Here is a 57,671-nt window from a genome sequence, read left to right as displayed (position 1 = left end):
TTTACGCCATTTGGGTTGGGCTTGACGCCAGGGTGTTACCCAGGTTCGGTGGCACCTGAATCCTTTACCTGGGTAAAACGTTACCGGTTGACCCTTATCGGTGGGTAATCGGCGGATCCCTTTGAGGCACAGGTGGGTCATTTTGGTGCATCCCGTTGAGGCCCGGCCTAGCGTTGCTCCTCTGGGTTACTGCCTCTAAAGGGTGCATTTTTTTGCCCGACTGCCTCAAGGCCGCCAGCATTGCCCGTGAAGCCTTGGGCATTCGAAGGTATGCTGGGCACCTGTTACCGACCTGCCGAACGGAGTGCCACGTGTTCGCCTTAGATCAACGCCTGCAACAAGATACCTTGGCCATTGGGGACTTCCCGCTCTGTCGCCTGCTGCTGTCCAATGACGCGAATTACCCCTGGTTCATCCTGGTGCCACGCGTCAACGGTATCAGCGAAGTGTTTCAACTGGATGTCGCAGATCAACAAACCTTGTGGCAAGAAACGACGGCCTTGGCGCAGTTGCTCAACGAGGGTTTGGCGGCCGACAAGATGAACATCGGCGCGCTGGGTAACGTGGTCAGCCAGTTGCATGTGCATGTGATTGTGCGCAAGCGCGACGACGCCGCCTGGCCAGCCCCCGTGTGGGGCAAGCATCCAGCCCAGCCCTACACCGAAGAGCAGGTGGCCGCGATTCTCAGCCGATTGCGCGAGCTATTACCTGCCGACTTCACCTTTACCCAGGACTGAACCATGGACCTGCAAGAACGCGTTACCGACCTGGAAAGCCGCCTGGCCTTCCAGGACGACACCATTGAAACCCTCAACGACATCCTGGTTGCCCAGCAGCGGGCCATCGAACGCCTGCAATTGCAGATGACTGCACTGCTCAAGCGCCAGGAAGAAATGGGCGGGCAGTTCGAGTCATCCGAAGAAGAAGCGCCGCCGCCCCACTATTGAATGTGCACGCAATAAAAAACCGCGACCCAGCCAAGGCTGGATCGCGGTTTTTTTTGCTGCGAAGGCTAGGAATCAGCGACGCGGCAGGGCAGCGATGACGTCTTCGGCTTGCAGGCCCTTGTCACGGTTCATCACCGAGAACTCCACGCGCTGGCCTTCGACCAGGACGCGATGGCCTTCGCCACGAATGGCTCGGAAGTGGACGAAGATATCGTCGCCCGAATCGCGGGAAATGAAGCCAAAGCCCTTGGAGGTGTTGAACCACTTGACGGTCCCGGTATCCCGGTTGGTCATGTCATAGTTTTGCGACGCGGCCGCTGGAGACGAGCGGTAGAAGCTGATGGCCAGGTGAAGAACGATGGCGACCACAGCAATCACCAGGCTGAGCAGGATGGCCGGATGGCCCCCGACTTCAGGCATGGGCGCCAGGAGGGTGAGGGTTTGTACGACAACAGTCAGCACCAGCAGCGCACTGACCAGGTTTTGCAGTTGATGACGCGTGCCTTTGTTCCAGTAAGGGATTACCGGTGCGAGCGTCAGGTTAAGAAGGCCGAACAAGGCCAGGTACAGGGCGTCGTGTTGTTCCAGATAGGGCAGGCTTTCAGGCTGCAGGCTCGGAATAAAGGACAGCAGCAACGCTGCAACGCCCGTTAGCAGGTGGACGATTTTCAACATTTTGGTTAACTCACGTTAAGACGGATCACAAGGAAGAGCTGACTGGCACGGTTCGCTTCTGAACAATGGGAGGCGTTGAGCACGTGCGCGGGTATCAGCCTATGTGACGTGCCGCAGGAATAAACGGCAGCCACACCGCGTCTATTTAACAGCAAAGGCTGTGCCTACTCAAATCAAGCATTTCGGGGTGTTGCCACGGCCACGGCATTTCTGCGTCAAACGCTTGTCCTAGACAGGTGCGGGATTTTTCATTGGCATGCCGAGACTCTTCCCACAGGTAAACAGGCTTGCCAAGTCAGATCCCGTAGGCGGTGCGGGGCGATTTGCCGCATGTCGCTCGGGTGTGTCGGGCTGCACATGGCGCACTCTCTTGCTAGAGTGGAGCTGCACCTGATCAATGAATGCTCGTCAATTGAAGGGGAAACACATGGCAATCGATATTGGTATCAGTGAAGAAGACCGTAAATCCATCGTCGACGGACTTTCCCGCCTGCTTTCCGATACCTATGTTCTGTATCTGAAGACCCACAATTTCCATTGGAACGTCACAGGCCCCATGTTTCGTACGCTGCACCTGATGTTCGAGGAGCAGTACAACGAGCTGGCGCTGGCAGTGGACTCCATTGCCGAGCGTATCCGTGCCCTGGGCTTCCCGGCGCCGGGTGCCTATTCGATTTACGCGCGCCTGTCTTCCATCAAGGAAGAAGAGGGTGTGCCGAGCGCCGAAGAGATGATCAAGCAGTTGGTGGCCGGCCAGGAAGCGGTCACGCGTACCGCGCGAGGCATCTTCCCATTGCTCGACAAAGTCAGTGATGAGCCGACGGCGGACCTCTTGACCCAGCGTATGCAGGTTCACGAGAAAACCGCGTGGATGCTGCGCTCCCTGCTCGAGAACCAGTAACGGTTAAACCCAGGCGGCGCCTTGGGCGCTGCCTGCTGGTTTCCCTGCGCTTCCTGGCGTTGTCCTACGACTAACTACTCCCCGTCTTCTGGCTGCTCTGCGCTGGCTGCTGTTTTATAGGCCCATCGTCCAATGGGAGAAACCTGTTGGCTGCTGTTTGGCAATGGAGTGTCAGGTGTATGTCACGTGGAGTGGGTAAGGGAGTGATGGAAGCCTGTGGTTTTCACAAGATAAAAGTTGACCCTTTTTCGAAGGGGTTTGATATGGGACTGGCCAAGCCACTGTCCCGGTCGGTCAGGCTCAATGGGTTTTCTACCTGCCTGCGGCTTGAACAGATCTATTGGAACATCCTGACGGAAATCGCCAGGCTCAATACCTGTTCGGTCAGTGCGTTGTTGTCCTATGTCGACCGGGAAGTGCATTTGCGTTACGGAGGCGTGAAGAACTTCAGTGGGCTGGTGAGGGTGGTGTGCGTGGTCCACGTGCTCAAAGGCCGGGGCGCCCTCACGTCCGAGGACACGCTCGCGCAGTAGTCCGGTGGTCGGCCCGTCATCCTGGCGGGCCGGGCCCTGGGCACAAAGCCGGCTGCGCTGTGTTGATTTACCAGATATAATCCCGCGCTTTGCTGCGCATGCCGGGGCTTTATGCACAGGGCAGGGCGTGGCGCTGTAACGATCTGATCGCCGAGACATCTCCATGCCCATGTACGACTATCAATGCGCTTCCTGTGGTCATCAGTTGGAAGCCATTCAGAAGATCAGCGCCGCGCCGCTGGTCGATTGCCCTGCCTGCCAGGCACCTGAGTTGAAGAAGATGTTGTCCATGCCGGGCTTCCGCCTGAGCGGCAGCGGCTGGTACGAGACCGATTTCAAGACCGGCGCCAAGAAGAACCTGGCGGGCGGCGACAAAGCAGACTGAGTTGAACTCTACGCGCAGGCTCCTGCATTATCCGTCCCCTGCTTAACTGTACGGTGACGAGGCAGGCCTGCCACCGAATTTCGAATTACGAGAAGTGAAACCACGACCATGATGCGCAGCCACTATTGCGGCCAACTGAACGAGACCCTGGAAGGTCAGGAAATCACCCTTTGCGGATGGGTTCACCGTCGCCGCGACCACGGCGGGGTGATCTTCCTCGATATCCGTGACCGTGATGGTCTGGCCCAGGTGGTGTTCGACCCGGACCGCGCCGAGAGTTTTGCCGCCGCCGACCGCGTGCGCAGCGAATACGTGGTGAAGATCACCGGCAAGGTACGCCTGCGTCCGGCCGGTGCCGTGAACAAGAACATGGCGTCCGGCGGCATCGAAGTGCTGGGCTATGAGCTGGAAGTACTGAACGAGTCGGAAACCCCGCCGTTCCCACTCAACGAATACTCCGATGTGGGCGAAGAAACCCGCCTGCGCTACCGCTTCCTGGACCTGCGTCGTCCGGAAATGGCCGAGAAGCTGCGCCTGCGTTCGCGCATGACCACCAGCATCCGCCGCTTCCTCGACGAAAACGGCTTCCTGGACGTCGAAACGCCGATCCTCACCCGGGCCACCCCGGAAGGCGCGCGTGACTACCTGGTACCGAGCCGTACCCACGCCGGCAGCTTCTTCGCCTTGCCGCAATCGCCACAGCTGTTCAAGCAACTGCTGATGGTGGCCGGCTTCGACCGTTACTACCAGATCGCCAAGTGCTTCCGTGACGAAGACCTGCGCGCTGACCGCCAGCCGGAATTCACCCAGATCGACATCGAGACCAGCTTCCTCGATGAAACAGAGATCATGGGCCTGACCGAACAAATGATCCGCAACCTGTTCAAGGAAGTGCTGGGCCTGGAGTTCGGCGAATTCCCGCACATGACCTTCGAAGAAGCCATGCGCCGCTACGGTTCCGACAAGCCAGACCTGCGTAACCCGCTGGAACTGGTGGACGTGGCCGACCAGCTCAAGGACGTCGACTTCAAGGTGTTCAGCGGCCCGGCCAACGACCCTAAATGCCGTATCGCCGCCCTGCGCGTGCCTGGCGGCGCGAGCATGCCGCGCAAGCAGATCGACGACTACACCAAGTTCGTCGGCATCTACGGTGCCAAGGGCCTGGCGTACATCAAGGTCAACGAGCGCGCCAACGGCGTCGACGGCCTGCAATCGCCGATCGTGAAAAACATCCCTGAAGCCAACCTGAACACGATCCTTGATCGCGTCGGTGCGGTTGACGGCGACATCGTGTTCTTCGGCGCCGACAAGGCCAAGATCGTCAGTGAAGCCCTGGGCGCGCTGCGTATCAAGCTCGGTCACGACCTGAACCTGCTGACCTGCGAATGGGCACCGATGTGGGTTGTGGACTTCCCGATGTTCGAAGAGAACGACGACGGCAGCTTCAGCGCCTTGCACCACCCGTTCACTGCGCCGAAGTGCTCCCCGCAAGAGTTGGAAGCCAACCCTGCAGGCGCGCTGTCCCGTGCCTACGACATGGTGCTCAACGGTACTGAGCTGGGTGGCGGTTCGATCCGTATCCACCGCAAAGAGATGCAGCAAGCGGTATTCCGCCTGCTGGGCATCAACGAAGCGGAACAGGAAGAGAAATTCGGCTTCCTGCTCGACGCCCTGAAATACGGCGCACCGCCGCACGGTGGTTTGGCGTTCGGCCTGGACCGTTTGGTAATGCTGATGACCGGCGCCCAGTCGATCCGTGAAGTGATCGCCTTCCCGAAAACCCAGAGCGCTGCGGACGTCATGACCCAGGCCCCGGGTGTGGTGGATGCCAAGGCCTTGCGTGAACTGCACATCCGTCTGCGCGAGACGCCGAAGGCTGAGTAAGGCTGCAGCGTGAAAGCGCGATAAGGTTGTACGCAGTCAAAAAGGCGCATCTTCGGATGCGCCTTTGCGTTTAAAAGAGGGAAATCTCGCCTGGGCGGGATTGATAAGGTTTCTAGAGAATTTCGGAGTTGTGTTATGGCTGGCCATTCCAAGTGGGCGAACATCAAGCACCGCAAAGAGCGTCAGGATGCCAAGAAGGGCAAGATCTTCACCAAGTGGATCCGCGAACTGACCGTCGCAGCCCGCCAGGGTGGCGGTGACCCGGGCTCCAACCCGCGTCTGCGCCTGGCGCTGGACAAGGCGTTGGGCGCGAACATGAGCCGCGACATTATTGACCGCGCCGTGGCCCGTGGTGCCGGTGCGGCCGATACTGACGACATGGTCGAGCTGACCTACGAAGGCTACGGCCCGGGCGGCGTGGCGGTGATGGTTGAGTGCATGACCGACAACCGCAACCGTACCGCCGCTGCGGTGCGCCATGCGTTCAGCAAATGCGGTGGCAACCTCGGCACGGATGGCTCGGTAGCCTACCTGTTCGAGCGCAAGGGGCAGATCACCTTCGCACCCGGCACCGATGAAGACGCGCTGATGGAAGCCGCGATGGAAGCGGATGCCGATGACGTCGTGACCAACGAAGACGGCTCTATCGATGTATTTACCTCGTTCGCCAGCTTCTACGCCGTGCGTAACGCCCTGGAAGCCGCTGGTTTCAACGGCACCGACGCGGAAATCGTGATGCTGCCGACCACCAGTGCCGAACTGGACCTGGACGGTGCGCAAAAGGTGCTGAAGCTGCTGGACATGCTTGAAGACCTGGATGATGTGCAGAATGTGTACTCGAATGCCGACATTCCTGAGTCTGTGGCCGAGCAGCTCACTTAAGAGCGATGAATATCCCCTGTGGGAGCTGGCTTGCCTGCGATAGCATCACCTCGGTTTGGCAGAAGCACCGAGGTGCCCGCATCGCAGGCAAGCCAGCTCCCACAGGGGTTCTATGCTGTTACACAAATGTGTGCCTGGCACATACCGTTGTAAATCCAACCCGCAGGCGTTATGACTTTAATCCTAGGTATCGACCCCGGTTCGCGCATCACCGGTTTTGGCGTGGTGCAGCAGACCCCGCGCGGCTGTGTGTACGTTGCCTCGGGCTGCATCCGCACCGGTGCCGGCGAGTTGGCCGAGCGGCTGCAGATCGTTTATCGCGGCGTGCGTGAAGTCATCCAGACCTACGGCCCGGTCACCATGGGCATCGAAAAAGTGTTCATGGCCAAGAATGCCGACTCGGCGTTGAAGCTTGGCCAAGCCCGTGGCGCCGCTATCGTGGCGGGTGCCGAGGAGGGCATGGAGATCGCTGAATACACCGCGACCCAGGTCAAGCAGGCCGTGGTCGGTACCGGTGGTGCCAATAAGGAGCAGGTGCAGATGATGGTGATGCACATGCTCAAGCTCACTTCAAAGCCGCAGATCGACGCCTCGGACGCCCTGGCCATCGCCATTTGCCATGCGCACACCCGTTCCAGCCTGCTGCCTCACGGCTTGGGCGCAGCACGTAGTCGTGGCGGGCGCCTGCGTCTCTGATAGCATCAGCGCAATCGTTATTTTTGCGGTCAGGCCTTGAACTGACCCCCAAGCTTTAAGGATCTGAACCGTGATTGGACGCTTGCGCGGCACCCTGGCTGAGAAACAGCCGCCGCACCTGATTCTGGATGTGAATGGGTTGGGTTATGAGCTGGAAGTGCCCATGACCACCCTGTATCGCCTGCCGTCGGTCGGCGAGCCGATAACCTTGCACACGCATTTGGTGGTGCGTGAAGACGCGCAACTACTCTATGGTTTCATCGGCAAGCGCGACCGCGATTTCTTCCGCGAGCTGATTCGTCTCAATGGCGTGGGGCCCAAATTGGCCCTGGCCTTGATGTCGAGCCTGGAAGTGGATGAATTGGTGCGTGCCGTATCCGCCCAGGACACCTCGGCCCTGACCAAGGTGCCGGGAGTGGGCAAGAAGACCGCCGAGCGCTTGCTGGTCGAGCTCAAGGACCGCTTCAAAGCCTGGGAGGTGGTACCGAGCATGTTCGCCCTGGTACCGAACCAGCCGGATATGCCGGCGGCCCAGGTTGCCAGCGCCGAAAGCGATGCGGTCAATGCGCTGATCTCCCTGGGCTACAAGCCCCAGGAAGCCAGCAAGGCCGTATCGGCCATCAAGGACAAGAACCTGAGCGCTGAAGACATGATTCGCCGTGCCCTGAAGGGAATGATTTAAGTGATTGAAGCCGATCGTCTGATCGCGGCCACCGGCCCGCGTGACCGTGAAGAAGTCCAGGACCGGGCCATCCGCCCGCTGAGCCTGGCCGAATACATCGGCCAGCCCACCGTGCGCGAGCAGATGGAGCTGTTTATCCAGGCCGCGCGCGGGCGCAGTGAGTCCCTGGACCACACCTTGATCTTCGGCCCGCCGGGGTTGGGCAAGACCACCCTGGCCAATATCATCGCCCAGGAAATGGGCGTGTCGATCAAGTCCACCTCCGGCCCGGTGCTGGAACGGCCGGGTGACCTGGCGGCGCTGCTGACCAATCTTGAACCCCATGACGTGCTGTTCATCGACGAGATCCATCGCTTGTCGCCGATTGTCGAGGAAGTGCTGTACCCGGCCATGGAAGACTTCCAGCTCGACATCATGATCGGCGAAGGCCCGGCGGCCCGCTCGATCAAGCTCGACCTGCCGCCATTCACCCTGGTGGGCGCGACCACCCGTGCGGGCATGCTGACCAACCCGCTGCGAGACCGTTTCGGCATTGTTCAACGTCTAGAGTTCTATAGCACCGCCGATCTGGCGACCATTGTCAGCCGTTCGGCGAGTATCCTTGGCTTGCCCCTGGACCCGGAAGGCGCCTTTGAAATCGCTCGACGTGCTCGTGGCACGCCGCGAATCGCCAACCGCCTGCTGCGCCGCGTGCGCGACTTTGCCGAGGTGCGCGCCAAGGGCCACATCACCAAGGCCGTGGCGGACTTGGCCTTGAACCTGCTGGATGTGGACGAGCATGGCTTCGATCACCAGGATCGACGCCTACTTTTGACCATGATCGAGAAATTCGACGGTGGCCCGGTCGGCGTGGACAGCCTGGCCGCGGCCATCAGTGAAGAGCGCCATACCATTGAGGATGTGCTGGAGCCGTACCTGATCCAGCAGGGCTACATCATGCGAACCCCGCGGGGCAGGGTGGTGACGCGCCATGCTTACCTGCACTTTGGGCTAAACATTCCGTCACGATTGGGAGAGATGCCCGTGGTAGACGAATTCCTCGATGCAGTAGACGATTAAAAAATTGCAGGAGCGAGCTTGCTCGCGAAAAACGCCAACGATAATGCGGTATGTCTGGTTATACGTGGCGCGCTCAGGTTCTTCGCGAGCAAGCTCGCTTCTACAGGGTATTTGTCGTGTGGGGTGATTTATCCGAGCTTTGTGCTGTCCCAGTGTCTGGCGTCGTCATTTGAAAGCGTTCAGGAATGAAAAAACAGTTGCCCAGCCAATTGGCAACCTGAGGAGTAAGCACTAGAGTATGCGCGCGCAAAACGGGGATCAGTCGTTCGCACATCGCTGTCGCGTTTATTACGAGGACACCGATGCCGGCGGCATCGTTTATTACGTCAATTACCTGAAATTCATGGAACGGGCTCGAACCGAGCGGCTGCGGGAGTTGGGTTTTGCCCAGTCCGAGCTGGTAGGCGAGGACCTGTTATTCGTCGTGCATTCCAGCGAGGCGCGTTACCACGCACCGGCGCGACTGGACGACGAATTGCTGGTCAGTGCCGAAGTCATCGAATTGAACCGTGCCAGCCTGCGTTTCAAACAGCAGGTCAGGCGGGCCACGGATGCAACGCTGCTCTGTGAGGGGCAGTTCCTGGTGGCGTGTGTGCGCACCAACAGCTTGAAACCTCGGGCCATTCCCGAAACTCTACGTGCGGCCTTTGCCGCCGTGAGCGGCGCGGGTCAACAATCAAAGCAGGAGATTTAGCGTGGAACCTACCGTCGTCGACCATTCCTCCATGTGGAGCCTGGTCAGCAATGCCAGTGTCGTGGTTCAACTGGTCATGCTGACCCTGGTAGCCGCATCGGTTACCTCTTGGGTCATGATTTTTCAGCGCAGCAACATGCTGCGTGCCGGTCGACGTGCCCTGGAGAGCTTTGAAGAGCGCTTCTGGTCGGGTATCGACCTGTCCAAGCTGTACCGCCAGGCCGGCAGCAACCCGGACCCGGACTCGGGCGTCGAGCAGATCTTCCGTGCCGGCTTCAAGGAATTCTCCCGTCTGCGCCAGCAGCCTGGTGTAGACCCGGAAGCGGTGATGGAAGGCGTGGCCCGTGCCATGCGCGTGGCCATCTCCCGCGAAGAAGAGAAACTTGAGCAGGGCCTGCCGTTCCTCGCCACCGTGGGTTCCGTCAGCCCGTACATCGGCCTGTTCGGTACTGTATGGGGGATCATGAACTCCTTCCGCGGCCTGGCCCAGGCGCAGCAAGCCACACTGGCCACCGTGGCCCCGGGTATTGCCGAGGCCTTGATCGCCACCGCGATCGGCCTGTTCGCCGCTATCCCCGCAGTAATCGCCTACAACCGTTTTGCCGCCACCAGCGAAACCTTGATCGGCCGTTACTACACCTTCGCCGATGAATTCCAGGCGATCCTGCACCGTAAAGTGCACACCAGCGAAGAATAAGCAGGTAATTCCCAATGGCTTTAATCGCTCGAGCTCGCAAAAAGCGCAAGCCGGTCGCCGAGATGAACGTAGTGCCCTACATCGACGTGATGCTGGTACTGCTGGTGATCTTCATGGTGACCGCGCCGATGCTCAACCAGGGCGTGAAGGTTGATCTGCCCAAGGTTTCCAGTGAAGCCTTGCCGCAGGACAACAACACTCAGGTCCTGACCATTTCGATCAAGGCTGACAAGACCTATTACTGGAACCTTGGCAGCGAAGTCGACACGCAAAAGCAGCAGGACAAGGCCCTGACCTTGCCGGCCATGACCGATGCGGTGACCAAGATCATTCGCTCCGGCAACGAAGGCGGCAAGCACACCCAGGTGTTTATCCGGGGCGACAAATCGGTCGACTACGGCTCCGTCATGGGTGCCATGGGCGGGCTGCAGAAGGCCGGCGTCGGTAACGTTGGCTTGATTACCGAGGCGCCCTGATGCAGCAACAGCGAGAGCCGTCCGCCTCGGAAAGCTACTTCTGGCCTGGCGTGTGGGCAATTGCCCTGCACGTCCTGGTGTTCGGCATGCTGTTCGTCAGCTTTGCCATGACGCCGGACCTGCCGCCAGCCAAGCCGATCGTGCAGGCGACCCTGTATCAGCTGAAATCGAAAAGCCAGGCCACCACCCAGACCAATCAGAAGATTGCGGGTGAGGCCCAGAAGTCGGCCGCGCGCCAGACTGAAGTCGAGCAGATGGAACAGAAGAAGGTCGAGCAGGAAGCGGTGAAGGCTGCTGCGGAACAAAAGAAAGAAGAGGCGGCTCAAAAGGCCGAGGAATCGAAAAAGGCTGACGAAGCCAAGAAGGCCGACGAGGCGAAAAAGGCTGATGAAGCCAAGAAAGCCGAGAAAGCTGCCGAAGCGAAAAAGGCCGAAGAGAAACAATTGGCTGATATAGCCAAGAAGAAATCGGAAGAAGAAGCCAAGAAGGCTGCCGAAGAAGAGGCCAAGAAAAAGGCCGCTGAAGAAGCCAAGAAAAAGATCGTCGAAGACGCGAAGAAGAAAGCCGCCGAAGACGCCAAGAAAAAAGCTGAAGCAGACGAGGCGAAGAAGAAAGTCGCCGACGAAGCGAAGAAGAAAGCTGCCGCCGACGCCTCCAAGAAGAAGGCCCAGGAAGCAGCGCGCAAATCCGCCGAAGAGAAAAAGGCCCAGGCCCTGGCAGATTTGCTTTCCGACACGCCGCAGCGTCAGCAAGCCTTGGCCGATGAGCGTGGCGATGAAGTCGCGGGCAGTTTCGACGACCTGATTCGGGCGCGGGCAGCAGAAGGTTGGACACGTCCACCTTCGGCACGTAAAGGCATGACAGTAGTGCTGCAGATCGGCATGTTGCCGGACGGTACGGTGACTTCGGTCAGCGTGGCCAAGTCCAGTGGTGACGGTTCGTTCGACAGTTCGGCGGTTGCCGCGGTCAAGAACATTGGCCGGTTGACCGAGATGCAGGGAATGAAACCAAGTGACTTCGCTCCCTATCGTTCATTCAAGATGACATTCACACCTGAGGATCTAGCCTTGTGAGAAACCTTCTTCGAGGAATGCTTGTCGTTATTTGCTGTATGGCAGGGATAGCGGCGGCAGATGAAAAGAACATCCTGGTAACCAGCGGCAGTGATCGGGCCACACCGATTGCAGTCGTGCCGTTCGGTTGGCAGGGCGGCAGCGTGCTGCCGGACGACATGGCCCAGATCGTCAGCGACGACCTGCGTAACTCCGGTTACTACGCGCCGATTCCAAAAGGCAACATGATCAGCCAGCCAACCCAGGCCAGCGAAGTCATCTTCCGTGACTGGAAGGCGGTCGGTGCCCAGTACCTCATGGTCGGCAGCATCACGCCGGCCGGCGGTCGCCTGCAGATCCAGTACACGTTGTTCAACGTGGCCACCGAGCAGCAGGTTCTGACCGGCAGCGTATCGGGTACCGCCGAACAACTGCGCGACATGGCCCACTACATCTCGGACCAGTCGTTTGAAAAACTCACCGGTATCAAAGGGGCGTTCTCGACGCGCCTGCTGTATGTCACGGCTGAGCGTTTCTCTGTAGACAACACCCGCTACACCCTGCAGCGTTCGGACTACGACGGTGCACGCGCAGTGACTTTGCTGCAGTCCCGTGAGCCAATCCTGTCGCCGCGCTTTGCGCCGGACGGCAAGCGTATTGCCTACGTATCGTTCGAACAGCGTCGCCCGCGCATCTTTGTGCAGCACATCGATACTGGCCGTCGTGAGCAGATCACCAACTTCGAAGGCCTCAACGGTGCGCCAGCCTGGTCGCCGGATGGTTCACGCCTGGCTTTCGTGCTGTCCAAGGACGGCAACCCCGATATCTACGTGATGAACATGGCCTCGCGTCAGCTCTCGCGCGTGACCAGCGGCCCGGGCATCAACACCGAACCGTTCTGGGGTAAGGATGGCTCGACCATCTACTTCACCTCCGACCGTGGCGGCAAGCCTCAGGTCTACAAGGCAAATGTGAACGGCGGCGGTGCGGAACGTGTGACCTTTATTGGTAACTACAACGCCAACCCCAAGCTTTCGGCCGATGAAAAGACGTTGGTGATGATTCACCGTCAGGATGGTTTCACTAATTTCCGGGTTGCGGCCCAGGATTTGCAGCGCGGAACCGTAAAAATCCTTACAGATACCAACCTTGATGAGTCAGCCACTGTTGCGCCCAACGGCACCATGGTAATCTACGCCACCCGCCAGCAGGGCCGGGGAGTCTTGATGCTCGTGTCCATCAATGGACGCGTAAGGCTCCCACTTCCTACCGCACAAGGCGAAGTCAGAGAACCATCCTGGTCCCCTTACCTGAACTGACGCGGCGCTACAAAAAGAAGTACTTAACACACTGGGGTTCATTAGGAGTTTCACGATGGAAATGCTGAAGTTTGGTAAGTTTGCTGCTCTGGCTCTGGCTCTGTCCGTAGCCGTTGGTTGCTCCTCTAAAGGCGGCGACAATGCCGGTGAAGGCGCAGCTGTTGATCCAAACGCTGGTTACGGCGCCAACACTGGTGCGGTCGACGGCTCCCTGAGCGAAGAAGCTGCTCTGCGCGCTATCACCACTTTCTACTTCGAATACGACAGTTCGGACCTGAAGCCAGAAGCCATGCGCGCTCTGGACGTTCACGCCAAGGACCTGAAAGCTAACGGCGCTCGCGTTGTTCTGGAAGGTAACACTGACGCCCGTGGTACTCGTGAGTACAACATGGCTCTGGGCGAGCGTCGTGCGAAAGCCGTTCAGCGCTACCTGGTACTGCAAGGTGTTGCTCCAGGCCAACTGGAACTGGTTTCCTACGGTAAAGAGCGTCCAGTTGCAACTGGCAACGACGAACAGTCGTGGGCTCAGAACCGTCGCGTCGAACTGCGTAAGTAATTCGTCATGCGAACGTGCCGTCGTGCTCTAACTGTATTGGCTCTCAGCTTCGCACCGCTTGCGGTGTGGGCTGCGGTTCCTGTAACGGATAGCAACTCAGGCTATAACAATAGCGGGAGCAGTTATCCGCCAGCAGGTTATGGCACGAACGGCGCCTATGCGGGGGGAGCGGCTACGTCCGCTCCCTCGGCACAGGGCGAGCTGTTCAACCAGCTGCAACGCATGCAGGATCAATTGGCGCAGCAACAAGGCACCATTGAAGTTCTGCAAAATGAAGTGCGTCAGCTGAAGCAAGAAGGCCTGGAGCGATACCAGGATCTTGATCGTCGTATTGGAGCCGGTGTTGCACCTGCCGCTACTCCTGATAATTCTTCTGCCGGTGGCGCACCCAGTGCCGCTGCCGGTGGCGCCGCAGCGGGGGTCGCTGCTGCCGCCCCTGCTGCGAGCAGCGAGCCGGGTGATCCAGCGAAGGAAAAACTGTATTACGATGCAGCCTTCGACCTGATCAAGGCCAAGGATTTCGATAAAGCCAGCCAGGCTTTTACCGCTTTCCTGCGCAAATACCCTAACAGCCAATACGCGGGCAATGCCCAGTACTGGCTGGGTGAGGTCAACCTGGCAAAGGGTGATTTGCAAGCAGCGGGCCAGGCTTTTGCCAAGGTCAGCCAGCTGTACCCCAAGCATGCCAAGGTTCCGGATTCGCTGTACAAACTCGCTGATGTAGAACGCCGCCTGGGTCATACCGACAAGGTCAAAGGCATTCTGCAGCAGGTGGTTGCCCAGTACCCGGGTACCTCCGCGGCTCAGTTGGCCCAACGGGACCTGCAACGCTTGTAAGCCATGCAGCCCGTTTAGAAGAAACCCGCGCTTGTCGCGGGTTTTTTCGTTAGAATCCACGCCCTTTTATGAAACACGCTTCCTGGGGTTGACGCGTTGGCGCAATCCCTTGAAGTGCCTGACGGAGGCGGACAGCCTGTTTAGCTGTTACGCCCGTGGCGACTATGCAAGACACATTACGTATTACCGAAGTCTTTTACTCGTTGCAGGGTGAAACGCGCACTGCTGGCCTGCCCACCGTATTCGTACGGCTCACCGGCTGCCCATTGCGTTGCCAATACTGCGACAGCGCCTACGCCTTCAGCGGCGGTACCGTGCGCACCCTCGACGACATCCTGGAACAGGTTGCCGGCTACCGGCCGCGCTACGTCTGCGTGACGGGCGGCGAGCCCTTGGCGCAACCCAACGCCATCCCATTGCTCAAGCAACTGTGTGATGCCGGCTACGAGGTCTCACTGGAAACCAGCGGCGCCCTGGACATCTCTGCGGTCGATTCGCGCGTCAGCCGCGTCGTCGACCTCAAGACCCCGGACTCCAAGGAAGTCCACCGCAACCGCTACGAGAACATCGACTTGCTGACGGCCAACGATCAGGTCAAGTTCGTCATCTGTTCTCGCGACGATTACGACTGGGCCACTTCCAAGCTGATCCAGTATGGCCTGGAGCGCCGTGCGGGCGAGGTACTGTTCTCGCCCAGCCACCACGACCTGAATGCGCGGGAGCTGGCCGACTGGGTAGTGGCGGACAACCTGCCGGTGCGCCTGCAATTGCAGCTACACAAGTACCTGTGGAACGACGAGCCAGGGCGCTGATCAGGCGGCTGCGAGAGGCGTTCTACCCACCGAATTACCGTTCAAATGCGTTTTTTCTGATTTATTTAAAATAAGGTGTTGAATAATCCTTAGAAATCAGTATTATACGCGCCACCACACAGCGGGTCGTTAGCTCAGTTGGTAGAGCAGTTGGCTTTTAACCAATTGGTCGTAGGTTCGAATCCCACACGACCCACCATTTTTGGCGGTTTAGAAAATCCGGAAGGCCCACGTAAGTGAGGATTTCCGGGTTTTTTTTTGCCTGTCATTTGGCAGGTCCGAGTCGACGCTGAGTCATCCCTTGCTCAGATTCTGTCGCAGTCCAAAAAGCATTCCTTAAATTCAAATATTCATACGCGGACCGGTGCTGACCGAATAGTCCGGACGTTCGTATGCGCCCTCAATGTGTATCAAACCTGATACCGCTGGTCGGAAACTCACCCGGAACTGCAAACAAAATTCTTTCCTGTTTGTTTATTTTTCTTCTGCGTCAGCTACTTACGAATTTTTTAAGAAATTTCCTAAAGTTTAGTCGGTTTATTGGCGTGAGGGGCGGACGATGTTAGTTTGCCACCCTTCGTAAATTCGATGGATCGAACATGTCTTCCCAACTGCCACGGACTCGGTATTCACTGAGTATTGCCCTGCTTGCCTGCCTCGTTTCCCACAGCGTGATGGCGGCAACCCTCCCGGGTGATCAGGACCTGATCCGTGAACGGCAAAATCGCCTGTTGGAAGATCAGCAGCGGCGCCTGGAACAGCTCAAAGAGCTGCCCGGCAAAGAGGCCAGGCCCGAAGCTCCGGCGGCCCCGGTGGACAGCCGTTGCTTTCCGATCCAGACCATTGAACTGCAAGGTGCCGAGCACCTGCCTGTCACTCAGCGCGCGCGTCTGCTCAAGCCGTACACCAATCAATGCCTGGGCGTTTCACACGGCGTTTTTCAAGGTAGTTGTCGCGTCCACCGTCGCGCTACGCGATTTTTATTACCACGGTCAGTTCCCTTTCAGGGTTCAGATACACCGTTCCGATAGGGTTCCAGTTGCGTGTCTCTCCTGACCATCGTTCCGGTCTTTTCTCTCTGGCCTGCCGGTATATCGCATCTCGACGAGCCAAGATTTCTCGGTCTTTTCCTTCATGACGTTGAGCCGGTGTTACGAAGCGGATCCGGCTATGACGGTGCACGGTGTTGTACCAGGTCATAAAATTCCTCACCCAGATACGCGCATCATCCAGGCTGGTAAACCCCGCCTGTGGCCACTGCGGGCAGTATTTCAGTGTCCTGAACAGTGATTCCGAGTACGGGTTGTCGTTGCTAACCCGTGGTCGACCGCGAGACGGCGTGATGCCCAGGTCATACATCTTGGTCAGTAACGTCACCGATTTCATCGGTGCACCGTTGTCCGAGTGAAGCACCAGCGGCTGGCGCCAACACTTCTCCTGAGTCACGCTTCGTTGCAGCAACGCTGCCGCCTTTTCCCCGCTCTCGGCTTCATAAACTTCCCAGCCCACGGCTTTTCGGCTGTAGATGTCTTCGATCAGATAGAGGTAGTAAAATTTCCCGCGAACCGGGGACGGCAAGTAGGTGATGTCCCATGACCACACCTGATTAGCTGAAGTCGCTGCGTAAGTGGTCGGTGCCTCATGGCGATGCGGTCGCTTGGCTCTAGATCGGTGATGCTGCTGACCTGCCGCATGCAGCACACGATAAAAAGTCGCCTCCGAGGCTACATATCTTCCTTCATCGGCCAATTGCGGCACGATCTGGCTTGGCGGGAGATGCGCATAGGCTTTGCTGTTGCACAGCGTCACGATGCCTTGCCGTTCAAGCTCACTGAGCGCGTTGTTCGGTATCGGCCTAAGCGTCGTCGTGCGTCCATCTGCCAAGAGTTCTTGCGGCAAGCTCCAGCGTTGCAGTGTCCTCAGTGAAATGCCTACCTCCTGACAAGCAGGCGCCCTGCGGGCGCCCGCCAGAATGGCTTCATTAAGCCAATCAACGAGTAAATACCGTTCTGGCAACAAGGTCAGGTGGCCTCGTCGTCGCTCCCCCAGTAGGCATTGAGCTTTTTTCGTAGTACCAGTAAGGCCGCTGTTTCAGCCAGGGCTGCATCTTTGCGGCGCAACTCACGTTCAAGTTCACGGATACGATTTTTATCATCCCGTGACTGTCCGGAGCTTGCAGTTTTCGCGGTTGACTGTTTCGTGCTGCCGGCGATAAAAGCGTTGCGCCAATCGGTTATTTGCTCGGGAAAAATACCTTTTCGTCGGCAGTACTCACCGATTTCCAGTTCCGATAGCGAACCTGTTTCTATGATGATCGCCAGCTTAGATTCGGCTGACCAATTTTCGGCCGGTTGCTTGGCATCGGACAATTGCGTTCCTCTGGCGGCAGCTTGTTTGCGCCAATAATGGAGAGACATATCGCTACAACCTTCGCGCCGAGCGACCTCCGCCGCCGAGAGGCTCAGGGGCGGAAGCATCATTTTCAGCAGCGCAGCTTTACGTTCTTCTGAATAGAAAGGCATGACCATACTCTTGCCGCCCCCGGAATGCTTTTCAAAAAGCGGGGGACACGACAACTACCCTGACACCGGGGGCACAACTCAACGCCTTGCTCAAAGACCTCACCGACTTCTACATCGACAAAGGCCTGGTCACCAGCCGCGCTTACTTGCCCCAGCAAGATATGTCCAAGGGGCATCTTCAAGTGCTGGTGGTGGAAGGCAAGCTTGAAGGCCTGAAGGGCGCCGACAGCAGCAAGTTGTCGGATCGCGAACTGGCCATGGCCTTTCCCGGCAAAAGCGGCGAGATATTGAACCTGCGGGAAATCGAGCAGGCCGTCGATCAGCTCAACCGCTTGCCATCCAACCAAGCCCAAATGGAACTGACCCCAGGCGATGCCGTGGGCGGCAGTTCGGTGCTGGTCAAAAACAACCCGCAGAAGCCCTGGCGCGCCAGCCTGTCGCGCAACAACGATGGCCAGAAAAGCACCGGCGAACAGCAGTGGGGCACCGGCTTTGAATGGGATAGCCCCTTGGGCCTGGCCGACCAACTGATTCTGCGCGGCGGCCATGACGCCGTCAGCGACCACCAGAAAACCTCCAAGAACGCGATGCTCTACTACAACGTGCCGTGGGGCTGGTGGAACTTCAGCTACAGCTATAACCAGAGCGATTACCGTTCGGTTGCCCAAGGCGACGGCTTTGACTTCAAGCAAACCGGCGACAGTGAAAACCACCAACTGCGCGCTGAACGGGTGATCCACCGCGACGCCCTGAGCAAAACCTCGCTCAACGTCGGCCTGTCCCACCTGCGCACCAACAACTACATCGAAGATAGCCGCCTGGCCGTCAGCAGCAATCGGCTCAGCGAGTTGCAGTGGGGCATCAACCACGGTCGGCGAGTTGGCAGTGCGTTTGTCAACGTTGACCTCGGCATGCAGGACGGCATCGGTTTGCTCGATGCCCAGGCGCAACATGAGCGCGATCAGAACGGCAATCGATTGGCCAATTCCCGCTACCGCAAATACACCGCCACCGTCAGCTACCTGCAACCCTTCACGCTGTGGGGCGAGTCGTTCAGTTTCACCAGCCTAGCCACCGGCCAACGCAGTGAAGACGTGCTCTTCAGCCCCCAGCGCATGAGCCTCGGCGGCTCGGCGTCGGTACGCGGCTACAAGGACCAGCAACTGACCGGCGACAGCGGCGGTTACTGGCGCAATGACCTGCGCTGGAGCCGCCCGGTCACGCTCGGTTGGCTGCGCCCGGTGTTCGGTGAGTACGGTGCCAGCGTGGGCTACGACCAGGGCGTGATCCGCAATGGTCGCTACAGCGGCGAGGTGCACGGCCGCGTCTCAAGCAACTCCCTTGAGCTGTTCGCCCGCGGCCAACACGTGAGCACCAGCGTGACCTTTGCCCACTCGCTGGAAAGGCCGGCCGCGCTGCTTGAGCGCGAAGCACCGATCTACTTCCGTATGGATTTCTTCCTGTAATTCAACGCCCAGTTGCAACGAGAATTTGAAATGGATGTTCGCCAATTTGCCTTCCTGGTTCGCCAGCCTTCTGCTGCCCTGAAAAGCCGTGACGCGTTCCTCGGCCTGCCCAAACGTGGCCTGGCACTGATCCTGGCCAACGCCCTTTTCTGGCAACCGCTGCTGGCTCAAGCCGAAGGCATAGTGGTCAGCGCGCCAGGCACCACCGTGGGCGCGGCGGGCAATGGCGTGCCGGTGGTGAACATCGCCACCCCCAATGGCAGTGGCTTGTCCCACAACCAGTTCAAGGACTACAACGTCGGCGCCAACGGCGTAATCCTCAACAACGCCACCGAACGCACTCAATCGACGCAACTGGGCGGCCTCATCCTCGGCAACCCGAACCTGCAAGGCCGCGCCGCCAATATCATCCTCAACGAAGTCAACGGCGGTAGCCCCAGCCAACTGCGCGGCTACACCGAAGTGGCGGGCCAGTCGGCCAAGGTCATCGTCGCCAACCCCTACGGCATCACCTGCAGCGGCTGCGGCTTCATCAACACCCCCAACGTCACCCTGACCACCGGCAAACCAATACTCGATGCAAGCGGCCAACTGCAGCGTTACCAGGTCGATGGCGGCGCCGTCACCATCGACGGCCAGGGCTTGAATGCCGACAACGTCGACCGCTTCGAAATCATTACTCGCTCGGCCAAGATCAATGCGCAGATCAACGCGCGCAACTTGAGCGTGGTTGCCGGTCGTAATGATGTCGATGCTAAAAGCCTGCAAGCCACTGCCCGCGCCGATGACGGCAGTGCCAAGCCGGAGCTGGCGATTGACTCGACGGCGTTGGGCGGGATGTATGCCGGGGCGATCAAACTGGTGGGCACCGAGGCCGGGGTGGGCGTCAAGCTCGACGGTACGTTAATGGCCAGTGGCGGTGATATTCAGCTCGATGCCAATGGACGACTGAGTTTGGCCAATGCCAAAGCCAGCGAAGCGGTGGTGATCAAGGCCGGTCAATTGGACGCTGCTGGGGCTGTGTATGCCGGCACGCGAATCGATGTACAAACCACGGCAGGCCTGAGCAACCAGAAAAGCCTGGCGGCCCGCGACAGCATCACCGTGACCAGCGGTGGGGCGCTGATCAACAGCGGCATCATCGAAGCCGGCGTCAACGCCGATGAAAGCCGCAATGCCAGTGGCGATGTCAGCCTGCACGCGGCGAACCTGAGCAATAGCGCCAGTGTGGTCGCCAGCCGAACCGTCATCGCGACAGCCAACCAAACCTTGAACAATCAAGGCGGTACACTGAGCGGTACCACCGCTGTGATTAACGCCGGTCAACTCGACAACCGCGGCGGTCGTGTACTGGGTACGGACTCGCTCAAGGTCACGGCCACCGGCCTGGATAACCGCACCAACGGTTTGCTGCACAGCGAAAACAGCACCGACGTTACGGTAACCGCTGCGCTGGATAACCAGAGCGGTCGCGTGATCGGCCTGAAAAACCTGACGCTCAACGCAGGCCAACTGACTAACGATAACGGTCTGGTCGCCAGCCAGGCGCAAGCCCATGTATCCGCTGGGCAACTGAGCAACCAAGCGGGTGAAATCTCCGCCAACCAGACCACCGTGGCCGCCACTACCGTGGATAACCGTTCCGGCAAGTTGCTGGGCAGCAACCTCAACGTGACCGCCAGCGGTGCCATCGATAACCGCCTGGGGATTTTCTCTGCCACCAGCCTGCTGACGGTACAGGCGGCCAACCTGGATAACCGCGACAAAGGTTCCATCGCCAGCCAAGGCCTGATGAACCTGACCGTCACCGGGCTGCTGGACAATCGCAATGAAGGCAACCTGGCCAGCCAGGGTGCTCAGCAAATAACCGCCGGGCAATTGAACAACAGCCAGGGCGGGCTGGTATCCAGCAAAGCCACAATGACGCTGCGCGGCGACACCCTGATCAACCAAGGCGGCTTGGTGATTGCTGACGATGCGTTGACCCTCACCGGCGGCGATCTGGATAACAGCCAAGCAGGCGTGATCAGCGCCAAGGCCACTGCACACGTGCAACTGAACCAGTTGAACAACAGCAGCGGCGGCAAGTTGGGCAGCGATGGTGCGCTGACCCTCAACGCCAACCGGCTCGAAAACGGCGCCGGTCGTATCAGCGCCAAGGGCGACTTGCAGGCAACGGTCGGTGTGCTAAATCAACAAGCGGGCGAACTCGTCAGCGACGGTGCCCTGACACTGCGCGGCACCTCGCTGGACAACCGCAACGGCGGCCTTGTCGCGGCCACCCAAGGCGTGGACCTGAGCAGCCAGACCATCCTTAACCAGCAGGGCGAGATCTCCAGCCAGGCCAAGGTGCTGGTAGTTGCCGACCAACTGAACAACACCACCGGCAAAGTCATTGGCGACAGCGGACTGACCCTCACGGTGCAACGCCTACTCAACCAGAGCAAAGGCTTGCTGGCGGGGCGCGAGAGCCTTGTGCTGAGCGGCGCACAACTGGACAACAGCCAAGGTGGCCGCGTTACCAGCCAAAAAGACCTGAGCATCACCCTTACCGGCGCCTTGCTCAACCAAGGGCAGGGCACGCTGCTCAGCGAGGGCGGGTTGGCGGTCAAGGTTGGCACGTTGGACAACAGCCAGGGCGGCATTCTGTCGGCGGCCAATGCGCTGTCGATCACCACGCAGGGCCAACTGAACAATCAGGCCGGCAAATTGCTGGCCGATGGCTCGGCCACGTTGGTGAGTGCTGCGCTGAACAACAGTAAAGGCGGCGTGATCAGCGCCAAGCAACAGGTTGATGTACGCAGTGCCGGCTTGGACAATAGCCAGCGTGGCAGTATCAGCAGTGATGCTGGTATCACCCTCAACGCAGGGCAACTGGACAACAGCCAACAAGGTTCGATCTTCGCTAAGTCCACGGTCAAGGCAACCCTGAATGGGCTGGACCAACATGACCGTGGTGAGCTGGTCAGCAATACCGGCATCGAACTGGACTTGAACCATGGGCAACTGATCAACCGTGACCACGGCCTGATCGCAACACCGGGTCAACTACTACTGAACAACCTGGGCAGCGTCGACAACAGCCAGGGCGGTGAAATCTCCAGCACCCAGTCATTCCTGCTGATGGCCGATGCGCTGAATAACCGCGGCGGCAAAGTCATCAGTGGCGACAGCCTGCAGGTACGTATTGCCAAAGCGCTGGATAACAGCGTGGAAGGTGTACTGTCCGCCAAGAGCGTTCTGCAAGTGGCAGCCGAAAGCCTGGACAACCAGGCCGGTGGCGCACTCGCCAGCCAGGGCACGCTGGACCTGAAGGTCACCGGCGCACTGGACAACCATAACCAAGGGCTTATTTCCGCTGCCACAGCCTTGACCACTAACGCAGGCTCGTTGGACACCAGCGACAAGGGCCGCCTCTCGGCGGGCACGCACCAGGCCCTCAACACCGGCGCGCTGGATAACCACCAAGGCGGACGAATCGTCAGCGACGGTAGCCAGACAGTCACTGCCGCCAATGTGGATAACCGCACGGGTGTGATCGGCAGCCAACAGGCGCTGAACCTGACCACTGCCAACCTCGATAACACTGCCGGGTTGATCAATAGCCAGGCGGACCTGACCCTGACCGGGCAAACAGTCGACTCAAGCCAGGATGGGGAAATCTCAGCCAAAGGTGATTTGACGCTCATCGTCCAACAGCTGATCCAGCGCCAGGGCCGCTTGATCGGCGAGCGCGCCGTAACCCTCGACCTGCAAGGCGGGAACCTCGATAACAGCGCAGGCTTGATCAGCGCCAGAGGCCCACTGACGTTCGCACGCCTGGCCAACCTGACCAACCGCGAACAAGGCGAAATCTCCAGCCAGACTGCGTTCACCGTGGCCGCCAAACGCATCGATAACGGCGATCGCGGCGTCATCCTCAGTGCCGATCAATTGCGCCTTGAAGCAGATGCTGTGGTCAACGCCAACAAGGGCTTGATCTCCGGCTGGAATGGTTTGACGGTGGTCGGCGACAGCCTGGACAACAGCGGCGAAGGCACGTTGTCGAGCAAGAGCGGCACCCTGCACACCGACCTCACAGGTGTATTGGATAACCACGCAGCGGGTGCTCTGGTCAGCCAGGGCAAACAAACCCTCATCGCGGGCAGCCTGAACAATGATCAAGGGATCATCTCCGGCCAGGCTGATGTCAGCCTCAACGTGGCCGGCCGCTTGGAAAACAGCAACAACGGCTTGATCTCCGCAGCCCAGCACTTGGACTTCAATAACGCTCAGAGCCACATGCTCAACCGTGGTGGTCGGATCAACGCTGCCAGCCTCTCACTGCTCGGTGAAAGCCTGGACAACAGCGGCGGTCAACTGATCAGCCAGGGCACCTTGGAAGGCACCCTCAGTGGTGCGCTGATCAACGCCAACAACGCCCGCCTGGCCAGTGGCGCAGCCCTGTTGCTGAACGCCGCCAGCCTGGACAACCGAGGCGGTCAACTGGTCAGCCAGGACCGCCTTGACCTCACCCTCGCCAAGGGCGACCTGGATAACAGCGCCAAAGGCACACTCGCCAGCCAGAAAGACCTGGTGATCAAGCTGTTGGCCGGTGACGTTCACAACCAGCAAGACGGCCTGATGTTTAGCCAGAAGGGCAAGCTCGACCTTACCGCCCGCACCCTCACCAACTATCAAGGCACGCTGCAAAGCCAGACCGATAACCGCCTGCGCCTCAGTGGCGCTCTGAATAACCAGGGCGGTCGCGTCGACAGCCTCAGTGGCAACCTGGACCTGGAAACGGCCAGCGTCGCCAATACCGCAGGTGGCATCCTCAACAGCAGCAAAGGCTGGATCAAGCTGGTCACTGGGCTGTTCAACAACGGCAGCGGCATCACCCAGGCGCAGTCGTTGAACATCGAAGCCAAAGGCGGGCTGCTCAACCAACTGGGGCATCTGTCGGCCCTTGGCGGCGACAGCCAGATTGTCACCACTACCCTGAATAACCAGGGCGGCGGTGTGTATGCCGACACCTTGCTTAAAGTCACCGCCCAGGACTTCGACAACCAGGGCACAGCGGCCAACAACGGTGGCAAGGTCGGTGCGCGCACCATTGACTTCGGCCTCACCGGCACCCTGAGCAACCGCAATGGCCTGATCGAAAGCGACGACACCCTGAGCCTCGTCGCGCAGACCATCGACAACGTCAGCGGCAACCTGCGCGCCATGGGCCGGGTTGGCACCACTGATATTCGCACCACGGGCCTGTTCGATAACCGCTTCGGCGCGCTGGAAAGCGCCAACGAAACCCTCAACCTGCAAGCGGCCAGCCTGGATAACAACGGCGGGCGTATCGTCCACACTGGCGGCGGTAAATTCGACCTCACGTCCGATCAAGTCACCCGCGCCGGCGGCAGCTTCGTCACCAACGGCCAACTGGACATCAAGGCTGCCAGCTGGACCAACAGCAGCGTGATCCAGGCCGGGCGCCTGAACCTCGACATCGGCCAATTCACCCAGACCGCCAGCGGCCAGTTACTCGGTGCGCAAAGCCTGACCGGCATCGGCGACACCTGGACCAACGACGGCCTGCTGGCCAGTGACGGTACTCTCAAACTGACCCTTACAGGCGGTTACAGCGGTAACGGGCGGGTCAGCAGCCTGGGCGATATGACCCTCGCGGCGGCCAACCTGGACCTGGGCGAGAATGGTCGTATTGCCGGTGGCGCGCTTACTCAAATCACGAGCACCAACGTCCTGAACAACCGTGGTCGCCTGACGTCCGTAGGTGATCTGACAGTCAACGCCGCCACCTTGAACAACTACGGCACCCTGGGCGGCTCCGAGAGCGTGCGCCTTAACGCCACCCATCTGCTCAACGAAAAAGGCCTTCTGTTCAGCGGCAAGGACATGACCCTGCGGGTCAACGACTTCAGTAACCGCTTTGGTGATGTCTACAGCCTGGGCGGTCTCGACATCGCCCGCGACGATGCCAATGGGCGCAGTGCGCTGATCGAAAACGTCTCCGGTACGCTGGAGAGCGACGGCAATATGCGTTTGCTGGCCGATACCCTGAGCAACCGGCGCGACCAGTTCACCACCGAAAAAAGCCTGGTTTCCGGGAGCATCAGTGTCTACGGCAACGACTACTGCAAAGGCAAGGGCTGCGAGCTGAAGTTCAGCGGCGTCGAAACCTATGAGGACGTCATCAAAGGCAGCTCCGCCTCCGCATTCATCAATGCCGGTGGCGACCTGACGGTGGGCAGCCAGACCTTCGATAACCTCTACAGCTCGGTATCGGCCGCTAAAAACATCCTGATCAACACCGACGTGCTGAACAACACCGGCGCTGCCGGCGGTGAGCAGCGTAATTTCGGTTACGCCTACTACACGCGTAACCGGTCGGCTTACTCATTGCTGATGAGCGAAGTCGAACAGTTCAACCGTAGCAACGATCCCAGCTCAAGTGACTATAAGCCGGGTCAGTACACGTTCGACCAGTTCATTGAGAAGACGAGGTTCTCGGATACCTACTTCACATCACCTATCGACTACACCGTACCCACCTCTGGCAGCGTGATCGCCCAAGCGGTGATCCAGGCAGCCGGATCGATCACCGTTAACGCAACCAAAGAAATCAACAACAGCGTCATCCGCCCGAATGCCACCAACATCGACACCCCCGCGGCCAACCGCAACACCAACTCGGATGTATTTGCCTCCACGGTAAAACCGGCGATCACCGCGCAACTACCGCCAGACCTGGCCCAACGTCAGGTCAACCCAGTGACCTTGCCGGGCTTCAGCCTGCCAACGGGTGAGAACGGTCTATTCCGTCTCAGCGGCCAGGCCGCGAAGGCCGGTGCAGCGGGTAAAGCGGATACCGCTACCGGTGACTTCAATGTCAACGGACGTGTCATCACCGCCGCCGACCGCGAAAAAAACCTCGACTACACCGCCGTGCAAGAACGCGGTTTCAGCCTCGACGGCCAGCCCGTCAGCGGTGCAGTCAACGGCCAGGGCCCGCTGGCGTTGGACAACCGCGCGCCCTCCGTCACCCGCGTTCAAGGAATGCCGGACATTACCCCGGTAGACAACAGCCACAAATACCTGATCGAAACCAACCCGGCGCTCACCGACCTCAAGCAGTTCATGAGCTCCGACTACCTGCTCGGCAAACTGGGCTACAACCCCGACACCAGCTGGAAGCGCCTGGGCGACGGCCTGTACGAGCAGCGCCTGATCCGCGAAGCCGTGGTGGCCCGCACCGGCCAACGCTACATCAACGGCCTCGCCAGCGACGACGCACTGTTCCGCTACCTGATGGACAACGCCATCTCGTACAAGGACTCGCTCAACCTGCAACTGGGCGTATCCCTCACCGCCGAGCAAGTCGCGGCGCTGACCCACGACATCGTGTGGATGGAAGAAGCCGAGGTCAACGGCCAGAAAGTCCTCACCCCCGTGCTCTACCTGGCCCAGGCCAACAACCGCCTGGCCCCCAACGGCGCGCTGATCCAGGGCCAGGACGTGAGCCTGATCAGCGGCGGCGACCTGCGCAACAGCGGCACCCTGCGCGCCACCAACAACCTGAACATGGTGGCCGGCAACATCGACAACAGCGGCCTGATGCAAGCCGGCAACCGCCTGGAAATGCTCGCCACCGACTCGATCCGCAACACCCGTGGCGGCATCATCAATGGCCGCGACATCAGCGCCACCGCCGTGACCGGCGACATCATCAACGAACGCACCGTCACCACCTTCAAACAGGACGGCCAGGGCTACCAACTGCGCAACGACGTGGCCAGCGAAGCCTCACGCTTCGAAGCCACCGACACGCTCAAGCTGAACGCCGGCCGCGACGTGCTCAACCTCGGCAGCAACCTCAAGGCCGGTGGCAACGCCAGTGTCACCGCCGGGCGTGACGTACTGATCGCCAGCCAGACCGAACAGGACGACTACGCCTACCAACGACGCCGCATCAGCGGCACCGAGCAAACCATCCTGCAACACACCTCTGCCGTGGACGTGGGCGGCAACCTCGCCATCGACGCCCGGCGCGACATCGCCGTGGTCGCCAGCACCGTCAGCTCCGCCAAAGACCTCAGCGTCAAAGCCGGCGAAAACCTGACCCTGGCTGCTGCCGCCAACGAACAACACGACTACTCCAAAGGCAAAAAAGGCGGCACCAAAACCACCACTCAACTGGACGACGTCACCCAACAAAGCGCCGAACTCAAAGCCGGCGGCGACCTGATCGCCATTGCCGGCACCGACCTCACGCTAGTCGCCAGCAAAATCAGCGCGGGCAACGAAGCCTATGTGCATGCGGATAACGAACTGCAAATGCTGGCGGCGCAAGACAGCCACTACTCGCTGTATGACATGAGCAAGAAGGGCAGTTGGGGCAGCAAGAAGACTCAGCGTGATGAAGTGACCGATGTGAAGAACATCGGGAGCGAAATCAAGACTGGGGGTGATTTGACGCTGGAGAGTGATGGGGATCAGAAGTACCAGGCGGCGAAGCTTGAGAGTGGGGGGGATATTGCGATTGTCAGCGGTGGGGCGGTGACGTTTGAGGCAGTGAAGGATCTGCATGACGAGAGCCACACCAAGAGCAAGGGCGACCTCGCCTGGACCAGCTCCAAGGGCAAGGGGAATACCGACGAGACGTTACGCCAAACGCAGATGATTGCAGAAGGCAGCGTCGTGATTAAAGCCGTCGATGGCTTGAAAATTGACATCAAGCAGATCGATCAAAATACGGTTAGCCAGACGATTGATGTGATGGTCAAAGCCGACCCGCAACTGGCCTGGCTAAAAGAGGCCGAGCAGCGTGGGGACGTGGATTGGCGCCAGGTTAAAGAACTGCACGACAGTTTCAAATACAGCAATTCAGGCTTGGGCGCCGGCGCGCAAATCATCATTGCGATCATCGTTACGTACTTCACGATGGGGGCCGCCAGCGGTGCAATTGCCGCAGCGGGTTCGGGGACATCGATGGCGAGTGCCACGGCTGTTGGGACTGCGGCCACGTCTGCCGGATGGGCCAATGCTGCGGGCCGTGCTTGCTGGCATGGCGAGTAACGGTGCGATCAGCGCCATCAATAACCGTGGAAACCTGAGCACCGTCTTAAAGGATGTCACTTCCAGCGACGCGATGAAAGGCTACGTGGTGTCCGGCGTCACTGCGGGCTTGACTGCAGGTGTCTATGACAAATGGACCGGCACTCAGACAGGTACTTCCACTGCACTCCCCAACTCAGGTGCAGTTGCCACCGTAAGTCCGTTGAGCACTTGGCAAGGCGTGGGGCAGTTCACGGCCAACCAAGTACTGCAAAACGGAACATCACTATTGGTGGATCGGGCGCTCGGGGGCGAAGCCCGTCTTGGCGACGCGTTGCAGAGTAGTTTGGCTAACGCATTTGCGGCTTATGGATTCAACCTGGTCGGGGATATTTCCAAGAACCGGTTTGCAGAAGGTGGCATTACCAAGATTGGGCTACATGCCTTGATGGGCGGGTTGGCAGCTGAGGCTTCTGGAGGAGATTTCCGCACAGGCGCTCTGGCAGCGGGTGTGAATGAGGCATTGCTGGATAGCCTTGCCAAGAATTACGCCGACATGCCCGATGACCAGAAGAAAGGTTTGCTGGTCATGAACTCGCAGTTGCTTGGTGTGCTTGCGGCATCGGTACAGAGCAATGCGGATGCGGAAAGCCTGCAAACTGGGGCGTGGGTGGCAAAGAATGCCACGCAATACAACTACCTGGGCGATCATCAAAAGGCTCAGAGAGCGAAAGAGCTGGAAGAAAGCAAAGATTCACTGGAAACACTCAGGATCAATACGAAGTGGGAATTGATCGACGCCGGGCAGGACGCCAGCTTTGCGGGTGGGGCAGTGGTTGGGGTGCCGGAAGGGCTACTGGATACGGTCAAGGGTATCTTGGAAGTTGCCGTCAGTCCGATAGAGACGTATCAGGCGTTGAGATCAGTGCTTGAAAGCGGGGATGTGCTGGGTAATGTCTCGGACGCGGTGAAGCAGTCCTACATCGCACGAATTGACAATCTGGAAGCGGAGTATGAAAGAGCTGGGGCGGGTGGATCTTTTAACGCAGGGCGTGAAACCGGGAAGCTGATAAGCGACGTGGTGGCGCTTGGGACGGGGGTTGGGGGAGCGCTAAAAAGCGGGGCCTTGCTCGTCGAAAAGGTCACTGCTAAGGTTGTTAAGGTGGAGTTGACGGGGGCAAAAGCTACTGGTACGGCTGGGAAGGAGATTCCCGCGACCTCTCCGATAGCCAAAGAGGGGTTGAAAAACGACCTTGCTGCCCAAGCTGGCATACCTCGCGATATTGTTGGTAAGCCTTCTAGTATTTGGGGGAAGTCAATAGATGATGTTAAGCAGTCGCTGGTCCTTGATGGTGCGACCGTTATACCAAAACCAGCACTATCTGGTACTTCAGGCAAAGCACAAGCTTATACAGTAGAGGGCCACGCATCTGTCAAAGAGGTTCAATATCATCCGGGTGGTGGAACACACGGGTCTGGCGACTACTACAAGCTGGGGCTTAAGGACGGTACGGAAATACGAGTTATTGATCCGTCTATAAGATTTTCACCGGGCACTATTACAAAGAATCAAAAATATTTTGATCCTAATGGCGTCAGATTGAAGTATGAGGGTGGTCAGTGGAAACCTTGGGAGTAATACAGTGAGTACCTATTGTCCAGACCTGGATGCGAGCCTTATTCCTGGGGTAAGTGCGGCAGGTTTCGAGCTTGGAGAATCTATCTCTACGGTTGTGAAGAAAATCGGAGCAGTGAGTTGGTACGAGTCCGATTCATCGGTAGATAATGTGCTTGCTCAAAATAGTTCTTGGGTCGGGTTGAGGTTGAAGTGTGGTTCAGCTATTGAGCTGGATGAAACGGTTTTCTCGTATGTTTATTTGAATGAAACTATATCTTTGTATTTTGAAGGGGGGGGCAGGCTTTATAGAGTGGCTGTTGGCAAAGGATATCGAGGAAGCTTTAATGGGATAAAGCCAGGGGATGATTTACGGCCTCCTGATGGCGGGTTTGATATTTTATTCAATGATATGGATGATGATTTTCTTCTTGTGAAAGATGAGAAAATATTGGAGGGGATTAGCTTTGTAACAGACTACAGGGCATCTTTGGAGCATGCCCCAGAGCAAGCCATTCAATTCATATCCATACATAACTGGTCACTTCGATAGCTATTTTTTGGCAGAAAAGGGGACAGATTTGAATGGCACTTACTGTCTAGTCCTGAAATAGGTTTACATCTTTTGATCTGTTTTTAAGGAGTACGTAATGGAATGAGGAAAAAAGGCTTAGTCAGCGTGTCTATACACCGTTTTTAAATTGTCTTTCATTGACTAGTTTTGAAGTTTAATTTTGATAAGGTCTTTAGATGCAGTGAGTGAGTCTCTATAGAATATTCTATTTTTTTGCATAAAGATGGGGGGCTAAAGTCCTTTATTTCTATTTATCAATATTTTTGGTATGTATAAGAGTGTGAAATATAAAATCAAAGTAATGAAGTAGGTAATGAATAGTATGCCCGAGGAAAAAAGCGCATAGGTAAGTATGTTTTTCCCGAATAACCCCCATTTCAAATTGTGAGCGGCTAGGTCGTGCGGGTAAAAATAGCTCACGGATACGATCATGTAGATAAAGCACAATAAAACTACTGAGCTGAATAGATATTTGGTGATTGTCATGGTTGCATATTGATCAGCATCGATGACCATCCCCTTGCGTACCTTCAAGAAAAAGATTGCCGCAAATATCGGACCGAGCAAGCCAATGTAGTTTGTTATGACCTTGGAGCTGAAAGGGAAGTTAGACGACCAAAACCCTACCAGACCGAGCAGGTAGGTGTTTATGAAACTTTCAATCCTTGTGAAGGGCGCGGATGTAGCGTTTGCAGGAAAGAAAAAAGCTATGAGAAATATAGGTACCATGGTTAGTGCAATGAACAAATAGGGCAGCGGTATGGATTGTTTGATTTTTTTGTTCATTTTTTGGAGTCCTGATGTACGATTTTTAATGCTAACACGCTTGGGTCCGGACAAGGCTCGGCCTGCCCGGACCCTTTGTTTTAGTTAAGAATCATGTTGTTGATCTCATCGACCTTGGCAGCATCAAAATAGGCAGCCGTTGCTGCCATCATCAAGGCAACCACGACGACTCCTGCGGCAGCCGACGCAAAAACGGGGAAAAAGAACGCCATGCTGGTGGCGACCAAAATTCCCGCACCGGTGCCGACCGCCATTGCTTCAAGCTCAAGCATGAGAGGCTTCCAGTCGCCGGTTTGAAAACCGGAGACGGTTTTTTCTCGGATGGCTTCTGCTTGTACTACTTTACCGACTACACCGAATGCTTTCCCCAAACGGGTGATGTTATCCGCGAACGTCGCTTTATCCAGAGCATTTAGCGCATCGACTACTGCTTGCGTGTCCAACGCATTCAATTTCATTCTGGGGTTGGCACTGACTTTCTCAAAGGTGGCCATTGCCTCTGCATAACTTCTGATTTTCTTGCCAGAGATTTCAGCTTGCATGTCTTGGGCGACTTTGCTCAAGTTGGCACCATATTTTTGAAGCATGTGTTCATTGGCAGTCGATACGAAGCTGACAGCATCTGTATAGGCAGCCTTTTCGTCGGGTGTGAGTTCTTTTGTAACGGTAACTGCGGTTTCGCCTTTTATCACAACCTCAAAGGGCATAGCGCCATGAGCGTCCAGTACGCTTTGAAGCGTGTTAGCAGCCGCTTCGCCGATGGCCGCTTTAAAACCGGCAGGCATCGAATCGTACGTGTGGTTGGCTGCGGACACGGAGCCGGTAAATTGATAACTACCGTCCGGACTCTTATTGAGGGTGCCTTGCAAGGTCAGGGAAAGATTGTCTATCCATGTTGCAAGCTGCCAGGACGTAACGTCTGGGGTAAAAGGAATGTTGCCAATGGAAATCGGCGACGTTCCAATTGGCGCTGTGGCTAGAACATCATTGAACACAGCACTTGAGATGCCCGGTGAGTTCAGCCCGAACAGGTTGATTGAGGTCTCGGTTGGAGTGCCTTTGCCATAAAGAAAATGTCCAACGGCTGCGACCGGAGTCAGGTCACCGCCCGATAGGCCTGGGGAGGAGGTTACGCCACCTGAATGGAAATATTGCTGGGCGTAATTGAGACCATGACCAGAAGTCAGACCCGGATTAAAGTAAAGGTAGCTGTCTGCAAACGGCACCGATTGCAAGTCATGGACGATCCCTGGCGCTGGCCCACCGGTTATCCCCCAGGTGACCTGCTCGTTGGCGATTTTGATTAGCATCTCGCGCCATAGCCCTTGGCGATAATAAGCAAAGCGTTCCAGCATCTGCCCTTGGAACACAACTGCCGGGTTCGGCGCAGGAAACGGCAGGCCTCCTGGATTGGCCGGGTAACCAGGCTCGGTGGCCGTGACGACGATTGGTGGAAGGACGATAGTCATGAGTCGATATCCTTATCGATATATATTTCGGTCAATGGTTGGGAATTACCCCTCTGATTCGGCCTCGCCGCGCTGCTCGTTGGTAGCGAATAATCGGCATAAGATGAAGCCTGCCAATACTGTGTATCCGTACAGTTTTATTTGCAAGGCGATTATATGCATTTATGCATTTTTCTGATGTGCGGTTTATTTTCCGTGCTCACGAACGCCCCGCGTACCCGGCGGTTTGTCCTAAAAAGGAGGAACGATACGATGCTCACAGCCTCTTCCTGCAATTTCCGACATAGCTCGCTTCCCTCACGACGAGCGAACGCTGCGGTGGCCTCCTGAGATGAACGCGCATACCCCCTTGGCAGCCCTCGCCGGTAACTATCTTCACGGCGACATAGTGCCTGCCCACCGACATGATGAGGGCCAACTGGTCTATGCCATCAACGGTGTGATGCTGGTGTCGGTGCAGCAGACAACCTGGGTGCTGCCTTCCGGGCACGCGCTGTGGGTGCCCCCGGCGATGGAGCATCAGATCCGCATGACCGGCGAGGTGCGTATGCGCACCTTGTTGATCTCGCCGGGGGCGCACGGTCGGTTGGCGCAGGCGTGTGAGGTGATCAGGGTTTCACCCTTGCTGCGCGAGCTGATTGTGGCTGCTGGCGATGAGCCTGACAGCCAGCCGGCGTCGTTGCGTCATGTGCAGATTGTCGAGCTGATTTTCTCCGAGCTCGACCGCGCGCAGCGGGTGCTGGCGCATGTGTCGATTCCGGATGAGCCCAGGCTCAAGGCGCTGTGCGCGGATTTTATCGACAACCCTTCCCAGGAGTCGAAACTGGAACACTGGGCGGCGCAACTGAATATGAGTTCGCGCACCCTGGCTCGGCTGTTCCAGAAAGAGTTGGGCATGAGTTACGGCGAGTGGCGCAAGCGCACGCGGTTGCTGCTCAGCATGCAGCGGCTGGCCAGTGGGGCCTCCATTTTGGAGGTGGCCTTGGAGCACGGTTACCAAAGCCCGAGTGCATTTACCGCGATGTTCAAGCGCACCCTGGGTTACACGCCGAGTCACTGCCGCCTGGTCTGAATTCACTGCGATAACCGTGACTGGACCTTTGGCGAGGGGCGACGAAGGTCCAATGTGGCTGGCTTGCCTGCGAAAGCGGTAGTGCAGCAACAGATGCACCGACTGACACACCGCCTTCGCGGGCAAGCCCGCTCCCACATTTTTGAACGAGAGTTCGACGCCATCAGTGGCCGCGATTCAGAAGCGCCGTCCCACCTTGTCCCAATCAAAACGATGGTTGTCCAGAACTCGGGAGATGCGCACCCCGTTGCGCTTTTACCCTGCGTCTCTACTTGGCCTTCTGGATTTCTTCGATGGGTTCGCCTTCTTTTCCCCCACGGCATGGCCGTCTCTCGCTGCTCGGCTTGGCGGTGGCGTTGTTGGCGGGGTGTTCGTCCTGGATCGCCCATACACCGGCGCAGCCCCATCCGGAACGCATCAATGCCCTGAGTCGCCTGCCGCAAGGCGTGTCGGCCCAGGCATTGCCCGAGCGTTGGTGGCAGCTGTACAACGATCCGCAACTCGATGCGCTGGTGCAACAGGCGTTGCTGCACAACCGCGACCTGGCAGCGGCCCAGGCCCATGTGCAGGCGATGCTGGCCGGCATCATGCAGGCCGATGCCGAGCGCTGGCCGTCCACCCAGGCGTCAGTGGGCGCCGCTTACGGCAAGACCGCCGATGACCAGACCCTGGCCAAGGCCACCGACAGCCATGCGCCGTCGGAGTGGGCCTTCAACCCAGGCTTGGAGCTGGCTTATCAAGTGGATGTGTGGGGCCAGGTTCAGCGCACCATTGAACGGGCTCAGGTGCAAGCCGCGGCGGCGCAGGATGCCGAAGACCTGCTGCGCATCACGGTCGCGGCACAAACCACTCGCGCCTATGTGAATGCCTGCGCGCTGGGTGCGCGTGCCAAGGTCCAGCGCCATTCGTTGGACGTGGTAGGGCGCAGCCTGGCGTTGATTGATCGCCAGCGCCAGGCCGGTGTGGTGACGGACCTTGAATACAGCCGCATGCACGCCCTGCAAGGCGAAACCCAGGCGCTGTTGCCAATGCTGGAGGGGCGTCGACAAGCCGCGTTGTACGAGCTGGCAATGCTCACCGGCGTGGCTGATCTGGACCAAGGCACTGGCGCCGCGCTTTGTGAAGTGGTGCCCCAACTCAATGCCGAGTTGCCGGTGGACGATGGCTGGCAATTATTGGCGCGCCGCCCCGACATTCGGCAGGCCGAGAGAGCGTTGCAGGCGGCCACGCTGCAAGTGGATATCGTCCAGGCCGACCTGTACCCCAAGGTCACCTTCGGCGCTTCAGTGTCGTCCTCGGCCAATAAACCCCATGAGCTGGGCGACAGCAGCGCGCTGATGTTCGGCATCGGCCCGCTGATCACCTGGCAGTTCCCGAATTGGCAGGCCAACCGTGCGCGGGTCCAACAGGCGCGGGCGCTTGAGCAAGGGGAGGTGGCGCAGTTTGAGGCCAGCGTGCTCAAGGCCCTCAAGGAGGTGCGCCAGGCCCTGGCGTTATACGACGGCGAACGCCAGCGCCACGCGGCCCTGAGCCAGGCGCTGGAGAGCAGCCGCCAGGCTTACACATTGGCCCAATTCAACTATGAGGCGGGGGCGATCGACTTTCTCGACGTGCTGGACAGCGAACGTGAGCTGATCCGCTTGCAGGCCACGCGGGCCGACGCCGATGGCCAGTTACTGCAACGCCAGATCAGTCTGTTTCGTGCCCTTGGCGGCGGTTGGCAGCCTTCAACTCCCACCCCCACTTACACTACTTTTTCCGGTACCCAGCCATGAATATCGCCGTTGATGAAACAACTGCTGTCCAGGATGAACAGGTGGCTGAGCACAACTCACGGCGCAAAAGGCAGCTGCTCTTGCTGGGTGGCGCCGCGCTGTTAATCGCGGCGGCGGTGTTCGGCCTGTACTGGATGACGGTCGGCCGCTACCTGGAACAGACCGATGATGCCTATGTGCGGGCCGACTGGATTCCCATCAGCCCGAAGGTCTCAGGCTATGTGGCCGAAGTGATGGTAGAGGATGATCAGCCGGTCAAAGCAGGGGATGTGCTGGTGCGCATCGAGGACCGTGACTACCAGGCCCGCTTGGCACAGGCCCGCGCACAACTGGCCGAAACCCAAGCCTCGGTGGCGGCGCAAGAGGCCAACCTGCACGTCACCGACAGCCTGATCGCCCAGCAAAAAGCCGGCGTTGCCCAGGCCGAGGCCCACGCCCGCAGCGTGGCCGCTGAATTGCGCCGTGCGAGCCTGGATCAGCGCCGCTACGAAGGCTTGGTGCGCGATCACGCCGCCAGCGCCCAGCGCTTGGAAACGGCCGCCGCCAGTTACACCCAGGCCAATGCTGCGGTGGAAATTGCCAAAGCGATGCAGCTCCAACAGGAAACGCACTTGACCGTGGCCGTCACCCGCCGTCAATTGGCCCAGGCCTCGTTCCAGCAGCAGATAGCCCGGCGCAGCCAGGCCGAGGCGCAGTTGAACCTGGCAACGCATGCTCTGGAAGACACCTTGATCCGCTCGCCCATCGACGGCGTGGTGGGGCAGCGCAAAGTGCGTACCCGCCAATACGTCGCGCCAGGGTTGCCGCTGCTGGCGGTGGTGCCTTTGCAGCAGGCTTACGTCGTGGCCAACTACAAAGAAACCCAATTGCGCGATATGCGTGCCGGCCAACCGGTGGATATCAGCGTGGACAGTTATTCGGGACGCAAGCTCAAAGGCCATGTGGTGAGTTTTTCGCCGGGTTCCGGGGCGGTGTTCGCGCTGTTGCCGTCGGACAACGCCACCGGCAACTTCACCAAGATCGTGCAACGCTTTCCCGTGAAGATCGTCATTGATGAACATGACGAAGGCGGACCTATCCTGCCGGGCATGTCGGTGATCACCACGGTGGACACCCGCCCAGATGAGCAGGGCGCTACACATGACTGAAGCGGCTGAAAAGAGCGTCTCCTTTCGCGCCTGGGTGGCGGTGATCGGTGGGCTGTTCGGCTGTTTCATGGCCGGCATGAACGTGCACGTGACCAGCGCCGCGCTGCCGGAAATCGAAGGCTCCCTGGGGGCGACGTTCGAGGAAGGCTCGTGGATTTCCACCGCCTACCTGGTCGCGGAAATTGTGATGATTCCGCTGACCGCCTGGTTGGTGCAGGTGTTCTCCCTGCGACGGGTGATGCTCGTGGGCTCGTTTGTGTTTCTGGTGGCCTCCATTGCCTGCTCCTGGGCGCCCAACCTGCAAGTGATGATCATCATTCGGGTGATCCAGGGCGCTGCCGGCGCAGTGCTGATCCCCTTGTCATTCCAACTGATCATCACCGAGCTGCCGCCCAGCAAAATCGCGATGGGCATGGCCTTGTTCGCGCTGTCCAACAGCGTCGCCCAGGCCGCCGGGCCGTCCATTGGCGGCTGGCTGACCGATGCCTATTCCTGGCGCTGGATCTTCTATCTGCAACTGGCTCCCGGCATTCTCTTGCTGCTGGCGGTGGCATGGTCGATCGATGCCAAACCCATTCAGTTAAGCCTGCTCAAGCGCGGTGACTGGGGCGGAATCATCGCCATGATCGTCGGCCTGGGTGGCTTGCAGATCGTGCTGGAAGAAGGCGGCCGCAAAGACTGGTTCGGCTCCGATTTCATCGTGTGGATGTCGCTGATTGCCGGCGTGGCCCTGGTGTACTTCGTGCTGTCGCAGTTGTATGGCAGCCGCGCCTTCATCAACCTGCGCCTGCTCAAGAGCTACAACTTCGGCGTGGCCAGCGCAGCGATGTTTATCTTCGGCGCGGCCACCTTCGGCCTTGTGTTCCTGGTGCCCAATTACCTGTCTCAGTTGCAGGGCTACAACGCCCGGGAGATTGGCATCAGCCTGATCGCCTACGGCATGGTGCAACTGGTACTGGCGCCGTTCATGCCGCGCCTGATGAAGTGGCTCAACCCGAAACTGATGGTCGCCAGTGGCTTTTTCATCATGGCCCTGGGGTGCTATCTCGGCGCGCACCTGGACGTGGACAGCGCCGCCAACGTGATTATTCCGTCCACCGTGGTCCGGGGCATCGGGCAGCCGCTGATCATGGTGGCGCTTTCCGTGCTGGCGGTGTCTGGCCTGGCCAAAGATGAAGCCGGCTCGGCCTCGGCCTTGTTCTCCATGCTGCGCAACTTGGGTGGTGCCGTGGGCACGGCGGGCCTGACGCAGATCGTGGCCATGCGCGAACGCTTTCACTCTGAGCGGGTAGGGGAGTCGATCACGCTGTTTTCCCCCTCCTTGCAAGAACGCCTGCGCGCGAGCATGGCCGACAGCGAGGCTTTCATCTTCAACCAGCTCTTACCCGCTCAACAGCAGGTGATCGACGGCTTGATCCACACCGTGCGGCGCGAGGCGTACCTGATGGCCTACAGCGATGCGTTCTACGTGGCCTATGTCGCGTTGATCGTGTGCGGTGTCGCGGCCCTGGCATTACGGCAGTCAGCCAAAAACGCATAACCACGCCAAGCAGGTGTTGAATGTGTACAGCTCACTGCGTTGGGTAGGCGCCCACTATCCGCCCCCCGGAAAAAAGGAGCTCTCTTATGCAACAACCCGATACCCTGGTTCGTCACCCAGTCGGCAACCCTGTCGTCGCCCGCGTCAGCGTGAACGGCGATGCTCGCAGCGTGTGGAATGTGGTCGGCGATTTCGCCGGTTTCGCGAAGTTTATTCCGGCCTTGTCTCATATCGAGATGACCGGCGAGGGCGTGCGTTCGGTACGCAAGAAGTTGTTCAAGGACGGCAATGTGGTGATTGAGCAACTCAACAGCCATGACGATCAAGCCATGACCATGACCTGGTCGCTGATTTACACCTCCCTGAACATTGGCAACCTGTGGGCGCAGATGGAAGTGGTGCCCCAAGGACCGACCCAGAGCCTGGCGACCTGGACCATCATTGGCCAGCCCTACGCGGACGGCCAGGAAGACGTACCGGCGTTCGAAGCCTTCCTGCAAGGCTTTGCCGATGACGCGATGAAGAACCTACAGGCACTCTTCAACTGACGGGCACGCTGAAAATGTGCCTAGGTGTAGGAGCGAGCTTGCTCGCGAAAAATCCGAGGACGCCGCGTACTCTGAGCATGCCAGCGTCATCGTTGACGTTCTTCGCGAGCAAGCTCGCTCCTACAGTGGGGTGGGCATTACCCTTTAGTTGATGGCCTGATCAATCCCCGCCTGCAAGGCCTGGCTTTCACTGTGCCCACCCGCGCGCAGCGGGCCCAGGTTGAAGGCTTGGTCCTTGCGCGTGGCGTCGTCATGTTTCTGGGTCAATTCATCCTTGGCACCCAGGGCTAGGTTGACCGGTGACGTCGAAACGTTCAGCCCGACATCGGCACGGTAGTCGCTGCCGGCCAGTGTGGTTGCGGTGACCTTGGAGCCACCCAGCTCGACCTTGCCATTGGGCGCACTGATCCGCGCGCCCGTGAGCTGCGTATCACCCTTGACCTGCAGGTTGACGCCCTGGCTTGCGCGAATGCCTGACGCCTGGGTGACGCTGTCTTTGACCACATGGCTGACATCCAGATACAGGGTCGGGGTGTAGCTGGTGTTGCCGCTCTTGTCACCGAACAACACGTTCTCGGCAGTATTGGCCACCGTGCTGCCGGTGGTGTCTTTGCCACTGACGGTGTAGCTGTCGCTGGTTTTTGGCCAGACCTTATCCTTGAAGCCAGACAGGCGTGTGCCCAGGGCATCGGTCTTGTCTGCCAGGTAAGCCTTGGCCTTGTCCACGCGAGTGCCGAAGGCGCCACGGGGCTCTGGGTTCACGTCGTAGCTGCCACTGCGGGTGAGTTTTTCGCCCAGGCGTTCCTTGGCATTGACCACGCTGTTGACCACGCTGTCCTTGGCCGAAGCCAGATGCCCGGTGCCTTTGTCGACGACGTTCTCCAACTTGTCGCGATGCTTGTCGAACGCGCCTTCAGCCTTGGCTTGCACCTTGTCCTTGAGCGGGCCGGTGGTTTTGGCCAGTTTATCGACCACCCCCGGCTGGTTTTTTTCGACATCCAGCCTGGCGTCGACATTCACCTGGGTGCTGTTGACGTGGTCCTTGCGGCTTTCGACGACGAGGTCGCCGCCCACCGTGCCGCTCACCTTGTCGGCGTCGATACGCGCTCCGGCCAGATGGGTATCGCCGGCACTGTTGAGGGTGACGTCACCCGCCGTGATCACGCTGTTGTGCTGCGTGGTGCCTTGCAAGTGATCCACATCGACCTTGGCCCGCGCATTGATGCCGCGCTGGGTCTTGGGTGTCTCATGTTCACCGGCGTCGGCCAGGGTGGTTTTGCCGACGCTGCCGCCTGCGCCCAGGGTCACGCCCCAGTTGTTATGGGCCTGGGTCGATTGCGCGGACTCCTGCAGGATGCCGCCATTTTGCGCATCGAGGCTAACGCTGGCTGCGCTGACCTGAGTGCCCTGCAAGTGGATGGCATCGGTTGCATCAGCGCCGCTGGCGAGGCTGACGTTGCCGCTGCTGTGCAACTGCCCGACGACGGCGCTCTGGTCGTTTTCTGCCACTTTGCCAATGTTGAAGTTGGCGCTGAGGCTGCCGGTCTTGCTGCTGCTTTCGGCGCTGCTGGTCTTGCCGGCGCCGAGGGTCAGGCCGCCGCCCAGGTTGCTGCCATTGCTGACGTGGCTGTCGGTGGCGGCTTGCAGGTTCAGCTTGCCGCCGGCACTGAGGCTGATATCGCCAGCCTTCGCGCCCGTGCTGCCGATCTGCGTGCCTTGCAGGGTCATGTCAGCGCCACTGCTGAGCTGCACGGGGCCGCTGCCCCGGATGGTCGCGACCTGGGCTTGGCTGTCCTGGGTGTCCAGGCGCTTGTTATCCAGCTGCACACCGGCACCGAGGTTGACGTTGCTGCCATTGGCGCCGGGTGCGGTGCCCACCGTCAGTGAGCCGTTGCCGCGCAGCGTGCTGCTGTTTTTGCTCTGGGTGTCGGTGGCCTGGTTGAGCGCCAGCTCACCGCCGGTCTTGAGGTTGACCCCGGCCTGGCCGCCGTCGAACTGGCTGCCTTCATAACGGGCATCGCCCTTGGCCTCGATGCTCACGCCTTGGCTGGCCACATAGCTACCGACTACTGCTGTGCGGGTGGATTCGCGCACATCGCTGCTGCCGCCCAGGCCGCTGCCGCGCACGTTCACGTCTTCACCGGTGGTGGTGTAGACCCGCACGCCAGCCTTGGCGTCCACGCTTTGCTCGCTGCTGCTGTGGGTGTTGGCCGCTGCCGTGGCAAGGTGCTCGCCGGCCTTGATGTTCAGCCCGCCCTCGGTGGCGCGGTACTGGGTGCCCTCGTCCTGCAACGTGCCGGCTGCATTGACCTGTACCGTGGCGCCACTGAACTGGCTGACCACGGCGGTGCTGTCCTGCGTTGTGCCGGTTTTGTTCGTGTGGCCGACTTCCACATCCAGGCCGACATTGGGTTGCTCGAACGCGTCCAGCAAACCGGGCTGATGGAACTTGGCCTGGGCCACGCCCTCGACGGCTTTTTCGATCGGGCGGGTAATGCCTTTGTATTCCACATTGGCGCCGACGTCGGCGGTCCAGCCGTTTTCCTTGTGGGTGCTGGTCTCGGTGGAATGGGCGGCCTGGTTGTTAATCTGGCCAGCGTTGACCTGCAGCTCGGCGCCGGCCTTGGCCTGTGCACCCTCGCTGGTGAAGGTGTTGCCAGCGTTGATGGTCAGCTTGCCGGTCGCGGCCACGGCGCTGGTTTGCGCGGTGGTTTTTTCAGTGGTGTCTTGGCTGCTTTGGTGGCTGAACTGAGCGCCACTGCCTGCGCGATCAATGCCGCCGGTGTAGTAGAAACTGCCGCCGGTGGTGGTTTCGTCGACGGCTTCGGTGCGCTTGTCGTGGGCGGCCAACAGCTCGACGTTCTTGCCGCTGACGGTGGCATCGCCTGCGTTTGCCTTGAGGTCCGAACCCTGGATGCTCACATCGCCACCGGCTTTTACCACGACGCTGCCGCCCTTGAGGCTGGAAGCCTGCTGCTCGGTGGTGTCGGTCGTGCGGGTTTGCTGCTGGTCTTCATAGCTCAAGCCCGCACGGTACTGGCGGCTGACACCCTCGGTTTCCTTGGCGTAGCCATCGAAGCCACGGGTATGGGTGCGGGTAGTGTCATGGGTGGTGTTCTCGGCGGCAACGACCTTGACATCGCCTTTGGCATCCGCCTGCAGTTCGCCGCCAGCCGACACCTGAGAGCCACTGACGCGGATGTCCTGAGCGCTTTGCAGCTTGAGGTTGCTGTCCGAGCGCAGGTCGCTGGCGACCACGGTGCTGTCCTTGAGGTTCTTGCGGCTTTCATCCTTGGAGATGCCGAAGAACTTGCTGTCATTGCTGTAGCGGTTGTCGTGGGAGGTGTCCTGCACGCCGTCGATCACCAGCGAACCTTTGTCGCTGATGACACTGGCCTGCTTGCCGCCCCGGGCCTGGCTGCCGCTGATGCGCACGTCGTCGGCCTTGACGATCAGCTTGCCATCGGCGTTGACCTTGCTGCCGGTGTTCGACGTCTTGCCCTGGTTGCCGTCGCCGTTCTTGCCGAAGAAGCTGCCGCCGGTGAGGTCGCCGGAGTAGGCGTTGTCGCGGCTGCTCTGGGTACGGCTGGCGCTGGTGATTTCCACCTGCCGGGCGGCCAGTTGAATATCGCCGGGGGTTTTCAGCTCGGCGCCTTGCAATTGCAGCTTCTGTTGGCTGGTCAGCTCCAGTGCCTTGCCGGCCTTGAGGCTGCTGGTGATGCTGCGTTGTTCGCTGCTGGATTTATCCCAGTTGGCTTTCCATAGGTGTTTGCGATGGTTGCCTTGGTCGCGGGTTTCATGGGTTTCGGTGGCGGCGTTAACGTGCAGGTCGGCACCGCTGTCGACGCGCAGGGTGTTGCCCGCTTCCACATGGCTGGCTTTGATCTCGGTATTGGCGCCGGAAGACAGCGCGGCATCCTGTTGCGCCACGACCTTATTGCCGTGCTGGCGCGAGTCTTTGTCGGTGGTGGTGCGGTCGTAGGTTTCGTAGGTGAACAGGAAGTTGCTGTTGTTCCACTGCTCACGCTTTTCCTGGAGCTTGCGGCTTTCCAGGCTGCTGAGGGTCAGGTTGCGGCTGGCGTCGAGTTTGACGTTGCGCCCGCTGACGTCGGTGGCGGCCAGGTTCAAGTCCTTGGCACTGTGCAAGTCGATATCGCCCTGGCGGCTGTGCACGCCAGCGCGGGTGGCGTCGAGGCTGTCGGCACGCACCTGGCCGCTGATATCGAGGTCACCGGCCGAACTGATCTTCACCCCGTCAGTGCCTTGCACCTGCACGCCGCCCACACGCACACCGGCGCCTTCGGCGGTGCTGATGATGTTGATGCGCCCGGCCTGCATGGCGCCGAACAGGCGCGCGTCGATGCGTTGGTCCTGGGTCTTGCTGGCCGGGTCCACCTGGCGCACTTGCCCGCTGGCGAAGTCGACCTGATTGCGGCCCACCGTGAGGTTCAATTGATCGCGAGCACTGAGGCGACCTTCGCTGTCGATGCGCGGCGCGATCAGGTTGATGGAGCCTTCACGGTTTTGCAGGCCCTGGCCTTGCACTGTCAGTTGGCCGTTGGCATCGCGGGTGCTCAAGGCTTGCAGCTTGCCGTCGTTGAGTTCGGGGCGGCCGACCACCAGGTTGGCATTGGGCGTGTTGATGAAACTGCCGCCATTCACCGAAATGCCGTTAGGGTTGGCCAGCACGTAATCGGCCGCCTGGCCGAAAATCTCCTGGGCGCCGTTGAGAGTCGAGGCGTTGCGGCTGATCACTTCGTTGAGGATCACGCTCGCCGCCTGGCCCTGGAACTGCGGGTTGGCCGCCAGTTGCCCGGCGAGTTGGGACTGGCCGGCCTGCAAGGCGTTGTTCAACACCACACCCTGGCGGTCGACGTTGTAGTCCAGGAACTGGTTATGGGACAGGCCACCGGCGTTCGGTGCGACGATGTTGACGATGGGTACACCGCCCTGGTTTTGCAGTTGCGGCGTGCCGCCAGGGCCTTCGACGACGGTCAAGCCTGCGGCGAGCGCGAGCTGTGGCAGCAGGAACAGGCTGGCAATGGCCCAGCGCAGTTTGCCCTGGGGTGAAAGGTGGAAGCTGTGTGGAGTAGTCGGCATAAATAATCTCGCTCTGTGTTGGCTGATCCACGACGCGCGTTGTGCGTTGCAACGCTGCTGGGGTGGTCAGGTACGGCGGTGACTCAGGCTAAACACGGGTGTGGGCTCATATCTGCACGCTAAGGCGCGTCAGCCAGACCTCCGGCTCCTGGCGAAAACCTGTGGGGGTGTTGAGGTTGCGTTGGTAATCGACGTCGAGCTGCACGTTCTTCCAGCTCAGGTTGAGCCCCGCGCTGGCGCCGCTCAGGCGTTGGCTCTGGGCGCCGTGTTCGTGCTTGACCCAGCCGTTGTCCAGGCCCAGGCGCGGGGTGAGCTTTACCGGTAAGTCAGTGTTGAGCGGCAGGCGCAAGGTGTTGCGCCATACCGCGCCAATAGCACCGGAGCTGCTGTTTTCGCGATAGCCGCGCACAGCCGAGTCATCGGTAATCAGCAGTTGTTCGATGGCGGGCAATGCATCCGGGCTGTATTGCACCGACAACTGGCTTTGCCACTGCCATGGCTGCGTTGACCATTGGCCGTTGCGCCATTGGGTGAGGTTGGCGCGGTACTTTTGAAACTGCGCCTTGGGCCGGTTTTTCTGCACTTGGTCGGCATCCCGGTCGGCGCCGAACCAGGTCAGGCCCTGGGCGTAGTTGACGTCCAGGTTCCACACCGCGCTGTTGAGCCAGAACAGGTTCAGGCCCGCTTCGGCCACGGTGAGCGTGGGGCTCTGGATGTCCAGGTGTACCTTCTGCAGGTAGCTGTCGACGTCTTTGTAGGCCAGCTGCAGGTTGGCGCTCAGTTGATGGCCCTGGTCGCGCCACAGCACGCGGTCGCTGCGCAGGCTGACCTGATCGGTGCGGCCACTGTTGTAAAACGTGGTGCGGCTGAGCTTGAACGGCGAGCGGTACTCGGCATGGCTGGCGAACAGGCTGTAGGTCCAGTAACCGTAAGGGATGGAGTAGAACAGGCTGTGGCTGCGGCTGTAGCGCGGCCCATGGTTGAGCGTGTCGCTGAAGCTCAGGTTGAGCGAGTCGTTGATTTGCAGCGGGCTGTCCAGGCTCAAGTTGATGGCATTGCGATCACGCCCGGTGCCAGCGCTGCCGAGGTTATCCACCCCCAGGCCCAGGGCCCAGCGCGAGGCACTGCTGCGCGAGCGCAGGATGATGCGCGACGCGCCCGCCGTGCTGCCTGGGGCGATGTCGGCGGTGAGGTCCACCGAGCGCAGGCGGTTGAGCTGGTCCAGGCCCTGTTCAAGGTCTCGCAGGTTCAGGGGTTTGCCGAGCATCCCGGGGAATGCCCCGCCTAATGAAACGGGCAGGCTCTGGTCGGCCAGTTCGATGGCTTCCAGGTAGCCTTCTTCGACGTGAATATCCAGCGGTTGCCCGGCGGCGGGCGCACTGATCAGGTAGGGGCGGCTGGCGATATAACCGGCCTCGACATACAGCCGGGTGATCTCGGCCAGCAGGCGGTTGATCTGCGTGACGCCCATGCAAGGCGCCACGTAGGGCTCGATATGTTTATTCAACTGGGCACGGCTGAACAGCGTGACCCCGGCCAGGCGCGTACCGCTCAAGGGCCAGCAGTGTTCATCCTTGGCGATGTCTGTTGGCAAGGCCGGTGTGGCCGCTGGTGTACCGAAGCTGCCACGTTGCATCTGGCGTTGGCGCTGCTCCAGTTGTAATTGCTGCAGGTCGCGTTGCTGTTGCTGCTGCAAGCGCAGGGCTTCCTGGCCTGGCTGCGGCGCCTCGGCGCCAGCCACGGGCAGCGCCCACAAGCAGAGCAGGGCGATGCCCAGGTTCCGGGTACAGCACAAGTGTCCGGTTGAGAGCAGGTTTGGCACTCGACATCCTTAACGTAGAAATACACACGATCCATACCGTCTGAGCCAACGTTGAACTCAGCGGTAATTGCCCTACTTGAGTGAGTGGTCGACGGTTTGTTACATCGCTGTAGGATTTATTACACAAGACGTAAGAAAAATCGCGTAATTCAGTGCATAAATGCACAAATTTAGTGCGCGCCGGGGTGAGGGGACCTGATATTCCTGATTTTTCAGAGGCGGGAGAGGGGCCAGGGCGGTTTTGATTGTTGTGCGAGCGTCACCTAATCGGCGTTTCACGGCCAGGGATTGAGCACTTTGCCTGGTCACCAGATTAGGCTTTTGAATCCATTGGATATTCTGTAGCCTTGCGCAGCTTTAGCTTTACCCGTGCTTGATGAACAAAAACACTTCGTCCGGCGGCGCCCGAAGGGCTCCGGAGCCGGTGGTACACTCGACTTTCGCGCTACTGCGCCTGCAGGTCTTGCGAACATGACGCACATTTCCGAACGCCTACTGGTTCAAGCCCACCTCGACGCCAAGCAGCCCAAGGTGCTCAGCGCTGCCGAAGAGGCGAGCCTGCGAACCGCCATTGCCGCCGAGCTCAAGGCTCAGGACGCGGTGCTGGTTGCCCACTTTTATTGCGACCCGGTGATTCAGGCCCTGGCCGAAGAAACCGGTGGCTGTGTTTCCGATTCCCTGGAGATGGCCCGCTTCGGCGCTGCCCACCCGGCCAAGACCGTACTGGTAGCCGGCGTGCGCTTCATGGGCGAGACCGCCAAGATCCTCACGCCGGAAAAACGCATCCTGATGCCGACCCTGGAAGCCACCTGCTCCCTGGACCTGGGTTGCCCCGTGGATGAGTTTTCTGCGTTCTGCGATCAACACCCCGAGCGCACCGTGGTGGTGTATGCCAACACCTCGGCGGCGGTCAAAGCCCGGGCGGATTGGGTGGTGACTTCCAGCTGCGCGCTGGAAATCGTCGAGAGCCTGATGGACAACGGCGAGACCATTATCTGGGGCCCGGACAAACACCTGGGCACTTACATCCAGCGTCAGACCGGCGCCGATATGCTGTTGTGGGACGGTGCCTGCATCGTCCACGAAGAGTTCAAGTCCAAGCAGCTTGAAGACATGAAAGCGCTGTACCCGGATGCGGCGATCCTTGTGCACCCGGAGTCACCGACTTCGGTGATCGAACTGGCGGACGCAGTGGGCTCCACCAGCCAACTGATCGCCGCTGCGCAACGCTTGCCGAACAAGACTTTTATCGTCGCCACCGACCGCGGCATCTTCTACAAGATGCAGCAGCTGTGCCCGGACAAAGTCTTCGTCGAAGCGCCCACCGCCGGTAACGGCGCAGCCTGCCGCAGTTGCGCGCACTGCCCGTGGATGGCGATGAATACGCTGGAGCGTACGTTGCAGTGTTTGCGTGAGGGCAGCAATGAGATCTTCGTGGAACCGGCGGTGATTCCGCAGGCGGTACGACCGCTCAAGCGCATGCTCGACTTTACCCAGGCTGCACGGTTGAAACTGGCCGGCAACGCCTGATCTGAGACTGAGCACTGATCAAAATTTGGGAGGCTTGCCTGCGATAGCCATAGGTATCTACACAACGTTGTAGCCTGTAGCAGCCGACGGTAACCACGATGCGAAGCGAGCCGCTCTTGATCTTGATCTGCTTTTGATTTTAGGCGCCCCGTTAAACCACGCTGGCCGGAATTCGACAGGGATTTGGGGGGTAAACCGGCAGGGATGCCGGTTTAGCCGCCCCGCGCCATGGATGGCGCGTGGCGGCGGCCCCCCAAATCACTGGCGGATTACGGGCACACCGAGCCTGGGCGAGGTGCCGAGTGGTGGGGCAAGAGCGTTTTGCTTACTTTTGCGCTGTTCAAAAGTGAGCCGCCGTCAGGGCGGAACCCTAAGCGGCCGTTACCGCAGCAATGGATATGTACCCAATCCAACCGTGTTGACCGCCAGGCCGCCTTCGCGAGCAAGCCCGCTCCCACAGTTTTGACCGCGGAGTGTCAGGTAGAGAAGTGTCGGCTGGTAGGCCGCCATCGCAGGCAAGCCAGCTCCCACAGTTGATCTGCGATGCGCTTGAGTTATTTCTTTGGCTTCGGGATCCGCACCAGTTGCGTATCCGAATAGATGTCATGCCAGCTGCGCTTGTGTTTATCAAACAACGACCAGATAAACCCCAACCCCACGCACAACCACGACGCTATCGACACCACAAAACGCAACAATGCCTGCCACAGGCTGATCCGTGACCCGTCGGCGTTTTGCACGCGCACGCCCCACACCTGCATGCCCAGTGTCTGCCCGGAATGGGTCCAGAACTTGGCGAAGAACCCAAACAGCACAAACAACAGGATCGTCGACAGCAACGGGTCACCGTCCAGCGCGCCGGACTCGGTGAGCGTGCGCATCTTCGCTTCGCCCACGAAGGCGATCCACACCAGCTTGTAGATAAACGCGGTGACGATCAGCAAGGCAGTGCACAACAGGAAATCGTAGAACATCGCTGCCAGGCGGCGGCCCAGGCCAACGGCGGGGAACTCGCCCTGAGGGCTCAAGAGGGGTTTGGACATGGCAGGGCTCTCTGGAGAAAGCACGCAGTTTACGCAATGGCGCCCATAAAAAAGCCCCTGATGTCATATCAGGGGCTTTTTGTCGCAGGAAGGATCAGCCTTCTGCTTGGACTTCGTCAGCCTGCAGGCCTTTCTGGCCTTGAACTGAAACGAAGGTGACTTTCTGGCCTTCCTTCAGGCTCTTGAAACCGTTGCCCTGGATAGCGCGGAAATGCACGAACAGATCCGGGCCGCTTTCAGGCGTGATAAAACCAAAGCCTTTTTCGTCGTTGAACCACTTGACGGTACCGCTCTGACGTCCACCTTTATCCGACATTTTCTTCTTTCCTTTGACGCTAAAAATTAATGACAGCCCCTTTCACACGAAAGAGTACTGGGCTGGGTTGCAGGAAAGTTAAGAGACGTCGAACGGGTTGTAGCAACTACTTTAGCTACTGCCCAGGTCCAGGTTCCAAGCGACCCATGCAAACACAGTGGGCAAACTCTACGCCAACTAAGATGAAAAAAACAAGCCCTGGGGCAGGCCCCGATTTTGCTGGGTCTCATGACACTTTGTTGAATGTGCTGATAGCGACTTATTCGATAGAGTTATTCACTTGTTATAGGGCGTCAGCTATAAAAACGTCTATCGTGAATGCACTGTTTTATGGCGGTTGCGTTACAGTTTAGTGCACGTTAACGCAACCGCGTTACTTATAGAAACAGTCAATCAGCCGCGGTAGTAACGTTGCGGAACGAATGGCATTTTACTTACACGTAGTGGCACCTTTTTCCCACGTACCATTGCGCAAACTTCGGTATCCAGTGCGACAAATGCGCTGTCCAGATAACCCATCGCCAGAGGGCCGCCCAAGGTGGGGCCAAAGCCGCCGCTGCACACGCTGCCGATCACAGTGCCCTGGGCATCGACGATTTCTGCGCCTTCCCGCACCGGGGTACGCTCCTGCGGCAGCAGGCCTACGCGTTTGCGCGCCACACCGGTTTGTTGCTGGGTGAAGATGCGGTCGGCGCCGGGGAAGCCGCCGGCCCGTGCACCATCGGCACGCCGGGCCTTGGAGATCGCCCACAGCAGGCTGGCTTCGATCGGCGTGGTGTCGGTGTTCATGTCGTGACCGTACAGGCACAGGCCGGCTTCCAGGCGCAGCGAATCGCGGGCACCCAGGCCGATGGCCTGCACTTCGGTTTCGGCCAACAGGCTGCGGGCCAGGCTCTCGGCATTGGCTGCCGGCACGGAGATTTCAAAGCCGTCTTCACCGGTGTAACCGGAGCGGCTGACGTAGCAGTCCACGCCCAGCAAACGCAGGGTGGCAAATTGCATGAAAGTCATCTGGGTGACTTCAGGGGCCAGGCGCGCCAATACTTTCACGGCCGCCGGGCCTTGCAGGGCCAGCAGGGCGCGTTCTTCGAACAGCGGTTCGATGGTGCATTGGTCGCCGATATGTGTGCGCAGGTGCGCCAGGTCCTGGTCCTTGCAAGCCGCGTTGACCACCAGGAACAGCTCGTCGTTACCCAAGTTGGCGACCATCAGGTCGTCGAGGATGCCGCCTTGCTCATTGGTGAACATCGCATAGCGCTGCATGCCCACCGGCAGGTCGATGATATCGACGGGCACCAGGGTTTCCAGGGCCTTGGCGGCATTTGCGCCGGTGAGGCGAATCTGGCCCATGTGGGACACGTCGAACAACCCGGCCTGTTCACGGGTGTGCAGGTGTTCTTTCATCACGCCCAAGGGGTACTGCACCGGCATGTCGTAGCCGGCGAAGGGCACCATGCGTGCGCCCAGTTCCAGGTGCAGGGAATGCAATGGGGTTTTCAACAGGGTTTCGGTGGACATATTCAGCTCCTGAAAAACGTGCCGACGCGCTTGTGGGCGTCAGCACTCGATAATGTTGACCGCCAAACCGCCACGGGCGGTTTCCTTGTATTTGCTTTTCATATCGGCGCCGGTCTGGCGCATGGTGCGGATGACCTTGTCGAGGGACACGAAGTGCTGCCCATCGCCACGCAGGGCCATGCGTACCGCATTGATCGCTTTCACCGAGCCCATGGCATTGCGCTCGATGCACGGCACCTGCACCAGCCCGCCAATCGGGTCGCAGGTCAGGCCGAGGTTGTGTTCCATGCCGATCTCGGCGGCGTTTTCCACTTGGGACACGCTGCCGCCCAGCACTTCGCAGAGGGCGCCTGCGGCCATGGAACAGGCCACGCCGACTTCGCCCTGGCAGCCGACTTCGGCCCCTGAGATCGAAGCGTTTTCCTTGTACAAAATGCCGATGGCGGCGGCGGTGAGCAAAAAGCGCACCACGCCGTCTTCGTTCGCGCCGGGGATAAAACGCATGTAGTAATGCAGCACGGCGGGAATGATCCCGGCCGCGCCGTTGGTGGGCGCGGTGACGACGCGCCCGCCATTGGCGTTTTCTTCGTTGACTGCCAGCGCATACAGGTTGACCCAATCGAGCACCGACAGCGGGTCGCGCAGGGCCGACTCCGGGTTCTTGCACAACTGCCGGTGCAAGGCCGCTGCCCGGCGCTTGACCTTCAAGCCTCCGGGCAAGATGCCTTCATTGCGACAGCCGGCATCGACGCAGTCCTGCATGACCTGCCAGATCTTCAACAAACCGCTGCGGGTTTCTGCTTCCGGGCGCCAGGCGCTTTCATTGGTCAGCATCACCTGGCTGATAGACAGGCCATAGGTGGTGCAATGGCCAAGCAAGTCCTTGGCGTGTTTGAACGGGAAGGTCAGGGGCGTGGCGTCTTCGACGATACGGTCGGCGCCGGCGGCGTCTTCATCCACCACAAATCCACCACCGACCGAGTAGTACTCGCGGCTGCGAATCTGGATACCGGCGGCGTCAAAAGCGCGGAAGATCATGCCGTTGGGATGATAGGCAAGGGGTTTGCGAATCATCGCCAGGTGTTCTTTCTCGTTGAACGCAATGCTGTGTTCGCCGAGCAGGTTGAGGCGCCCGTCACTGCGCATCTGCGCCAGGCGTGCAGCCACGGTTTCGGTATTCACGGTGTCCGGGTGTTCGCCTTCCAGGCCCAGCAACACGGCCTTGTCGCTGCCGTGGCCTTTGCCGGTGGCGCCCAGCGATCCGTAGAGTTCCACCTTGATGCCGGTGGTAGCCTCCAACAGGTTGTCACGCTTGAGCCCCTCGACGAATCGAGCGGCGGCACGCATCGGGCCGACGGTGTGGGAACTGGAGGGGCCGATGCCAATCTTGAACAGGTCGAACACGCTAAGGGACATGGTTGTTCTCCGGTTTCTTATTATTTTCTGAAAGCCGACTCGGTCAAATGTGGGAGCGGGCTTGCTCGCGAATGCGGTCTTTCAGATGTTGATTATTTGACTGACCCACCGCATTCGCGAGCAAGCCCGCTCCCACATTTTTGACCGGGTGCATTCTCAGGTTATGCGTAGCTCTCGATAGAAGGGCACGCACACACCAGGTTGCGATCACCAAACACGTTGTCGACCCGGCCAACCGGCGGCCAGTACTTGCCTTCGATCAACGACGCGACCGGGTACACCGCTTGTTCACGGCTGTAAGGGTGGCTCCATTCGCCCACCAGTTCCGCTGCCGTGTGCGGCGCGTTCTTGAGCGGGTTGTCGTCTTTGTCGAGGGTGCCGTTTTCTACCGCGCGGATTTCTTCGCGAATGGCGATCATGGCGTCGCAGAAGCGGTCCAGTTCTTCCTTGGATTCACTTTCGGTCGGCTCGATCATCAAGGTGCCGGCCACCGGGAACGACATGGTCGGCGCGTGGAAACCAAAGTCGATCAGGCGCTTGGCCACGTCGTCCACGCTGATGCCGCTGCTGTCTTTCAACGGGCGCAGGTCGAGGATGCATTCGTGGGCCACCAGGCCATTGCTGCCGGTGTACAGCACCGGGTAGTGCTCTTCCAGGCGGCGGGAAATGTAGTTGGCATTCAGGATCGCCAGCTGCGACGCACGCTTGAGGCCGGCGCCGCCCATCATGCTGATGTACATCCAGGTGATCGGCAAAATGCTGGCGCTGCCGAACGGCGCGGCGCATACCGCGCCCTCCTTGCGTTCCATGGCGGCGTGGCCGGGCAGGAATGGCGTGAGGTGCGACTTGACGCCAATCGGGCCAACGCCCGGGCCGCCACCGCCGTGGGGAATGCAGAAGGTCTTGTGCAGGTTCAGGTGGGACACGTCGCCGCCGAATTTGCCCGGTGCGCACAGGCCGACCATCGCGTTCATGTTGGCGCCGTCGATGTACACCTGGCCGCCGTTGTCGTGGATGATCCCGCAGATTTCGCGGATACCTTCCTCGAACACTCCGTGGGTGGACGGGTAGGTGATCATCAGCGCGGCGAGGTGCTCGCGGTGCTCGATGGCCTTGGCGCGCAGGTCTTCGATGTCGACGTTGCCGCGGGCGTCGCAAGCGGTGACCACCACGCGCATGCCGGCCATGTTGGCGGTGGCCGGGTTGGTGCCGTGGGCTGACGACGGGATCAGGCAGATGTCGCGACGTTCTTCGCCACGGCTCTGGTGATAGGCGCGGATGGCCAAGAGGCCTGCGTATTCACCCTGGGAACCGGCGTTCGGCTGCAGGGAGATCGCGTCATAACCGGTGGCCGCGCAGAGCATGGCTTCCAGTTCGCTGGTCAGTTGCTGGTAGCCGGCGCTTTGCGCAGCGGGGGCGAATGGGTGCAGGGCGCCGAACTCGGCCCAGGTCACCGGGATCATTTCGCTGGCGGCGTTGAGCTTCATGGTGCACGAGCCCAGCGGGATCATGGTGCGGTCCAGGGCCAGGTCCTTGTCGGCCAGCTTGCGCAGGTAGCGCATCAGCTCGGTTTCCGAGTGGTAGCGGTTGAACACCGGGTGGCTGAGGATCGGCGACTGGCGCAGCAAAGCGCTCGGCAGGGTGCTGTCGGTGGTGGTAAAGGCCGGCAGGGTTTTGCCGTCGGCGAAGATCGCCCACAACGCCTGGATATCGGCCTGGGTGGTGGTTTCGTCGACCGACAGGCCCACGCGCTCGCCATCTACCACACGCAGGTTGATGCGCTGGGCGCGGGCCTTGTCGTGCAGGGCTGCGGTGTGGGCGCCGGTGTGGATTGTCAGGGTGTCGAAGAAGTGTGCCTGCTCGACCTTCTGGCCCAGGGCCGTCAAGCCCTTGGCCAGGATCGCGGTCAACTGGTGAATGCGCTGGGCGATCTGGGTCAGGCCTTTGGGGCCGTGGTACACGGCGTACATGCTGGCGATGTTGGCCAGCAGCACTTGGGCAGTGCAGATGTTGCTGGTGGCTTTCTCGCGGCGGATATGTTGCTCGCGGGTCTGCATGGCCAGGCGCAGGGCCGGCTTGCCGAAGCGGTCGACGGAAACGCCGACCAGACGGCCTGGCATGTCGCGCTTGAACGCATCCTTGGTGGAGAAGTATGCCGCGTGCGGGCCACCAAAGCCCAGTGGTACGCCAAAGCGTTGTGCGCTGCCAATGGCGACGTCGGCACCGAATTCGCCTGGCGGCGTCAGCAGGGTCAGGGCCATCAGGTCGGCGGCCACGGCGACCAGTGCGTTGGCGGCGTGGAAGCGTTCGGTCAGTTCGCGATAGTCGAACACGTCGCCGTTGCTGGCCGGGTATTGCAGCAGGGCGCCGAAGAACGGGCTGACATCGGTCAGTTCGCGCTCATCGCCCACCACCACATCGATACCCAGTGGCTCGGCACGGGTGCGCAGCACGTCGAGGGTTTGTGGGTGGCTGTGCACCGACGCGAAGAACGCGTTGCTGCTTTTGTTCTTGCTCAGGCGCTTGCAGAAAGTCATGGCTTCTGCGGCGGCGGTGGCTTCGTCGAGCAGGGAGGCGTTGGCGATCGGCAGGCCGGTGAGGTCGCTGATCAGGGTCTGGAAGTTCAGCAGGGCTTCCAGGCGGCCTTGGGAAATCTCCGGCTGGTACGGCGTGTAGGCGGTGTACCAGGCCGGGTTTTCCAACAGGTTGCGCAGGATCGGCGACGGTGTGTGGCAGTTGTAGTAGCCCTGGCCGATGTAGGTCTTGAACAGTTGGTTCTGGCTGGCAATGGCCTTGATCTTGGCCAGGGCTTGGGCTTCGCTCAGGCCGTCTTCCAGGCCGAGCACGCTGGTGCCCTTGATGCTTTCCGGGATCACGCTGGCGCTTAGCGCTTCGAGGGAATCAAACCCCAGGCTGGCGAGCATCTGCTGCTCATCTTCCTGGCGCGGGCCGATGTGGCGGGCGATGAATTCGTTGGCGGTGGTCAGATTAACGGTCATGGCGCGCTCCTCAGGCTTCAGCGTTGGCTTTGATCAGGCGGTCGTACGCATCCTGATCCAACAGCTTAGCCACTGCATCGGCATCGGCGGGTTTAAAGCGGAAGAACCAGCCTTCGCCCATCGGGTCTTCGTTGACCAGTTCCGGGCTGCCATCAAGCTTGTCGTTGACTTCCAGGACTTCACCGTCCAACGGCATGTACACACCGCTGGCGGCTTTGACCGACTCCACGGTGGAGGCTTCGGCGCCCTTTTCGTAAGCCTGCAACTCCGGCAGTTGCACGAAAACCACATCACCCAGCGCGTTCTGCGCAAACGCGGTGATACCCACGGTGACGCTGCCATCGGCTTCGGCGCGCAGCCATTCGTGATCTTCAGTGAAACGCAACTCGCTCATGGAAACTCCTCAGGGCCAGAATCGTCTGGTGGACGGGATTGGAATAATGGGGAGTTGCTTAGCAATATCGCGGCCAATGTTATTAAATCGTTATAGATCAACGGGTTAATAAATTTCGCTAGAAGGTTGGCTGAGTACGCTGTAGCGATTTCGCTACAGTCCGGCGCGTGAAAAAAAGCCTATGCGGATCAAAGCCTTGCATGGCGCGCAAAAAACAGGGTTGTAGCGATATCGTTACGCTGTAGCGCTTTCAGTACACGGAATGTCGTTCCCAGACCAAATCTCTGTGGGAGCTGGCTTGCCTGCGATGGCGGTCTACCCGTCACTAAGGAATTGGATGACCCACCGCTATCGCAGGCAAGCCAGCTCCCACCTTTGAACCGCGTTTATTCCGTCAGGGTTTGTTGGGTATGCCGTACTTGCGCAGGCGGTGGGCGATAGCCGTGTGGGAGGTTTGCAAGCGGCTGGCCAGTTGGCGGGTCGAGGGGTAGCGGCTGTAGAGACTTTCCAGCAGGCTGCGCTCGAAATCTTCCACGGCCTGTTCCAGGCTGTCGACTTCACCATCGTTCTGGCGCGCCACGGAGGTGCCGGCGATGTCCAGGTCGCCGATGTCCACCAGGCTGCTTTCGCAGATGGCGGCAGCGCGGAAGATCACGTTTTGCAACTGCCGCACGTTGCCCGGCCAGTGGTTGCCCAGCAGGGCAGGATAGGTACCCGGCGCCAGGCGGCAGACCGGGCGCTGGATCTGCGCACAGGCTTGCTGCATGAAGTAGCGCGCCAGCAGGAGGATGTCCTGGCCGCGTTCACGCAAGGGCGGCACGGCGACATTGAGCACGTTGAGGCGGTAGAACAGGTCTTCGCGAAAGGTGCCTTCGCTGACCATTTTTTCCAGGTCGCGGTGGGTGGCGCTGAGGATGCGCACATTGACCTTCACTTCGCGGTCGCCACCCACGCGGCGAAAGCTGCCGTCATTGAGAAAGCGCAGCAGCTTGGCTTGCAGGTACGGCGACATTTCACCGATCTCATCGAGGAACACCGTGCCCTGGTTGGCCAGCTCCATGAGCCCCGGTTTGCCACCGCGTTGCGCGCCGGTAAAGGCGCCGGGCGCATAGCCGAACAATTCGCTTTCGGCGAGGTTTTCCGGCAGTGCCGCGCAGTTCAGTGCCAGGAACGGCGCACTGTGACGCGTGCTGATGGCGTGGCAGGCGCGGGCCACCAGCTCTTTGCCGGTACCGGTTTCGCCCTGGATCAGCAGTGGTGCATCCAGCGCGGCCACCCGTTGCGCCCGGGCCTTGAGCGTGCGGATCGCCGGGGACTCGCCCAGCAGTGCATCAAAGCCTTCGGCATGGTCATGGTGCAGCGCCGACAGTTGTTCGCCGATGCGGTTGGGCTGGTAAAGGGTGAGCAGGGCGCCGGCGTCGGTGATTGGCGTGGCGCCCAGCAGCAGGGTCTGGCCGTTCACGCTGATCTCGCGCAACGGCAATCGAAAGCCCTGCTCCAGCAGGGTCTCCAGCAAGGCCGCGTCATCGAACAGCTCGGCGATGCTTTCGCCGGCCGGTTCACGCCCGTACAAGGCGATCAACGCCGGGTTGGCCAGCAAAATCTTGCCCGCGCTGTCCAGGGCCAGTACCGGGTCGGTCATGGCCGCCAGCAGGGCGTCGAGTTGCAAGTGGCGACGCTGGCCAGGAAGGATGTCGACGACCTTTACCGCCTGCACGCCGTGCACGCTGAACAACGCGTCGCGCAGCTCTTCGAGCACGTCGGCGCTGAGGGTTGGCGCGTCGATATAGACGTTGGGCGGCACCATCTCCACCGCATCCAGATTGAGATTGCGCCCACCGAGCAAGGCCAGGACTTCCTGGGTGATGCCGACGCGGTCGATGAAGCTGACGTGGATACGCATGGGGCGATTGGCAATTCTGAAGAGCAGAGGCGGCAAGTATGCCTTGGAGCGAGTGGAGATCAAAATGTGGGAGCGGGCTTGCTCGCGAATGCGGTGGGTCAGTCAGCTGACTATTGACTGTTCCACCGCATTCGCGAGCAAGCCCGCTCCCACAGGGGATTTGCGGTGTTTTTATTCCAGGTGTTCGGGTTTGACCGGGTCGCCGGATTTCATCCCCAACTGCTGGCGCACATCCTCAAACATCAGATCGTAATGCTTGTGCTGTGAACCGACGCTGCTATGGGTCTTGGGAATGCCGTATTTTTCGACAATCTTGGTCACATTGCTGGCGAAGTTGTAGGCCTGGTCCTTGGGCAGGAAAAAGGTCTCTTTCATGGCCTTGCCCTGGATGCTGCCATGCAGCGTGAACTGCATGCCTTTGCCTTCGCGCTCATCCGTGACGACTTCATAGTCCAGGCACAGGTCGTAGCTGACATCGTCCTTGTTCAGCGCGTATCGCTCGATATGCAGGTGGCCGGGTTCAAAGATAGCCATAGGCGTTTCTCCTCAACTTCACAGGTAGGTGATGCCAGGTGTTGCCGTGCTGATGCGGGTGCCGGCGCTGCCCTGGACGATGGCTTCGATGTCCGAGAGTGAACCGATCACCGCGGTTTTGCCAGTCTGGCGGGCGAACTCGCAGGCGGCTTGGACCTTGGGGCCCATGGAGCCGGCGGCGAAGCCGAGTTTTTCCATGTCGTCCGGATGGGCCTGGCCGATGGCCTTCTGGGTGGGCTTGCCGAAGTCGATAAAGGCGGCGTTGACGTCGGTGGCGATCACCAGCAAATCGGCCTCCAGTTGCGTGGCCAGCAGGGAGGAACACAGGTCTTTGTCGATCACGGCTTCAATGCCGCGTAGCTTGCCATCCTCGCCATACATCGTTGGGATGCCGCCGCCACCGGCGCAGATCACGATGGCTTTTTTCTCCAGCAGCCACTTGA

At 59.6% G+C, this 57,671-nt stretch carries 41 protein-coding genes, 1 tRNA gene and 2 pseudogenes (1 of these 44 running past the window's edge); 30 read left to right on the top strand and 14 right to left on the bottom strand.

What is annotated here, in order from left to right; translation table 11 throughout:
* Positions 1-311 precede the first annotated feature (311 nt).
* A complete protein-coding gene (locus N2A98_RS21035) occupies positions 312-737 on the top strand; it encodes an HIT domain-containing protein (protein WP_069558445.1) in 426 nt (141 codons plus the stop codon).
* Between the two features lie 3 nt (positions 738-740).
* Positions 741-947 (top strand): SlyX family protein, encoded by a 207-nt coding sequence (locus tag N2A98_RS21030; RefSeq protein ID WP_078803696.1) that lies wholly within the window; start codon positions 741-743, stop codon positions 945-947.
* Between the two features lie 72 nt (positions 948-1,019).
* On the opposite strand, the gene N2A98_RS21025 is transcribed toward N2A98_RS21030, so the two are convergent.
* Complete coding sequence (locus tag N2A98_RS21025; protein ID WP_003193875.1) at positions 1,020-1,622, bottom strand: cold-shock protein; 603 nt, start codon at positions 1,620-1,622, stop codon at positions 1,020-1,022.
* Between the two features lie 427 nt (positions 1,623-2,049).
* Here N2A98_RS21025 and N2A98_RS21020 point away from each other — a divergent pair, with 427 nt between their 5' ends.
* The 18 genes and pseudogenes from N2A98_RS21020 to N2A98_RS20935 form a co-directional block, all read left to right on the top strand.
* Entirely contained in the window at positions 2,050-2,523 is a 474-nt protein-coding gene (locus tag N2A98_RS21020) for a Dps family protein (protein ID WP_003193874.1), read from the top strand.
* A 179-nt stretch (positions 2,524-2,702) separates the two neighbouring features.
* Positions 2,703-3,056: a ribbon-helix-helix domain-containing protein gene (locus tag N2A98_RS21015; RefSeq protein ID WP_047711670.1), complete on the top strand. Its 354-nt coding sequence runs from the start codon at positions 2,703-2,705 to the stop codon at positions 3,054-3,056.
* A gap of 163 nt (positions 3,057-3,219) precedes the next feature.
* Positions 3,220-3,441, top strand: coding sequence for a zinc ribbon domain-containing protein (locus N2A98_RS21010; protein ID WP_003193872.1), 222 nt, complete (start codon positions 3,220-3,222; stop codon positions 3,439-3,441).
* Positions 3,442-3,549: 108 nt separating this feature from the next.
* The gene (gene aspS / locus N2A98_RS21005) at positions 3,550-5,325 is read left to right on the top strand and encodes an aspartate--tRNA ligase (protein WP_032895509.1); all 1,776 of its coding nucleotides are present in this window, start codon (positions 3,550-3,552) and stop codon (positions 5,323-5,325) included.
* A gap of 135 nt (positions 5,326-5,460) precedes the next feature.
* Positions 5,461-6,207, top strand: coding sequence for a YebC/PmpR family DNA-binding transcriptional regulator (locus tag N2A98_RS21000; RefSeq protein ID WP_003193870.1), 747 nt, complete (start codon positions 5,461-5,463; stop codon positions 6,205-6,207).
* A gap of 171 nt (positions 6,208-6,378) precedes the next feature.
* Positions 6,379-6,903 (top strand): crossover junction endodeoxyribonuclease RuvC, encoded by a 525-nt coding sequence (gene ruvC / locus N2A98_RS20995; RefSeq protein ID WP_019821257.1) that lies wholly within the window; start codon positions 6,379-6,381, stop codon positions 6,901-6,903.
* Positions 6,904-6,973: 70 nt separating this feature from the next.
* Positions 6,974-7,585, top strand: a complete 612-nt coding sequence (gene ruvA / locus N2A98_RS20990) for a Holliday junction branch migration protein RuvA (RefSeq protein WP_003193868.1) — start codon at positions 6,974-6,976, stop codon at positions 7,583-7,585.
* On the top strand, positions 7,586-8,644 hold the full coding sequence (ruvB, locus tag N2A98_RS20985; protein WP_003193867.1) for a Holliday junction branch migration DNA helicase RuvB: 1,059 nt from the start codon (positions 7,586-7,588) through the stop codon (positions 8,642-8,644).
* Between the two features lie 238 nt (positions 8,645-8,882).
* Complete coding sequence (ybgC, locus tag N2A98_RS20980; protein WP_003193866.1) at positions 8,883-9,338, top strand: tol-pal system-associated acyl-CoA thioesterase; 456 nt, start codon at positions 8,883-8,885, stop codon at positions 9,336-9,338.
* A 1-nt stretch (position 9,339) separates the two neighbouring features.
* Positions 9,340-10,035 carry a protein TolQ gene (gene tolQ, locus N2A98_RS20975; RefSeq protein WP_003193865.1) on the top strand — a complete coding sequence of 232 codons (696 nt, stop codon included), beginning with the start codon at positions 9,340-9,342 and terminating at the stop codon, positions 10,033-10,035.
* A 23-nt stretch (positions 10,036-10,058) separates the two neighbouring features.
* Positions 10,059-10,511, top strand: a complete 453-nt coding sequence (gene tolR, locus N2A98_RS20970; protein ID WP_161793227.1) for a protein TolR — start codon at positions 10,059-10,061, stop codon at positions 10,509-10,511.
* Complete coding sequence (tolA, locus tag N2A98_RS20965; RefSeq protein ID WP_003193863.1) at positions 10,511-11,584, top strand: cell envelope integrity protein TolA; 1,074 nt, start codon at positions 10,511-10,513, stop codon at positions 11,582-11,584. The genes tolR and tolA overlap by 1 nt, the downstream gene beginning before the upstream one ends.
* 17 nt (positions 11,585-11,601) lie before the next feature.
* Entirely contained in the window at positions 11,602-12,882 is a 1,281-nt protein-coding gene (gene tolB, locus N2A98_RS20960; RefSeq protein ID WP_032874245.1) for a Tol-Pal system beta propeller repeat protein TolB, read from the top strand.
* 55 nt (positions 12,883-12,937) lie between these two features.
* Complete coding sequence (pal, locus tag N2A98_RS20955) at positions 12,938-13,438, top strand: peptidoglycan-associated lipoprotein Pal (RefSeq protein WP_003193861.1); 501 nt, start codon at positions 12,938-12,940, stop codon at positions 13,436-13,438.
* Positions 13,439-13,444: 6 nt separating this feature from the next.
* Positions 13,445-14,275, top strand: coding sequence for a tol-pal system protein YbgF (gene ybgF, locus N2A98_RS20950; RefSeq protein ID WP_032895511.1), 831 nt, complete (start codon positions 13,445-13,447; stop codon positions 14,273-14,275).
* Between the two features lie 164 nt (positions 14,276-14,439).
* On the top strand, positions 14,440-15,087 hold the full coding sequence (gene queE / locus N2A98_RS20945) for a 7-carboxy-7-deazaguanine synthase QueE (RefSeq protein ID WP_044267830.1): 648 nt from the start codon (positions 14,440-14,442) through the stop codon (positions 15,085-15,087).
* Positions 15,088-15,210: 123 nt separating this feature from the next.
* Positions 15,211-15,286: transfer RNA gene (locus N2A98_RS20940), tRNA-Lys, on the top strand.
* A gap of 400 nt (positions 15,287-15,686) precedes the next feature.
* Positions 15,687-16,016, top strand: a pseudogene (locus N2A98_RS20935) (ShlB/FhaC/HecB family hemolysin secretion/activation protein); the annotation flags it as partial.
* A gap of 40 nt (positions 16,017-16,056) precedes the next feature.
* Here N2A98_RS20935 and N2A98_RS20930 read toward each other — a convergent pair.
* Positions 16,057-17,609, bottom strand: a protein-coding gene (locus N2A98_RS20930) for an IS3 family transposase (protein WP_193791350.1) whose coding sequence is annotated in 2 segments (ribosomal slippage) — positions 16,057-17,147 and positions 17,147-17,609 — 1,554 coding nt in all. Because the reading frame shifts where the segments join, the coding sequence is not laid out codon by codon here.
* A 71-nt stretch (positions 17,610-17,680) separates the two neighbouring features.
* Here N2A98_RS20930 and N2A98_RS20925 point away from each other — a divergent pair.
* The 4 genes and pseudogenes from N2A98_RS20925 to N2A98_RS20915 form a co-directional block, all read left to right on the top strand.
* A pseudogene (locus tag N2A98_RS20925) lies at positions 17,681-19,075 on the top strand (ShlB/FhaC/HecB family hemolysin secretion/activation protein); the annotation flags it as partial.
* A gap of 30 nt (positions 19,076-19,105) precedes the next feature.
* Complete coding sequence (locus N2A98_RS20920; protein WP_345774694.1) at positions 19,106-28,147, top strand: filamentous hemagglutinin N-terminal domain-containing protein; 9,042 nt, start codon at positions 19,106-19,108, stop codon at positions 28,145-28,147.
* Positions 28,113-29,765 (top strand): DUF637 domain-containing protein, encoded by a 1,653-nt coding sequence (locus N2A98_RS27190; protein ID WP_345774693.1) that lies wholly within the window; start codon positions 28,113-28,115, stop codon positions 29,763-29,765. Before N2A98_RS20920 ends, N2A98_RS27190 begins: the two co-directional genes overlap by 35 nt.
* Positions 29,766-29,769: 4 nt before the next feature.
* Positions 29,770-30,294, top strand: coding sequence for a hypothetical protein (locus N2A98_RS20915; RefSeq protein ID WP_152641087.1), 525 nt, complete (start codon positions 29,770-29,772; stop codon positions 30,292-30,294).
* Between the two features lie 887 nt (positions 30,295-31,181).
* On the opposite strand, the gene N2A98_RS20910 is transcribed toward N2A98_RS20915, so the two are convergent.
* A complete protein-coding gene (locus N2A98_RS20910) occupies positions 31,182-32,570 on the bottom strand; it encodes a lipid II-degrading bacteriocin (RefSeq protein ID WP_275622594.1) in 1,389 nt (462 codons plus the stop codon).
* A 331-nt stretch (positions 32,571-32,901) separates the two neighbouring features.
* On the opposite strand from N2A98_RS20910, the gene N2A98_RS20905 reads away from it, so the two are divergent.
* The 5 genes from N2A98_RS20905 (at position 32,902) to N2A98_RS20885 (ending at position 38,653) form a co-directional block, all read left to right on the top strand.
* A complete protein-coding gene (locus tag N2A98_RS20905; RefSeq protein ID WP_275622593.1) occupies positions 32,902-33,642 on the top strand; it encodes a helix-turn-helix transcriptional regulator in 741 nt (246 codons plus the stop codon).
* 293 nt (positions 33,643-33,935) lie between these two features.
* Entirely contained in the window at positions 33,936-35,417 is a 1,482-nt protein-coding gene (locus N2A98_RS20900; RefSeq protein ID WP_275622592.1) for a TolC family protein, read from the top strand.
* Positions 35,414-36,565 carry an HlyD family secretion protein gene (locus tag N2A98_RS20895; protein ID WP_275622591.1) on the top strand — a complete coding sequence of 384 codons (1,152 nt, stop codon included), beginning with the start codon at positions 35,414-35,416 and terminating at the stop codon, positions 36,563-36,565. Before N2A98_RS20900 ends, N2A98_RS20895 begins: the two co-directional genes overlap by 4 nt.
* On the top strand, positions 36,558-38,105 hold the full coding sequence (locus tag N2A98_RS20890) for an MDR family MFS transporter (RefSeq protein WP_275622590.1): 1,548 nt from the start codon (positions 36,558-36,560) through the stop codon (positions 38,103-38,105). The genes N2A98_RS20895 and N2A98_RS20890 overlap by 8 nt, the downstream gene beginning before the upstream one ends.
* 86 nt (positions 38,106-38,191) lie before the next feature.
* The gene (locus N2A98_RS20885) at positions 38,192-38,653 is read left to right on the top strand and encodes an SRPBCC family protein (RefSeq protein ID WP_275622589.1); all 462 of its coding nucleotides are present in this window, start codon (positions 38,192-38,194) and stop codon (positions 38,651-38,653) included.
* A 144-nt stretch (positions 38,654-38,797) separates the two neighbouring features.
* On the opposite strand, the gene N2A98_RS20880 is transcribed toward N2A98_RS20885, so the two are convergent.
* Positions 38,798-43,753 (bottom strand): hemagglutinin repeat-containing protein, encoded by a 4,956-nt coding sequence (locus N2A98_RS20880; protein ID WP_275622588.1) that lies wholly within the window; start codon positions 43,751-43,753, stop codon positions 38,798-38,800.
* 106 nt (positions 43,754-43,859) lie between these two features.
* On the bottom strand, positions 43,860-45,530 hold the full coding sequence (locus tag N2A98_RS20875; protein WP_275623627.1) for a ShlB/FhaC/HecB family hemolysin secretion/activation protein: 1,671 nt from the start codon (positions 45,528-45,530) through the stop codon (positions 43,860-43,862).
* 516 nt (positions 45,531-46,046) lie between these two features.
* On the opposite strand from N2A98_RS20875, the gene nadA reads away from it, so the two are divergent.
* Positions 46,047-47,105: a quinolinate synthase NadA gene (gene nadA / locus N2A98_RS20870; protein ID WP_003193840.1), complete on the top strand. Its 1,059-nt coding sequence runs from the start codon at positions 46,047-46,049 to the stop codon at positions 47,103-47,105.
* 554 nt (positions 47,106-47,659) lie between these two features.
* Here nadA and N2A98_RS20865 read toward each other — a convergent pair.
* The 9 genes from N2A98_RS20865 to arcC form a co-directional block, all read right to left on the bottom strand.
* Positions 47,660-48,148, bottom strand: coding sequence for an RDD family protein (locus N2A98_RS20865; RefSeq protein ID WP_003193838.1), 489 nt, complete (start codon positions 48,146-48,148; stop codon positions 47,660-47,662).
* 94 nt (positions 48,149-48,242) lie between these two features.
* Complete coding sequence (locus tag N2A98_RS20860; RefSeq protein ID WP_014719702.1) at positions 48,243-48,464, bottom strand: cold-shock protein; 222 nt, start codon at positions 48,462-48,464, stop codon at positions 48,243-48,245.
* 393 nt (positions 48,465-48,857) lie between these two features.
* A complete protein-coding gene (gcvT, locus tag N2A98_RS20855) occupies positions 48,858-49,982 on the bottom strand; it encodes a glycine cleavage system aminomethyltransferase GcvT (RefSeq protein ID WP_275622587.1) in 1,125 nt (374 codons plus the stop codon).
* A 39-nt stretch (positions 49,983-50,021) separates the two neighbouring features.
* Entirely contained in the window at positions 50,022-51,398 is a 1,377-nt protein-coding gene (locus N2A98_RS20850) for an L-serine ammonia-lyase (RefSeq protein WP_032895533.1), read from the bottom strand.
* Positions 51,399-51,559: 161 nt separating this feature from the next.
* Positions 51,560-54,397 (bottom strand): aminomethyl-transferring glycine dehydrogenase, encoded by a 2,838-nt coding sequence (gene gcvP, locus N2A98_RS20845; RefSeq protein ID WP_069558608.1) that lies wholly within the window; start codon positions 54,395-54,397, stop codon positions 51,560-51,562.
* 10 nt (positions 54,398-54,407) lie between these two features.
* Positions 54,408-54,791 (bottom strand): glycine cleavage system protein GcvH, encoded by a 384-nt coding sequence (gcvH, locus tag N2A98_RS20840; RefSeq protein WP_044273368.1) that lies wholly within the window; start codon positions 54,789-54,791, stop codon positions 54,408-54,410.
* Between the two features lie 394 nt (positions 54,792-55,185).
* Positions 55,186-56,694 (bottom strand): sigma-54-dependent transcriptional regulator, encoded by a 1,509-nt coding sequence (locus N2A98_RS20835; RefSeq protein ID WP_153475511.1) that lies wholly within the window; start codon positions 56,692-56,694, stop codon positions 55,186-55,188.
* Between the two features lie 171 nt (positions 56,695-56,865).
* Positions 56,866-57,228, bottom strand: a complete 363-nt coding sequence (locus N2A98_RS20830) for a DUF5064 family protein (protein WP_275622586.1) — start codon at positions 57,226-57,228, stop codon at positions 56,866-56,868.
* Positions 57,229-57,246: 18 nt separating this feature from the next.
* Positions 57,247-57,671 carry the 3' end of a carbamate kinase gene (arcC, locus tag N2A98_RS20825; RefSeq protein WP_032895541.1) on the bottom strand. 505 nt of this gene lie beyond the right edge of the window, so 425 of the gene's 930 nt are visible here — the last part of the coding sequence; its start codon lies beyond the right edge, outside the window; it ends in the stop codon at positions 57,247-57,249.

This window comes from Pseudomonas sp. FJ2-5-13 (assembly GCF_029201605.1).
In the GTDB taxonomy this organism is placed as follows: domain Bacteria; phylum Pseudomonadota; class Gammaproteobacteria; order Pseudomonadales; family Pseudomonadaceae; genus Aquipseudomonas; species Aquipseudomonas lactis.
Note: the sequence above shows the minus strand (reverse complement) of the source record. Positions and strands in the feature narration are given on the sequence as shown.

Coding starts and splice junctions, on each gene's coding strand:
- N2A98_RS21030 (WP_078803696.1), top strand. CDS start 741: ATGGACCTGCAAGAACGCGTTACCGACCTGGAAAGCCGCCTGGCCTTC.
- N2A98_RS21025 (WP_003193875.1), bottom strand. CDS start 1,622: ATGTTGAAAATCGTCCACCTGCTAACGGGCGTTGCAGCGTTGCTGCTG.
- N2A98_RS21020 (WP_003193874.1), top strand. CDS start 2,050: ATGGCAATCGATATTGGTATCAGTGAAGAAGACCGTAAATCCATCGTC.
- N2A98_RS21015 (WP_047711670.1), top strand. CDS start 2,703: ATGTCACGTGGAGTGGGTAAGGGAGTGATGGAAGCCTGTGGTTTTCAC.
- N2A98_RS21010 (WP_003193872.1), top strand. CDS start 3,220: ATGCCCATGTACGACTATCAATGCGCTTCCTGTGGTCATCAGTTGGAA.
- aspS (WP_032895509.1), top strand. CDS start 3,550: ATGATGCGCAGCCACTATTGCGGCCAACTGAACGAGACCCTGGAAGGT.
- N2A98_RS21000 (WP_003193870.1), top strand. CDS start 5,461: ATGGCTGGCCATTCCAAGTGGGCGAACATCAAGCACCGCAAAGAGCGT.
- ruvC (WP_019821257.1), top strand. CDS start 6,379: ATGACTTTAATCCTAGGTATCGACCCCGGTTCGCGCATCACCGGTTTT.
- ybgC (WP_003193866.1), top strand. CDS start 8,883: ATGCGCGCGCAAAACGGGGATCAGTCGTTCGCACATCGCTGTCGCGTT.
- tolA (WP_003193863.1), top strand. CDS start 10,511: ATGCAGCAACAGCGAGAGCCGTCCGCCTCGGAAAGCTACTTCTGGCCT.
- tolB (WP_032874245.1), top strand. CDS start 11,602: ATGCTTGTCGTTATTTGCTGTATGGCAGGGATAGCGGCGGCAGATGAA.
- pal (WP_003193861.1), top strand. CDS start 12,938: ATGGAAATGCTGAAGTTTGGTAAGTTTGCTGCTCTGGCTCTGGCTCTG.
- ybgF (WP_032895511.1), top strand. CDS start 13,445: ATGCGAACGTGCCGTCGTGCTCTAACTGTATTGGCTCTCAGCTTCGCA.
- queE (WP_044267830.1), top strand. CDS start 14,440: ATGCAAGACACATTACGTATTACCGAAGTCTTTTACTCGTTGCAGGGT.
- N2A98_RS20920 (WP_345774694.1), top strand. CDS start 19,106: ATGGATGTTCGCCAATTTGCCTTCCTGGTTCGCCAGCCTTCTGCTGCC.
- N2A98_RS27190 (WP_345774693.1), top strand. CDS start 28,113: ATGCTGCGGGCCGTGCTTGCTGGCATGGCGAGTAACGGTGCGATCAGC.
- N2A98_RS20910 (WP_275622594.1), bottom strand. CDS start 32,570: ATGACTATCGTCCTTCCACCAATCGTCGTCACGGCCACCGAGCCTGGT.
- N2A98_RS20905 (WP_275622593.1), top strand. CDS start 32,902: ATGAACGCGCATACCCCCTTGGCAGCCCTCGCCGGTAACTATCTTCAC.
- N2A98_RS20900 (WP_275622592.1), top strand. CDS start 33,936: ATGGGTTCGCCTTCTTTTCCCCCACGGCATGGCCGTCTCTCGCTGCTC.
- N2A98_RS20895 (WP_275622591.1), top strand. CDS start 35,414: ATGAATATCGCCGTTGATGAAACAACTGCTGTCCAGGATGAACAGGTG.
- N2A98_RS20890 (WP_275622590.1), top strand. CDS start 36,558: ATGACTGAAGCGGCTGAAAAGAGCGTCTCCTTTCGCGCCTGGGTGGCG.
- N2A98_RS20885 (WP_275622589.1), top strand. CDS start 38,192: ATGCAACAACCCGATACCCTGGTTCGTCACCCAGTCGGCAACCCTGTC.
- N2A98_RS20880 (WP_275622588.1), bottom strand. CDS start 43,753: ATGCCGACTACTCCACACAGCTTCCACCTTTCACCCCAGGGCAAACTG.
- nadA (WP_003193840.1), top strand. CDS start 46,047: ATGACGCACATTTCCGAACGCCTACTGGTTCAAGCCCACCTCGACGCC.
- N2A98_RS20865 (WP_003193838.1), bottom strand. CDS start 48,148: ATGTCCAAACCCCTCTTGAGCCCTCAGGGCGAGTTCCCCGCCGTTGGC.
- N2A98_RS20860 (WP_014719702.1), bottom strand. CDS start 48,464: ATGTCGGATAAAGGTGGACGTCAGAGCGGTACCGTCAAGTGGTTCAAC.
- gcvT (WP_275622587.1), bottom strand. CDS start 49,982: ATGTCCACCGAAACCCTGTTGAAAACCCCATTGCATTCCCTGCACCTG.
- N2A98_RS20850 (WP_032895533.1), bottom strand. CDS start 51,398: ATGTCCCTTAGCGTGTTCGACCTGTTCAAGATTGGCATCGGCCCCTCC.
- gcvP (WP_069558608.1), bottom strand. CDS start 54,397: ATGACCGTTAATCTGACCACCGCCAACGAATTCATCGCCCGCCACATC.
- gcvH (WP_044273368.1), bottom strand. CDS start 54,791: ATGAGCGAGTTGCGTTTCACTGAAGATCACGAATGGCTGCGCGCCGAA.
- N2A98_RS20835 (WP_153475511.1), bottom strand. CDS start 56,694: ATGCGTATCCACGTCAGCTTCATCGACCGCGTCGGCATCACCCAGGAA.
- N2A98_RS20830 (WP_275622586.1), bottom strand. CDS start 57,228: ATGGCTATCTTTGAACCCGGCCACCTGCATATCGAGCGATACGCGCTG.